Source organism: Cryobacterium sp. MDB1-18-1, from assembly GCF_004402735.1.
GTDB classification, from domain to species: domain Bacteria; phylum Actinomycetota; class Actinomycetes; order Actinomycetales; family Microbacteriaceae; genus Cryobacterium; species Cryobacterium glucosi.
Window position 1 is genome coordinate 56031 of sequence record NZ_SOFR01000016.1, and the last position, 46570, is coordinate 102600.

Annotated in this window: 48 protein-coding genes, 1 tRNA gene and 1 pseudogene (1 of these 50 running past the window's edge); 33 read left to right on the forward strand and 17 right to left on the reverse strand. The window is 66.9% G+C overall.

The window, feature by feature from the left end:
- A protein-coding gene (locus E3O50_RS03935) for a cytochrome c oxidase assembly protein (RefSeq protein WP_174774570.1) crosses the window boundary here: on the forward strand, nucleotides 1-635 show its 3' portion. 1375 nt of this gene lie to the left of the window's left edge; the window shows 635 of its 2010 coding nt (coding positions 1376-2010); its start codon lies beyond the left edge, outside the window; it ends in the stop codon at nucleotides 633-635.
- 16 nt (nucleotides 636-651) lie between these two features.
- Here the strand turns inward: E3O50_RS03935 and E3O50_RS03940 are convergent, their stop codons facing one another.
- A complete protein-coding gene (locus E3O50_RS03940) occupies nucleotides 652-1728 on the reverse strand; it encodes a hypothetical protein (protein WP_134558135.1) in 1077 nt (358 codons plus the stop codon).
- Between the two features lie 150 nt (nucleotides 1729-1878).
- Here E3O50_RS03940 and E3O50_RS03945 point away from each other — a divergent pair, with 150 nt between their 5' ends.
- The gene (locus tag E3O50_RS03945) at nucleotides 1879-3171 is read left to right on the forward strand and encodes an AAA family ATPase (protein WP_134448484.1); all 1293 of its coding nucleotides are present in this window, start codon (nucleotides 1879-1881) and stop codon (nucleotides 3169-3171) included.
- Between the two features lie 7 nt (nucleotides 3172-3178).
- Here the strand turns inward: E3O50_RS03945 and E3O50_RS03950 are convergent, their stop codons facing one another.
- Both E3O50_RS03950 and E3O50_RS03955 read right to left on the reverse strand, forming a co-directional pair.
- Nucleotides 3179-3844 carry a hypothetical protein gene (locus E3O50_RS03950; RefSeq protein ID WP_134558136.1) on the reverse strand — a complete coding sequence of 222 codons (666 nt, stop codon included), beginning with the start codon at nucleotides 3842-3844 and terminating at the stop codon, nucleotides 3179-3181.
- A 71-nt stretch (nucleotides 3845-3915) separates the two neighbouring features.
- On the reverse strand, nucleotides 3916-4326 hold the full coding sequence (locus E3O50_RS03955) for a DUF4383 domain-containing protein (protein WP_134448480.1): 411 nt from the start codon (nucleotides 4324-4326) through the stop codon (nucleotides 3916-3918).
- Between the two features lie 84 nt (nucleotides 4327-4410).
- Between E3O50_RS03955 and E3O50_RS03960 the strand changes: the two genes are divergently transcribed.
- Nucleotides 4411-4944: a DinB family protein gene (locus tag E3O50_RS03960; protein ID WP_134558137.1), complete on the forward strand. Its 534-nt coding sequence runs from the start codon at nucleotides 4411-4413 to the stop codon at nucleotides 4942-4944.
- A 72-nt stretch (nucleotides 4945-5016) separates the two neighbouring features.
- On the opposite strand, the gene E3O50_RS03965 is transcribed toward E3O50_RS03960, so the two are convergent.
- The gene (locus tag E3O50_RS03965; protein ID WP_134448476.1) at nucleotides 5017-5283 is read right to left on the reverse strand and encodes a GlsB/YeaQ/YmgE family stress response membrane protein; all 267 of its coding nucleotides are present in this window, start codon (nucleotides 5281-5283) and stop codon (nucleotides 5017-5019) included.
- A gap of 291 nt (nucleotides 5284-5574) precedes the next feature.
- Here E3O50_RS03965 and E3O50_RS03970 point away from each other — a divergent pair, with 291 nt between their 5' ends.
- Nucleotides 5575-7035 carry a nitronate monooxygenase gene (locus E3O50_RS03970; RefSeq protein WP_322136854.1) on the forward strand — a complete coding sequence of 487 codons (1461 nt, stop codon included), beginning with the start codon at nucleotides 5575-5577 and terminating at the stop codon, nucleotides 7033-7035.
- A 62-nt stretch (nucleotides 7036-7097) separates the two neighbouring features.
- On the opposite strand, the gene E3O50_RS03975 is transcribed toward E3O50_RS03970, so the two are convergent.
- Nucleotides 7098-7997, reverse strand: a complete 900-nt coding sequence (locus tag E3O50_RS03975) for a D-hexose-6-phosphate mutarotase (RefSeq protein ID WP_134558138.1) — start codon at nucleotides 7995-7997, stop codon at nucleotides 7098-7100.
- Nucleotides 7998-8111: 114 nt separating this feature from the next.
- Nucleotides 8112-9050, reverse strand: a complete 939-nt coding sequence (locus tag E3O50_RS03980) for an NAD(P)-dependent oxidoreductase (protein WP_134558139.1) — start codon at nucleotides 9048-9050, stop codon at nucleotides 8112-8114.
- A gap of 218 nt (nucleotides 9051-9268) precedes the next feature.
- Here E3O50_RS03980 and E3O50_RS03985 point away from each other — a divergent pair, with 218 nt between their 5' ends.
- The 4 genes from E3O50_RS03985 (at nucleotide 9269) to E3O50_RS04000 (ending at nucleotide 12669) form a co-directional block, all read left to right on the forward strand.
- Nucleotides 9269-10210 (forward strand): D-2-hydroxyacid dehydrogenase, encoded by a 942-nt coding sequence (locus E3O50_RS03985; protein WP_241975191.1) that lies wholly within the window; start codon nucleotides 9269-9271, stop codon nucleotides 10208-10210.
- 19 nt (nucleotides 10211-10229) lie between these two features.
- Nucleotides 10230-10997, forward strand: a complete 768-nt coding sequence (locus E3O50_RS03990) for an SDR family NAD(P)-dependent oxidoreductase (protein ID WP_134558141.1) — start codon at nucleotides 10230-10232, stop codon at nucleotides 10995-10997.
- Between the two features lie 79 nt (nucleotides 10998-11076).
- On the forward strand, nucleotides 11077-12132 hold the full coding sequence (locus E3O50_RS03995; protein WP_134558142.1) for an L-idonate 5-dehydrogenase: 1056 nt from the start codon (nucleotides 11077-11079) through the stop codon (nucleotides 12130-12132).
- A 6-nt stretch (nucleotides 12133-12138) separates the two neighbouring features.
- Nucleotides 12139-12669 (forward strand): gluconokinase, encoded by a 531-nt coding sequence (locus E3O50_RS04000; protein ID WP_134448464.1) that lies wholly within the window; start codon nucleotides 12139-12141, stop codon nucleotides 12667-12669.
- Between the two features lie 24 nt (nucleotides 12670-12693).
- Here the strand turns inward: E3O50_RS04000 and E3O50_RS04005 are convergent, their stop codons facing one another.
- Nucleotides 12694-13611 carry an NAD(P)-dependent oxidoreductase gene (locus tag E3O50_RS04005; protein WP_134558143.1) on the reverse strand — a complete coding sequence of 306 codons (918 nt, stop codon included), beginning with the start codon at nucleotides 13609-13611 and terminating at the stop codon, nucleotides 12694-12696.
- A 130-nt stretch (nucleotides 13612-13741) separates the two neighbouring features.
- Between E3O50_RS04005 and E3O50_RS04010 the strand changes: the two genes are divergently transcribed.
- The 8 genes from E3O50_RS04010 to E3O50_RS04045 all read left to right on the forward strand — a co-directional run bounded on the left by E3O50_RS04010 (nucleotide 13742) and on the right by E3O50_RS04045 (nucleotide 21525).
- On the forward strand, nucleotides 13742-14533 hold the full coding sequence (locus E3O50_RS04010; protein ID WP_134448460.1) for an IclR family transcriptional regulator: 792 nt from the start codon (nucleotides 13742-13744) through the stop codon (nucleotides 14531-14533).
- Nucleotides 14534-14762: 229 nt separating this feature from the next.
- On the forward strand, nucleotides 14763-16091 hold the full coding sequence (locus E3O50_RS04015) for an MFS transporter (protein ID WP_241975193.1): 1329 nt from the start codon (nucleotides 14763-14765) through the stop codon (nucleotides 16089-16091).
- 41 nt (nucleotides 16092-16132) lie between these two features.
- A complete protein-coding gene (locus E3O50_RS04020; protein WP_134448456.1) occupies nucleotides 16133-16870 on the forward strand; it encodes a fumarylacetoacetate hydrolase family protein in 738 nt (245 codons plus the stop codon).
- A gap of 126 nt (nucleotides 16871-16996) precedes the next feature.
- Nucleotides 16997-17719, forward strand: coding sequence for a TetR family transcriptional regulator (locus E3O50_RS04025; protein ID WP_134558144.1), 723 nt, complete (start codon nucleotides 16997-16999; stop codon nucleotides 17717-17719).
- The gene (locus tag E3O50_RS04030) at nucleotides 17716-18774 is read left to right on the forward strand and encodes an ABC transporter ATP-binding protein (protein ID WP_134558145.1); all 1059 of its coding nucleotides are present in this window, start codon (nucleotides 17716-17718) and stop codon (nucleotides 18772-18774) included. The genes E3O50_RS04025 and E3O50_RS04030 overlap by 4 nt, the downstream gene beginning before the upstream one ends.
- Nucleotides 18771-19598, forward strand: a complete 828-nt coding sequence (locus tag E3O50_RS04035) for an ABC transporter permease subunit (protein WP_134448450.1) — start codon at nucleotides 18771-18773, stop codon at nucleotides 19596-19598. Before E3O50_RS04030 ends, E3O50_RS04035 begins: the two co-directional genes overlap by 4 nt.
- 64 nt (nucleotides 19599-19662) lie before the next feature.
- Nucleotides 19663-20550 carry an NAD(P)-dependent oxidoreductase gene (locus E3O50_RS04040; RefSeq protein WP_134448448.1) on the forward strand — a complete coding sequence of 296 codons (888 nt, stop codon included), beginning with the start codon at nucleotides 19663-19665 and terminating at the stop codon, nucleotides 20548-20550.
- A gap of 132 nt (nucleotides 20551-20682) precedes the next feature.
- Complete coding sequence (locus E3O50_RS04045) at nucleotides 20683-21525, forward strand: fructose-bisphosphatase class II (RefSeq protein WP_241975195.1); 843 nt, start codon at nucleotides 20683-20685, stop codon at nucleotides 21523-21525.
- 112 nt (nucleotides 21526-21637) lie between these two features.
- Here E3O50_RS04045 and E3O50_RS04050 read toward each other — a convergent pair whose 3' ends face one another.
- Together E3O50_RS04050 and E3O50_RS04055 are read right to left on the reverse strand one after the other, a co-directional pair.
- Nucleotides 21638-22429 carry a ferredoxin reductase gene (locus E3O50_RS04050; protein ID WP_241975196.1) on the reverse strand — a complete coding sequence of 264 codons (792 nt, stop codon included), beginning with the start codon at nucleotides 22427-22429 and terminating at the stop codon, nucleotides 21638-21640.
- Nucleotides 22426-23019, reverse strand: a complete 594-nt coding sequence (locus tag E3O50_RS04055; RefSeq protein ID WP_134558146.1) for a sulfite oxidase-like oxidoreductase — start codon at nucleotides 23017-23019, stop codon at nucleotides 22426-22428. Before E3O50_RS04055 ends, E3O50_RS04050 begins: the two co-directional genes overlap by 4 nt.
- A gap of 87 nt (nucleotides 23020-23106) precedes the next feature.
- Here E3O50_RS04055 and E3O50_RS04060 point away from each other — a divergent pair, with 87 nt between their 5' ends.
- Both E3O50_RS04060 and E3O50_RS04065 read left to right on the forward strand, forming a co-directional pair.
- Nucleotides 23107-23808, forward strand: coding sequence for an SOS response-associated peptidase (locus E3O50_RS04060; RefSeq protein WP_134558147.1), 702 nt, complete (start codon nucleotides 23107-23109; stop codon nucleotides 23806-23808).
- Between the two features lie 52 nt (nucleotides 23809-23860).
- Complete coding sequence (locus E3O50_RS04065) at nucleotides 23861-24724, forward strand: Sir2 family NAD-dependent protein deacetylase (RefSeq protein ID WP_134558148.1); 864 nt, start codon at nucleotides 23861-23863, stop codon at nucleotides 24722-24724.
- 62 nt (nucleotides 24725-24786) lie between these two features.
- On the opposite strand, the gene E3O50_RS04070 is transcribed toward E3O50_RS04065, so the two are convergent.
- Nucleotides 24787-25656 carry a DeoR/GlpR family DNA-binding transcription regulator gene (locus tag E3O50_RS04070; RefSeq protein WP_134558149.1) on the reverse strand — a complete coding sequence of 290 codons (870 nt, stop codon included), beginning with the start codon at nucleotides 25654-25656 and terminating at the stop codon, nucleotides 24787-24789.
- A 270-nt stretch (nucleotides 25657-25926) separates the two neighbouring features.
- On the opposite strand from E3O50_RS04070, the gene E3O50_RS04075 reads away from it, so the two are divergent.
- The 5 genes from E3O50_RS04075 to E3O50_RS04095 all read left to right on the forward strand — a co-directional run bounded on the left by E3O50_RS04075 (nucleotide 25927) and on the right by E3O50_RS04095 (nucleotide 31190).
- Nucleotides 25927-27219, forward strand: a complete 1293-nt coding sequence (locus E3O50_RS04075; protein ID WP_198413433.1) for a sugar ABC transporter substrate-binding protein — start codon at nucleotides 25927-25929, stop codon at nucleotides 27217-27219.
- A gap of 84 nt (nucleotides 27220-27303) precedes the next feature.
- Nucleotides 27304-28224 (forward strand): sugar ABC transporter permease, encoded by a 921-nt coding sequence (locus E3O50_RS04080; RefSeq protein WP_241975197.1) that lies wholly within the window; start codon nucleotides 27304-27306, stop codon nucleotides 28222-28224.
- Between the two features lies 1 nt (nucleotide 28225).
- Nucleotides 28226-29071: a carbohydrate ABC transporter permease gene (locus E3O50_RS04085; RefSeq protein ID WP_134448438.1), complete on the forward strand. Its 846-nt coding sequence runs from the start codon at nucleotides 28226-28228 to the stop codon at nucleotides 29069-29071.
- Nucleotides 29072-29122: 51 nt separating this feature from the next.
- Nucleotides 29123-29983 carry a ketose-bisphosphate aldolase gene (locus E3O50_RS04090; RefSeq protein ID WP_134448436.1) on the forward strand — a complete coding sequence of 287 codons (861 nt, stop codon included), beginning with the start codon at nucleotides 29123-29125 and terminating at the stop codon, nucleotides 29981-29983.
- Nucleotides 29984-30002: 19 nt separating this feature from the next.
- Nucleotides 30003-31190, forward strand: coding sequence for an ADP-dependent glucokinase/phosphofructokinase (locus E3O50_RS04095; RefSeq protein ID WP_134558150.1), 1188 nt, complete (start codon nucleotides 30003-30005; stop codon nucleotides 31188-31190).
- 84 nt (nucleotides 31191-31274) lie between these two features.
- On the opposite strand, the gene E3O50_RS04100 is transcribed toward E3O50_RS04095, so the two are convergent.
- Together E3O50_RS04100 and E3O50_RS04105 are read right to left on the reverse strand one after the other, a co-directional pair.
- A complete protein-coding gene (locus E3O50_RS04100) occupies nucleotides 31275-32024 on the reverse strand; it encodes an NAD-dependent epimerase/dehydratase family protein (RefSeq protein ID WP_134558151.1) in 750 nt (249 codons plus the stop codon).
- A 13-nt stretch (nucleotides 32025-32037) separates the two neighbouring features.
- Entirely contained in the window at nucleotides 32038-32556 is a 519-nt protein-coding gene (locus E3O50_RS04105; protein WP_134558152.1) for a GNAT family N-acetyltransferase, read from the reverse strand.
- 364 nt (nucleotides 32557-32920) lie between these two features.
- On the opposite strand from E3O50_RS04105, the pseudogene E3O50_RS19490 reads away from it, so the two are divergent.
- The 3 genes and pseudogenes from E3O50_RS19490 to eda all read left to right on the forward strand — a co-directional run.
- Nucleotides 32921-33355: pseudogene (locus tag E3O50_RS19490) on the forward strand (gluconokinase); the annotation flags it as partial.
- 117 nt (nucleotides 33356-33472) lie between these two features.
- Complete coding sequence (gene edd / locus E3O50_RS04110) at nucleotides 33473-35305, forward strand: phosphogluconate dehydratase (protein WP_174774571.1); 1833 nt, start codon at nucleotides 33473-33475, stop codon at nucleotides 35303-35305.
- On the forward strand, nucleotides 35305-35937 hold the full coding sequence (gene eda / locus E3O50_RS04115; RefSeq protein WP_134558154.1) for a bifunctional 4-hydroxy-2-oxoglutarate aldolase/2-dehydro-3-deoxy-phosphogluconate aldolase: 633 nt from the start codon (nucleotides 35305-35307) through the stop codon (nucleotides 35935-35937). The genes edd and eda overlap by 1 nt, the downstream gene beginning before the upstream one ends.
- Nucleotides 35938-35975: 38 nt before the next feature.
- Here eda and E3O50_RS04120 read toward each other — a convergent pair whose 3' ends face one another.
- Both E3O50_RS04120 and E3O50_RS04125 read right to left on the reverse strand, forming a co-directional pair.
- A complete protein-coding gene (locus E3O50_RS04120) occupies nucleotides 35976-36758 on the reverse strand; it encodes a hypothetical protein (protein WP_134448414.1) in 783 nt (260 codons plus the stop codon).
- A 71-nt stretch (nucleotides 36759-36829) separates the two neighbouring features.
- Nucleotides 36830-36900 (reverse strand) — tRNA-Gly (locus E3O50_RS04125).
- A gap of 72 nt (nucleotides 36901-36972) precedes the next feature.
- Here E3O50_RS04125 and dcd point away from each other — a divergent pair.
- Nucleotides 36973-37575, forward strand: coding sequence for a dCTP deaminase (dcd, locus tag E3O50_RS04130; RefSeq protein ID WP_134448386.1), 603 nt, complete (start codon nucleotides 36973-36975; stop codon nucleotides 37573-37575).
- A 96-nt stretch (nucleotides 37576-37671) separates the two neighbouring features.
- The gene (locus E3O50_RS04135; protein WP_134558155.1) at nucleotides 37672-38205 is read left to right on the forward strand and encodes a hypothetical protein; all 534 of its coding nucleotides are present in this window, start codon (nucleotides 37672-37674) and stop codon (nucleotides 38203-38205) included.
- A gap of 7 nt (nucleotides 38206-38212) precedes the next feature.
- Here E3O50_RS04135 and E3O50_RS04140 read toward each other — a convergent pair whose 3' ends face one another.
- The 3 genes from E3O50_RS04140 to E3O50_RS04150 form a co-directional block, all read right to left on the reverse strand.
- Nucleotides 38213-38659, reverse strand: coding sequence for a hypothetical protein (locus E3O50_RS04140; protein WP_134558156.1), 447 nt, complete (start codon nucleotides 38657-38659; stop codon nucleotides 38213-38215).
- A gap of 68 nt (nucleotides 38660-38727) precedes the next feature.
- Complete coding sequence (locus E3O50_RS04145; RefSeq protein ID WP_134558157.1) at nucleotides 38728-39528, reverse strand: isocitrate lyase/phosphoenolpyruvate mutase family protein; 801 nt, start codon at nucleotides 39526-39528, stop codon at nucleotides 38728-38730.
- A gap of 76 nt (nucleotides 39529-39604) precedes the next feature.
- The gene (locus E3O50_RS04150) at nucleotides 39605-40924 is read right to left on the reverse strand and encodes an MFS transporter (RefSeq protein ID WP_134558158.1); all 1320 of its coding nucleotides are present in this window, start codon (nucleotides 40922-40924) and stop codon (nucleotides 39605-39607) included.
- Between the two features lie 196 nt (nucleotides 40925-41120).
- Here E3O50_RS04150 and dnaK point away from each other — a divergent pair, with 196 nt between their 5' ends.
- Genes dnaK through E3O50_RS04175 form a run of 5 tightly spaced genes read left to right on the forward strand, consistent with a single transcriptional unit; the run spans nucleotide 41121 to nucleotide 46157 of the window.
- Nucleotides 41121-42989 (forward strand): molecular chaperone DnaK, encoded by a 1869-nt coding sequence (dnaK, locus tag E3O50_RS04155; protein ID WP_134448377.1) that lies wholly within the window; start codon nucleotides 41121-41123, stop codon nucleotides 42987-42989.
- Nucleotides 42989-43594: a nucleotide exchange factor GrpE gene (locus E3O50_RS04160; RefSeq protein WP_134448375.1), complete on the forward strand. Its 606-nt coding sequence runs from the start codon at nucleotides 42989-42991 to the stop codon at nucleotides 43592-43594. The genes dnaK and E3O50_RS04160 overlap by 1 nt, the downstream gene beginning before the upstream one ends.
- Entirely contained in the window at nucleotides 43587-44597 is a 1011-nt protein-coding gene (locus tag E3O50_RS04165) for a DnaJ C-terminal domain-containing protein (protein ID WP_134448374.1), read from the forward strand. Before E3O50_RS04160 ends, E3O50_RS04165 begins: the two co-directional genes overlap by 8 nt.
- Nucleotides 44598-44599: 2 nt before the next feature.
- On the forward strand, nucleotides 44600-45016 hold the full coding sequence (locus E3O50_RS04170) for a MerR family transcriptional regulator (RefSeq protein ID WP_134448372.1): 417 nt from the start codon (nucleotides 44600-44602) through the stop codon (nucleotides 45014-45016).
- A complete protein-coding gene (locus tag E3O50_RS04175; protein ID WP_241975200.1) occupies nucleotides 45003-46157 on the forward strand; it encodes a methyltransferase in 1155 nt (384 codons plus the stop codon). The genes E3O50_RS04170 and E3O50_RS04175 overlap by 14 nt, the downstream gene beginning before the upstream one ends.
- Nucleotides 46158-46570 lie beyond the last annotated feature (413 nt).

A 46570-nucleotide genomic window follows, 5' to 3' on the forward strand; every position in this document is an offset into this window, starting at 1 on the left:
CCCTTGCCGCCCGGGCCATCCACAAGCGCACCGACGAGAGCCGCGGAGCCCGCGAGTGGATCCTCCTCGCGGTGCACTCCCGGTACGCGGGCGTCCTGACGAACCCGATCGTCGCCGCAGTGCTCTGGGCCGGCTCCCTCTGGGTGTTCTACTACTCGAACCTGTTCAGCTGGGCGACGACCGACCATATCGGGCACGAGTGGATGGTCGTGCACTTCCTGATCACCGGGTACCTGTTCGTGCAGTCCCTGATCGGCATCGACCCGGTGCCGTACCGGCTGCCCTACGCCTTCCGGCTGCTGCTGCTGCTCGGCACGATGGCGTTCCACGCCTTCTTCGGGGTCGCCCTGATGACCGGGACGGGCCTGCTCCTCGCCGACTGGTACGGCGCGATGGGCCGTACCTGGGGGGTCAGTGCGATCGCCGACCAACAGCTGGGCGGCGGCATCGCCTGGAGCGTCGGCGAGATCCCGACGATCGCGCTGGCGATCGCCGTCGCGATCCAGTGGTCCCGCAGTGACGAGAAGGAAACCCGGCGCAAGGACCGCAACGCCGACCGGACCGGCGAGGCCGAGCTCATCCGCTACAACGCCCAGCTCGAGCGGCTCGCCTCGCGCGACACCCGGCAGCCCTAGTCCCTGCCGGAATCGGTCAGCGGAGCTGGATCGCGAGCGACCCGTCGGCCCCGACCACGACCTGGATCGCGACCGCGAACGGAACATCCTCATCCCGGGTGCTGAGGTCCCCGTCGAAGAGCGACTGCACGGCGACCTTGATGTGCGCCCTGCCTGCCGTCGCCGGCATGTCGAAGGCGGTGTCCCCGGCGGCGAGCGTCACGGCCGGGTATTCGGGAATCGACCAGGTCGGCACCGACTTGACCCTGTCGTTGATCTCGATCCCGAAGGGGCAATCCGAGGGCTGCAGGACCGTCTGCGTCGCGCAGGAATCGAGGAAGGCGTTGAGCTCCGACTGGACCTGCCCGACGAAGGACGCGTTCGGTTCGGCGTCGACCGAGACATCCGTCGCCCCGGACTGCGTGACGGGAACCGACTGCGGCGCCGCGGTCAGCAGGGCCGACTCGTGCGCGATCGTGTACCGGGCCGGGGCGAACGCGAGGTACGCGGCCTGGTTCGAGAACGTCACCGGGGCGTCGGCCGCCGCGTGCGCGCGCGTGTCGAGGGTGAGGCCGTTGACCGAGAAACTCGCCTCGTGCAAGACCGTGACGCCGAGCACCGCGAGGGGGCTGGTGTCGAAGCGCCACGAGTCGAAGACCGCCGCGTACGTTCCCGCCCTGGCCACCCGGAACTCCATCGTCTCCGGAGCACCGTCGAGGTCGAAGGCGTAGATCACGCTGTGCACCTCGGCGGTGCCGGTGCCTGTGCCTGTGTCGGCGGCGTCCGGCTGCACGGTGTCGCTGACGAGCCTGATCGCGGTGATCGAACTGAGCACGGATGCCCGCAGCAGCGTGTCGGGAAGTTCCGTCGGCAGGCCCGCCGCCGTCAGCTCTGCCGTGGTCGGGGTCACCCCCGGCAGGGTGAGTGCGCTCGCGGTGTCGTGTCTGGCCAGGGCGTCGAGGTACTGGCGCACAAAACCACCCGCGCTGTACACCTCGCGGTTGAGCGAACCGATCGCCGCGAACAGCGCGGCGACGAGGAGGACGACAACCACGACGACGGCGACGAGGGTTCGGCCCCGGTCGCGCGGGGCCGTGCGGTCGCGGTTGCTCACGTCCACATTCTACGGGCGCGATTCTGAGGTGCCGGCGTGCGTGGGTGCGGGACGGGAGCTGCGATGTCCACGGATGCCCGGCATCCGCCCCCGGCACCGGCCCGGGCGGATACAGTGGAATGTTCCCTCCATTCCTACTGAAAGCGACCCGTGTCCCCGATTTCGTTGTCGCGTGAGCAGGCCGAGGTCTACCAGGCCATCGAGAACACGCGCCAGAATGTCTTCGTGACGGGGCGCGCCGGCACCGGCAAGTCGACGCTGCTGAACCACCTGTCGTGGAACACCAGCAAGCAGATCGTGATCGCCGCCCCGACCGGTGTCGCGGCGCTCAACGTGGGCGGGCAGACGATCCATTCGCTCTTCCGGCTGCCGATCGGGGTCATCGCCGACCACGCGATCGACCAGAACGACCAGGTCAAGAAGCTGCTCAACACGATCGACACCGTCGTGATCGACGAGGTCTCGATGGTCAACGCCGACCTGATGGACGCGATCGACCGCAGCCTCCGGCAGGCCAGGCAGCGCCCGAACGACAGCTTCGGCGGCGTGCAGATCGTCTTGTTCGGCGACCCGTACCAGCTCGCGCCCGTCCCCGGCGATTCCGACGAGCGGGCGTACTTCACCGACACCTACCGGTCGATGTGGTTCTTCGACGCGAAGGTCTGGAAGGGCGCTGAACTGCGCATCTTCGAACTGACCGAGGTGCACCGGCAGCGGGATGCCGACTTCCGGCACATGCTGAACGCCGTGCGCTACGGGCAGGTCACCGCGGAGATCGGCGGCGCGCTCAACGCAGCGGGCGCCCGCACCCCGCCTGCAGAGGGCGTGATTACCCTCGCCACCCGCAACGACGCGGTCAACCGGATCAACGCGGCCGCGCTCAAGCGACTGCCGGGCAAGGCGCTCACCGCGAAGGCAGAGGTCACCGGTGACTTCGGCGGCCGCACCTATCCAGCGGACGCGGTGCTCGAGCTCAAGGTGGGCGCCCAGGTGATGTTCCTGCGCAACGACTCTCCGCTCGACGGCGGCGCGCGCTGGGTCAACGGCAGCATCGGCACGGTCACGAAGGTGGATTCGACGGTCTACGTCGAGATCGACGGCACGACGCACGAGGTGGAGCCGGCCGTGTGGGAGAAGTACAAGTACAGCTACAACCAGGCGACGAAGAAGCTCAGCAGGGACGTCGTCGCCGAGTTCACCCAGTTCCCGCTGCGGCTGGCCTGGGCGGTCACCATCCACAAGTCCCAGGGCGCGACGTACGAACGGGCGATCGTCGACCTCGGCACCAGGGTCTTCAGCCCCGGCCAGACCTACGTTGCCCTCAGCCGGCTGACCGGCCTCGACGGGCTCTACCTCACCCGGCCGCTGCGGCCGAGCGACATCATCGTCGACGAGGACGTGCAGCGGTTCATGGGCAGCCAGGGCGCCCTGCCCGCGTCCTGACCCGCGGCTAGTGGTGGTGGCCGGCCGGGGTCTCGGGGGTCGGGGCCGAGGGAAGACCGTGCGAGCCGTGCGGGACGGCGTGCGCGCCGGCATCCGTCGCGGCCAGCGCCGGTGTGGTGAGCCCGGAGACGACGAGGGCGGCGAGCGTGAGAGCCGCGAGGAAGCGCCACCCGCCGGCCGTCTCACCCGCTGGGGTGTGTGCCGAATCCAGGACGTGGTGCCTGATTCGGGTTGGCTCGGGGCGATTCGCGCCGGATTCGGCCTGAACTCCTGAATTCGGAACGCGCTCGGTGGTGGTGGTGCCGGTGCTGGCGGCGCGGCGGGTGCGGCGCAGGGCGAGTGCAAGGGAGCCGGCCAGGAAGAGGTCGAAGAGGGTTGCGGTGGCCATCGGCTGGAGCGGGAGGCCGGTCGCGGTCGCCGGCACGCCGAGGCCGCTGCCGAGGGTTGCGACGGCGCCCCAGACAAAGACAGGGATCAGGGCTCCGAAGAGCGCTGCCCCGGGGGCGAGTGCCCGCCCCCGGACCAGCGTTACGGCGCCCCAGCCGAGCTCGGCAGCGCCGAGCCCGACCAGGGTGATCATGAGGAGCACCGGGGCGCTCGCACCCACGGCGAGGTGGATCGTTCCCGCGCCGATGGCGGCAGAGGAGAGCCAGAGGCGGCTGATCGGGGTCATCGAAGCTCCTGTTCGTGGATGCGTGGTGCGGCGTGCTGCGTGGCGAATGCGGGTGTGGAGCGGCCGGCGGTTCAGGCGACCGCGGAGTGGCGGACGACCTTGTCGGCGGCGAGGCCCGCACCGAGCAGCACGATCGCACTGGCGAGGTGCAGGAAGTGGTCTGGCGTGTTGAGGGCGAGGATGTTGAGCTCCGAGCCAGCGATGAAGAACCCGACGATGCCGAGGAGCAGGTAGACCGCGCCGATCGTGGTGTTGACGGACTTGGCCGCGGTGACGCCCGAGAGGCCGGCGATGAGCAGTGCGGCGCCGATCAGCAGGTGGGCGACGTTGTGCAGCGGGTTGACGGCGAAGAGGCCGAGCAGGAGCCCGCCCTGGGTGGCGATGAAGCTGACCCCACCCGTGACGGCGAAGCCGAGCAGGCCGACGAGCAGGTAGACGGCTCCGAAGACGGTGGCGACGAGGCGGTTCGGTGAAGTGCGCATGAGATTTCCTCCTGGTAGAGACCGCGGGGGTGCGGTTGCCAGTAGTTCGGAATGAACCTCACAGCGGATTGGTAGGCTCGCGGCATGAATATTCCCCCGGACACCAAGGACTGGACCTGGGTGCTCGAGCGCCCCTGCCCCGAGTGCGGTTTCGTCGCCGCGGATGTCGTCTTCGAGGACATCCCACGGTTGATCCGCGAGAACGCCGCGGCCTGGCTGCCCGTGCTCGAGCGAGCGGATGTCGCGGTGCGGCCGAGCGAGCACACCTGGTCCGCCCTGGAGTACGCCGCCCATGTTCGCGATGTGTTCCGTATTTTCACCGTCCGGCTCGCGCTGATGCGCTCGGAGGACGACCCCCTGTTCCCGAACTGGGACCAGGACGCGACGGCCGTGGCGGAACGGTACGGCGAGCAGGCCCCGGAACGGGTCGCCGTCGAACTGGCCGAGGCCGCGGCATCCGCGGCCGTTGCGTTTACCGCGGTCCCCGCCGCCGAACTCGGTCGGGTCGGCAGGCGCAGCGACGGCGCCCGGTTCACTGTGACGACGATGGGACAGTACTTCGTGCATGACCCGGTGCATCACCTGCACGACGTTACCGCGGTGTCAGAGCACCGCTAGAGTCGCGGCTGCCGTTTCTGAGGCGGGCAGCGCAGGTGACGGTGGTGATGCACCGGGCGTGTGCGGCCGCCGCTACGCGGTGTGCCTCCGGTTGACGACGGCGCCATAGATCAGCAGCACGATGATCGACCCTGCAATGGCGAGCAACCAGCTGGACAGCTGGAAGAAATCGCCGATGCCGACGCCGAAGAGGAGGGACCCGAGCCAGCCGCCGAGGATCGCTCCCACCACTCCGAGGAGCAGGGTCACGAACCAGCCGCCGCCCTGGGTGCCGGGCAGGATGGCCTTGGCGATCGCGCCGGCGATCAGGCCGAGAAGTAGAAATCCGATGAAACTCATGTCAAGCGTCCTTTCGCTTACAAGCGTTGTCTCACATGGTGTGTCATCACATGCCTGCCCGCAGACTCTGGCGCGGGTGCAGGCCAGCCTCCATCTCCGTCTTACTCATCGAGTCTGCCACGATCCGGTATCCCGGTCACGGGGTCGCGGCCCGAATGCAACCCGATTCGGGAATATGCCGTGAGTTACGATTGCCCTGCGCCCTGCAACTGATCACCCCCGGTCTCAGCGACTGCAGTGGCACCCCCGTTCTCGCGGCGGACGCCCCGGCGCAGATCGACGGAGGCCCTCTTGTCCGACAGAACACTGCCCGTGGTCATCCAGGGCGGCATGGGCATGGCCGTCTCGTCCTGGCGGCTCGCCAATGCGGTGGCCCGCACCGGCCAGCTCGGCGTCGTCTCCGGCGTCGCCCTCGACTCCGTCCTCACACGCAGGCTTCAGGACGGCGACGCCGGCGGACACATCCGCCGGGCGCTCGCCGCGTTCCCGGTTCCCGCACTGGTCGGGCCCGTTCTCGAGCGCTACTTCCAGGCCGAGGGCCGCGCGGAGGGCGAGCCGTACCTTCCCGTACCCAAACTGTCCCTGAAGCCCACCCGCGAGCAGCAGGAGCTCAGCGTGCTCGGCAACTTCACCGAGGTCTGGCTGGCCAAGGAGGGCCACACCGGGATCGTCGGGATCAACTACATGGAGAAGGTGCAGATGGCGACCCCGCCGGCCGCACTCGGCGCAATGCTCGCCGGGGTCGACTACGTCCTGATGGGCGCCGGCATCCCGCGCCAGATCCCGCACCTCCTCGATGAGCTCGCCGCCGGCCGGGTCGGCACGATCGACATCGACGTGCACGGGGCCGAAGCGGATGCCGTCCACACCGTGAGCGTGGATCCCGTCGACGTCCTCGGGCTGACGCCGGAGACCTTCCCGCCGCTACTCCGCCCGTTCTTCCTCGCCATCGTCTCGGCGCACGTGCTCGCGTTCTACCTCGCGCGCGATGCGGACATCCGCCCGGACGGGTTCATCATCGAGGGCCCGACGGCAGGCGGGCACAACGCGCCCCCGCGCGGCCGGCTCACCCTTGACGACGACGACCAGCCGATTTACGGCCCGCGCGACGACGCGAACATCGTCAAGATCGCCGAACTCGGCCTGCCGTTCTGGCTCGCCGGCGGCTACGGGCAGCCGGAACGCCTCGCCGTCGCGCTCGCCGCGGGAGCACAGGGCGTGCAGGTCGGCACCCTGTTCGCGCTCAGCCAGGAGTCCGGCCTCGCCCCCGAACTGCGCGACCAGGTGCTCGGCCGCCTCGACGCGACGGAGCTCTCGATCCGCACCGACGCCGCCGCCTCGCCGACGGGATTCCCGTTCAAGGTGGCCCAGCTGCCGGGCACGTTGTCCGAACCGGCGGTCTACGCCGACCGGGTGCGTCTCTGCGACCTCAGCTACCTGCGCGAGCCCTATGCGAAGAAGGACGGCACGGTCGGGTTCCGCTGCCCGAGCGAACCCGTGCACATGTACGTGCGCAAGGGAGGCACCGCCGAGGATGCTGCCGGCCGCGCCTGCCTCTGCAACGCGCTCACCGCGACCGTCGGCCTCGGCCAGACCCGCAAGACCGGCTACGTCGAGGCGCCGCTGCTGACGCTCGGCAACGACATCGACGGGGCCGCCGTGCTCCTCGCTGCACATCCGGAAGGGTGGAGCGCCGCGGACGCCATCGGCTGGCTGCTCCGCGACGCCCCGGTCTCCCCGACCGCCTCCTGACCACTACCTTTCCGGTCGAGAGTGCCCGTTACAGCGGTCACTCTCGACCGGAAAGGTGACTCTCAAGCTGCTTCAGTGACGGTGAACTCCGCTGTCATCGTGTGGCTCGTGCCGGGGGCGAGGGTGATCGCGTCTGCGCCCACGTTGCACGTCTCGACGCAGACCATGCCGGTCCATTCCTGGGAGCCGAAGTCCGCCATTGCCGCGGCCTTGTCGATCCATGGGTTCCAGACGACGGTGCTCTCGGAGCCGGTCTTCGCGACGGCGATGCTGCGCGTCCCGTCCTTGATGACCGTGGTGGCCGTGGTGCCGGGGTAGACCCGGTCGGTCTCCGCCACGAAGCCGACGGGGCCGTCGGCCCCTGGCTCGAGCGTGCCGCCCGCGACCTTGTCGAGGAACGGGGCGCCCTCGAGCCCGGCGACCGTCGTCCGGTGGATGTCGTCGATCGCGAAGTAGCTGTGCAGCGCCTCCTCGACGTTCACGGCCACCGTGTCCCGGTTGGTCACGGTCAGCTCGAGGCGGAGCGTCGCACCGACGGTCACGGTGTAGCGGGCCTCGAACGGATGCGGCCACGCCGACGCGCGCGTCGCGGGCGAGTCCGTCAGGTGGAAGGTCAGCACCACATCGTCAGCGACCTCGGCGGCGCCGGACAGCTGCCACTCGGTCACGCGGGCGAACCCGTGGGCCGGCGCCGTCGTATCCGCTGCGTTTGGACCGAACCAGGGGAAGCAGATCGGGATGCCGCCACGGATGGCGGTGCCCGGGGTGAACCGGCTCGCCGCGCTCATCCAGAGCACGGGGGCTCCGCCGGCCGGAACCCAGGAGGCGACGTGCGCACCGTGCAGGTACACCTCGGCCGACCCGGCGCGGCCGGTGACACGGACGATGGGGAGCCCGCCGACGCCGGGGGCGAGGTGGACGGACGCCGGCAGGACGGGAAGTGCTGTGGGAATGGTTGACATGGGAAACCTCCAGGGTTCACCTGATTTTCCCACAGTGGGACTGTTGATGAGCGGGCGTGACTCTCAGCCGGTGCCTGCCCGGTGTGCGGCAGACATCGGACCATCAGGGTGCGGTCAGGCGACTGCGACCGGTGGCGGGTTCTTCGACTCGACATAGGCCCGCGTGACCGCAATGTCCTGGTCGCCGAAACCGTGTGCGGTGAGATCGGTGAAGGTGTCGAGCAGCAGACGTAGCTGAGCGGCATCGGTGCCGGTTCGATCGGCTTCTTCGAGTGCGTAGCGGAGGTCCTTGATCATGTACCTGGCGACTCCGGACGGGCGATAGTCCGCGTCGACGATACGCCGCTTCCGGCTGTCCAGGACCCGACTGCCCGCGTACCCGTTTTCGAGAAGGTCGAAGAGGGCGCCGAGGTCGAGGCCGCTCCGTTCCGCCAGGACCGCAGCTTCGCCGAGCGCCAGAATATTCGCCGCCACGATGAGTTGATTGCAGAACTTGGCGATTGCGCCGGCACCGAGCGGACCGAGGTGCGCCGGGGTCCCGATGGCCCGTAACACGGGCAGTGCGAGGTCGACATCGTCAGCGCTGCCGCCGACCATAATCGAGAGTGTCCCCGCGACCGCACCGTCTTCGCCGCCGCTCACAGGGGCATCGACGACGTGGAGGAGACCGTTGGTCTCAGTTGCGAGCCTGTCCGCGAGCTCACGGATGCCGGACGCGGAGGACGTGGAGGAAATCACCAACAAAGTGGGGGTCGTGATACCCGAAACGATACCGTCGGGGCCGTTCAGAACCTGTTCAAGTTGCGGAAGGTCCGGGAGCATGTCGACGATGATGTCGGCCTGTTCAGCGAGCCGCCGCGGGGATTCCGCCCAGGAGGCTCCCGAATCCAAGAGTTCGGAATAGCGTTCGCGTCCTCGGTCGCTGATGACAACGTTCCAGGAGGCTGCAGGGCTGCGCAGGAGGCTTGCAGCCATCGGGCGGCCCATCACTCCCAATCCAATGACTCCGACAGTAAGCGAATTTGCAGCAGGAAAACTACGTTGGTTTGACATGTCGTTCACTCTAGCGAACTCTGTTCAGTAGGATGGATGCAGCTTGACATTCAGGAGCGCCGCACACCGACCCCTATTCGGCGCAGAAAAGGGTAAATACAGTGATCGAATCAGATACTCGCCTTCGAGTCGTTGTCGCGGCTCCACTGTCCGAGGAACTATGCCACCGCATCGAAACGGGTGAACCCCGCCTGCAGCTCATCCGCGATCAGGAGCTGTTGCCCCCGCAGCGCCATCCCGGCGATTTCAACGGCGACCCTTCCTTCCACCGCACTGCTGCGCAGCAGGAGCGCTTCACGGCCCTCGTCGATAGCGCGGACGTGCTCTACGGCATCCCGGACGTCGATTCCGCGGCACTGAAGAAGACCGTCGGAGTCAACCCGCGCTTGCGCTGGGTGCAAACCATGGCGGCGGGCGGCGGCGGACAGGTTGCCGCCGCAGAGCTCAGCGCGGCGCAGCTGGAACGGGTTGCCTTCACGACTTCCGCCGGTGTGCATGGCGGTCCCCTCGCCGAATTCGCACTCTTCGGGGTGCTCGCCGGCGCCAAGTCATTGCCGCGCCTCCTTGCCCAGCAGCACGACCACACCTGGAGTGGCCGCTGGACCATGGGGCTTGTGAGTGAGCAGACGGTCCTTGTCGCCGGTCTCGGTGGCATCGGTGCCGGAGTCGCTTCCCGTCTTGCCGCACTCGGCGCACGCGTGATCGGCACGACCCGTGGCTCGCAGGACATCCCGGGAGTCTCCCGCTTCATCCAGCCCGAAGAAATCCCCTCCGTGGCGCACGAGCTGGATGCTGTCGTCGCGACCCTGCCCGGGACCGCTGCGACCAACGGACTCTTCGGCAGCGACTTCTTTTCCCGGATCAAGCCGGGCGCGACCGTCGTGAACGTGGGACGTGGGACCGTCATCGACCAGGACGAACTGTTGCGTGCGCTGCGGAACGGCCGGGTCGGGTTCGCGGCCCTCGACGTGTTCGCCGAAGAACCCCTCGCCACCGACAGCCCATTCTGGGATCTGCCGAACGTCCTGGTCAGCCCGCACACCGCCGCTCTCAACGCTGCAGAGGACCGGCTGATCGCCGAGCTCTTCACCCGCAATGCCACTCGCTTCCTCGACGGACAACCCCTGATAAACCGGGTCGATACCGTCGAGTTCTACTGAAAGACACAGGAGAGAACTGATGAACACGCTATTTGACGTCTCGGGGAAGACGGCACTCGTCACGGGATCGAGCCGAGGAATCGGACTTGCGCTCGCGGGCGGCCTCGCGGACGCGGGAGTGCGGGTTGTCGTCCACGGACGCAACCGCGATCAGGTTGACGCGGCCCGCTCCGGGCTGGAGAAATCCGGCCGGGTGGAAACGATCGCAGCCACCTTCGACATCACCGACCCGGCCGCCGTCGCCGATGGAATCGCGGCGATCGAGAATGAGTGGGGTGTGCTGGACATCCTGGTCAACAACGCCGGAATTCAGCGCAGGGCCCCGTTCACCGAGTTCACCTTCACTGACTGGAACGACATCGTCGCGACCAACCTCACCGGTGCATTCCTGGTCGGCCAGCAGGCCGCTCGAGGGATGGTGACCCGCGGCAGCGGCAAGATCGTGAATATCGGATCGGTGCAAAGCCAGCTCGGGCGAGCAGGCATTGCGCCATACGCTGCGACCAAGGGCGGAATCTCGATGCTGACGAAGGGCATGTGTGCTGACCTTGCGGTCAGCGGCATCCAAGTGAACGCCCTCGCGCCCGGGTATTTCGCGACAGAGCTCACGAAGGCTCTGGTCGCGGACGAGGCCTTCAGCTCCTGGGTGCGCACGCGAACACCTGCCGGACGCTGGGGCGATGTCGCAGACCTGGTCGGCACCCTGATCTACCTCGTGTCGCCCGCGTCGGACTTCGTCAACGGGCAGACGATCTTCGTCGACGGCGGAATGACCGCCGTGGTGTGACGAGACCCGGTCAGCAACCTGGGCTGCACACAGCGGATTCAGCGAACGGAACCACATTCACAGGACAGAGGAGTCCAACATGTCGAATATTCACACCGGCGTTCTCGGCGTTGTCGCCCACGCCAAGGGAGACCTTCGGGTCGAGGCCATCGGAGAGCCGCGGCCTGAGGCTGATGAGGCGGTCGTTGAGGTCGCCTTCGGTGGCATTTGCGGATCAGACCTGCACTATTGGCTCGATGGGGCGGCCGGAGAATCCATTCTCCGAGAGCCGCTTCTGCTCGGGCATGAAATCGTCGGAACGGTCGTCACGTCGGCCGCGGACGGATCCGGACCCGTTGCCGGGACCCGTGTCGCGGTACACCCCCTGACGCCGGGGCCGGGTGATGGCAGTCGCTATCCGATCGAGCGGCCGAATCTTGCACCGGGCGGGACCTATCTCGGCAGTGCTGCCCGGTTCCCGCACCGGTCGGGTGCATTTGCCAGGCGGGTCGCGCTGCCCAGCCGGATGCTGCGGAAACTCCCGAAGGGGCTGTCGCTTCGCGACGCCGCTCTCGTGGAACCGGCCGCCGTTGCGTGGCACGCCGTTGGGCGAGCAGGCGAGGTGCGCGGCAGACGAGCTCTCGTTGTCGGGTGCGGTCCGATCGGGTCGCTCGTGATCGCCGTGCTGCGGCACCATGGCGCAGCGGAGATCATCGCGGTCGACACGGTCGAGCCGCCCCTGTCGAGGGCGCGCCTGCTCGGTGCGACCCAAACGCTCCTCGCCACCGATGCGGACGCGATTGCGCGCGTCGACGCCGATATCGTGATCGAGTCGTCCGGCAACTACCGGGGACTCGAATCGGCGGTGCGCGGTGCCACCCGTGGAGGACGCATCGTGATGGTCGGACTGCTGCCGTCCGGCGAGCAGCCGGCCCTGATCTCGCTGGCGATCGTCCGCGAGCTGGAACTCGTCGGATCGTTCCGGTTCAATGACGAGATCGACGAGGTCGTGGCCGCTCTCGCCGACGGCTCCCTCGACGTCGGCGGAATCGTGACCCAGGTCTTCCCCGTTGGTGAGGCCGCTGCGGCCTTCGAAATCGCCCGCGACCCCGCTGCATCCGGCAAGGTCTTACTCAGCTTCGAAGAACGGGACTAGAACGCCATGATCAACTCCGTCCAACATCCGCTTGTCGTCGTGATGGGAGTGTGCGGTGCGGGCAAGTCGACAGTCGGTGAGCAGCTTTCGCGGGCCATCGGCGAGTCGTTCATCGACAGCGACGTGCTCCACCCCGCGGCCAATATTGCCAAAATGGCCGCAGGCCGTCCCCTCGACGACGCGGACCGGATGCCGTGGCTCTCGCTCGTCGGCGGCGCCCTTTCCGCCGCGCGAGCCGATGGCCAGGGGCTCGTCATTGCATGCTCCGCGCTCAAACGGAGCTATCGGGACGCGATTCGTGCCGAGGCGCCTGGAACGTACTTCGTGCACCTTTCTGGTACTCCTGAATTACTGGCGGCGCGCCTCCGCGACCGCGGAGGACATTTCATGCCGCCTGAGCTTTTGGAGTCCCAACTCCGTACTCTTGAGCCGCTCTGCGACACCGAGGAGGGAACCGTCGTCGACATCGCCGCAGGGGTCAGCGAAATTGTTGCCGCTGCGGTCACGTCCCTGCGGGTTCCGGCGGTGTCTCAGTAGCTGCCGAAGCCTCGACCAATGAAATCAAAGACTGCCGACGTATCGGTGGATGACGGCGAGATCCTGGTCTCCGAGGCCCGCTTCGGTCAACCGTAGGAAGGATTCCCGCACGGCGGCCAGGGTCGGGGCCACCGTGCGGGTATCTGCAGCAGCGTCTGCCGCGAAACTCAGGTCCTTGACCATGAATTTGGCCGCCCCTGTTGGCGTGTAGTCGCGCTCGACGAGCCGTCGACCCTTCGTCTCCAGAACGCGGCTGCCCGCATAGCCGCCCTGGAGAAGGTCCAACAGGGCGCCAAGGTCAAGGCCTGAGCGTTCGGCGATCACGCTCGCTTCGGCGATCGCGCTCATTGTCGCAGCGACGATGAGCTGGTTGCAGGCTTTGGCGACGGCGCCGGCTCCAAGTGGCCCCAGTCTCAATGGGGACCCACAGGCGCTGAGGACCGGCAGGACGCGTGCGACGGGTTCGACGTCGCCGCCGACCATGATCGAGAGTGTTCCTGCTTCCGCGCCTTCGGTGCCGCCGCTGACGGGGGCGTCGACAAGAACCATTCGCCCGTGCGTGCCGTGACGGAGTCGAGCGTCGACCGTGCGCAGTCCGGCAGCTGAGACCGTGGCCGAGACGACCACGACAAGCTCCGTGGACGCTTCGGCGACGCCGTCTGGCCCGAAAACAACTTCCTCCACCTGAGGCAAATCGGGAACCATGAGGATGAGGACGTCCGACTGCTCCGCGAGTTCGCGCGGCGTGCCTGCCCATGCCGCTCCGGCTGCCAGTAGCGCCGCAGAACGTTCTCGTGATCGCCCCGTGACCGTGACTTTGCGGATGTGCCTGTCCGGTCCGCTGGCGCGGAGCAGGTTCAGGGCCATGGGCAACCCCATGTTTCCCAGCCCGATCATTCCCACGGATACAGGACCTGATTCGGCGGGGGGCAACGTTGACATTTGAACAGCATACAGAACCGCATTCACCACTGTGGATGGTGGTCGCCCCGTGAAAGTGGGCGACTGGTACCATCGGGGTGTGTTTCGGCTGCCGCCATGCGGCGCAGCGCGGCGCCAAGGAGGAAGCGGAATGAGCGTCATCGAGGTTGAAAAGGGTGCTCAGGCGCCGGCAGTCTTGAAGGCGGTCAGGATCCTCGATCTGCTCGCGCTCTCGCCCGGCCGCGCCCGTTCCTTGAGCGATATCGCGCGAGAGTTGGGTATAGCCAAGTCGTCGACGTCCAATCTGTGTGCGTCGCTCGAAGAGGGCGGGCTCATCCGGCGAAGCGGTGGAGGATATCTACTGGGCAGACGCGCGGTCGAGCTCGGAAGCGCTTACCTCGCGGGGTTCGACCAGATTCGGGAGTTCTACCGGATCTGCGAGGAGTCGGAGGTGCTCACCACACAACTTGTGCAGATTGCAATGTTGGACGGAGCCAGGGTCCTCTATCTGGCGGCGTACGAAGGGAGGGAGCGGTTCCCGTTGTCTGCGGGCGTCGGAGATCGCTACCCGTCGTCAGCGACCGCGGTGGGTACGGTACTCCTCGCGGAACTACCACCGGACGAGGTTGAAGCGCTGTACGCGGACCCCAATCGACTCGTGACTTTCACTGATCGTTCAACGAAGGACCTGGAGACGTTGCAGCGGAAGTTGAAGATGACGCGTGAGCGCGGATATGCCATCGATGAGGGTGAGATCCACTTGAGCGTGGTCGGTTTGGCAGTCCTCGTCCCTTCGACGCGAAGCGGAGAACCATCGTTCGGAATCGGTGCGTCGCTGGTGCACCCGAATGATTCACCGGAGGAGCGGGCGCGCGTCCTGGCGGCTCTTCGGATGGCGGCAGCGGAGCTGACGCGACCGACGATTGTTCCTGTCGAAAAATAATCGTTCAGAATGCCGAACTCTGTTCAGCCGGGTGTAGCATCATTCCTACGGGCACAGACGCCCGCATCGACGCCTCGACTTGGGTGAATTCCGAGTAATTCATTCGACTCAGGGGTCATCCAATGGAGGGTGAGACATCGTGAGCAGTGAGAATCAACCGGGCGGTTCCAGTGGGGCTTCGGATCCGGATTACGCGGCGAATCTTCGTCGGGCCACTTTGGCATCAAGCGTGGGCAGTGCGCTGGAATATTACGACTTCGCCCTGTACGGGCTCGCGTCGGCCCTGATCTTCAGCAAGGTATTCTTCTCCAACCTCACACCTGCCGTTGCCCTGGTCGCGAGCTTCGCCACCTTTGGGGTGGCCTTCGCCGCACGTCCACTCGGGGGGCTTTTCTTCGGCACGATCGGCGACAAGCTCGGTCGTAAATGGGTTCTACTCACGACGATCGCCATCATGGGTGGCGCATCCACTCTCGTCGGCGTCTTGCCGACCTATGAGCAGGCCGGCCTGTGGGCCCCGGCTCTCCTGGTTTTGCTCCGGCTCTTGCAAGGCTTCGGTGCTGGCGCCGAACAGGCGGGCGCGACGGTCCTTATGGCCGAATACGCACCCGTTCGCCGACGCGGCTTCTTCGCGGCCCTCCCCTTCATTGGGATTCAGGCAGGAACCTTGCTTGCCGCGGGAGTGTTCGTCTACCTCGGCACCCTCCCCACGGAGGTCCTGCTCGCGGGAGTGTGGCGCATTCCCTTCCTCGCCTCCATCCTGCTCATCGGTGTCGCCGTCTTCATCCGGATGCGCCTGCGGGAAAGCCCGACATTCATCACTCTCGAAAAGCAGGATCAGGTTGCCGAGAGTCCCCTCCGCGAGGTTTTCCGCGGCTCATTCCCCTCGGTTCTGCGTGGAATCGGCCTGCGGATGGCGGAGAACGGGGGCTCCTATATCTTCAGCACTCTCGCCGTGAGTTTCGTGGTCACAACCGTTGGAGTCGGCACGTGGATCGGCCCGCTCGCCGTCGCGGTTGGATCGTTGGTCGGGATGGTGACGGTTCCGTTCGCCGGTCACCTCTCTGATCGCTTCGGACGGGTCCCCGTCTACCGGTTCGGCGCGGCGGTCCTTCTGGTGCTTGCCTTCCCCGGCTGGTGGCTGCTGTCGCTCGGAAACCCTGTAATCGTCATCATCGTGATCGCCGTTGCAATCGGCCTCGGAGTCAACACCATGCTCGGCGCGCAGTGCGCGCTCCTTCCTGAAATGTTCGGCAACCAACACCGGTATCTCGGTGTTGCGACGTCACGGGAATTCAGTGCCATCCTTGCCGGCGGGATCGCGCCGGTCCTCGGTGCTTTCCTCATCGGCGCCAGCGGTGGGGCCTGGTGGCCGCTGGCCATCTATGTCTTCATCCTCGCCGCGATCACGTTCGCAACGACTTTCGTGACACCCGAGACCCGCGGCCGTGACCTGACGCTTCTCAACGACGCACTGTTCGACAGCGCGGTTCAGGTTGAGACACGTCCCGAACACATGGTGTCGCACAAGGAATTCCTCGCACGTGTCGGCAGCTGACGCAGCTTCTCTCCTCATTCGACCAAATCAGAAAGCACAGCATGCGGATAGCACGACTCGAAACTCCAGAAGGGCCCCGCTCTGCGGTGGCCGTGGACGATCGTTGGGACTTCATCATCGATCCTTTCGCCCGGGAAATCATCTTCACCGGGGACTCGACACCCATGGACGGTGCCGTGCTCCTTGCCCCGGTGCAACCCGGCCTCGTCGTCGGAATTGCTCATAACCTCACCAACAACAACCACGTCCTGCCCATTCAGGCCTGGCAGAAATCGGCACACACCGTCGCGGGGCCTGGCGACGAGATCCTGGCTCAGCGTGGCGTGGGAACGGTCAACGTCGAAGGAGAACTTGCCGTCGTCATCGGGCGATCGGCTACCGCGCTCACTGTAGAAAACGCCTTCGACTACGTTCTCGGATTCACGGTCGCGAACGACGTGACGAACGTCGATCAGGTGCCCGTCGACGAAAAGAACTTCCAGAGCAAAAGTGGAGTCAACTACACACCGCTCGGCCCCTGGATCGAGACCGAGGTGGCCGACCCCGAGAACGTGAGCACAGAGGTCGCGATCAACGGTGAGGTGCGCGCCCGGTCCGGGTCGTTCAACCTCCCGTCGAGTGTTGCCGCGACACTCGCATACGTGACGCGCTGGCTCACCCTGGAACCCGGGGATGTGATCATGACCGGTGCTCCGAACACCTTTGTCGCCGTTCATCCCGGTGATCGCGTCGACATCACTCTCGAGGGGATCGGAACGCTCAGCAGCACCGTCGGCTGATCGTCAACCGGGAAGTCCCGGAGCCCGGATGCTCGCCCTGCAGGCTGCAGGGCGAGCACCCGGGCTCCGGCATGTCACGCACCGAGGGCCTTGACCCACACTGAACAAGTGTTTAGCATGTTGAACATGCGTACAGCTCGTCCCTCTCCACCGGAGGACCTCACGGCGCGCGCCTTGATCCGGGATGCCGCGATCGTTCATTTCGCTCAGGACGGCTTCCGCAAATCGAGCCTGCGGGCGATCGCCGCCACCGCCGGCGTGAGCGCGAGCCTCGTCGTGCATCACTTCGGCAGCAAGGAGCGCCTCCGCGGGGAGTGCGATGAATTCGTGATCGGCACCATGCTGGCCGCGGCCCGCGACAAGGCGAGCCCTGCGGGACTCCAGGCCGTGATCCAGGGATACCTCGCGAACCCCGCGGAATACGAGGTCGACGTCGCCTACCTGTCGCGGGCGATCGCGGAGGAGACGGCGGCAGGCCGGACCTTCGTGGACACCATCGTCGACGAGACCGAGGCGATCATCCGGGCCGGAATCGCGGACGGAACCATGAACCCCTCCTCCGACCCGCGCGCGGTGGCGGTCCTGATCGCGACGACGAGCCTGGCGATGATGACGATGAGCGCACACCTCGCCCGGTCGCTCGGCTTCGAGGGCCTGGGTCTCGGCCAGGAGACGATGCGGCGGCTCGCGCTGCCGTCGGTCGAGCTGTACACCCACGGGCTCTACACCGACGAGACCGTGCTGAACGTCACCCGGAAGGCGCTCGCGGCAACGCCGGAGCCCGCTGCGGCACCCCCGGCAGAGCCCATGCCGGCCAAGGAATACCCCAGTCGAGAGGACACCCGATGAGTCACGTCGAAACAGCGAGCTGGCCACATCCCGGGGCGTCGTCCCCGCCCACGGATGCCGCGATCCAGGCCGTCGAGATCACCAAGCGCTTCGGCAGCACCCAGGCCCTCCATGGTGTGACCTTCACGGTTCCCCGCGGCAGCGTCTTCGGCGTGATCGGCCCCAACGGAGCGGGCAAGACCACGACCATGCGCGCCCTGCTCGACATCATCCGGCCGAGCTCCGGGCACGCGACCGTTCTCGGCACCGACTCGCGCAACGCCGGCCCCGAGTTGCGCCGGCGGATCGGCTTCCTGCCCGGAGAACTCATCCTCGAGGGCCGCATCACCGGACGAAAGCTCCTGCAGCACTACGCCGACATCTCCGGTCCCGTCCGCACCGGGCACATCGAAGAACTCGCCGAACGGTTCCATCTCGACCTCGCACAGCCGGTGCGCAAGCTCTCCCGCGGCAACAAGCAGAAGCTCGGCATCGTGCAGGCGTTCATGCACGAGCCGGAACTCCTCGTGCTCGACGAACCGACGAGCGGGCTCGACCCCCTGATGCAGCAGGAGTTCCTGCTGCTCGTCAAGGAGGCCCGCGACGCCGGCCAGACCGTATTCCTGTCCTCGCATGTGATCAGCGAGATCCAGCAGGCCGCCGACGAGGTCGCGATCCTCCGGGACGGGCGCATCATCACCGTCGCGAGTGTCGAGGCACTGCGCCAAACGGCCGTGCGTCACTTGCGGATGACGGCCACCGGCATCCGCCCCGCCGACCTCTCCGAGCGGCTGGGCCGGCTCGACGGCATGGCCGGGCTCGTCTGCATGGCCGTCACCAGCCCCGCTGGGGCCGCAGCCACCGAGGCGACCGCAACCCTCGAGGGTGCGATCCAGCCCTTCATCCAGGCCGTCTCCACGCTCGACCTCACGGATCTCGTTCTCGAGGAACCCGACCTCGAGGAATCCGTGCTCGCGCTCTACACCGCGCCGGAGGATTCCGCAGAGTCGCACAGGGCCTCCCGGGCGACCCGAACCGCCCGCGGGTCCCGAGCGGAAAGGAAGGAACCGAAATGACCGCGTCCACGGAGACGGATGTCCGCCGTGCGCCCCTGCCGATCTTCGGCAAGGCGTTCGCAGACGGCCGGCGAGCCCTGCTCGGCTGGGGAATCGGCATCGCGGCGGCGATCTTCCTCTACCTGCCGCTCTACCCGAGCATGATCGGCACGTCCGAGATGCAGAAGCTCATCGACTCGCTGCCGCGGGCCCTGATCCGTACCCTCAATTACGACCAGATCAGCACCGGGGCCGGCTACACCCAGGCGACGGTCTTCGGCCTGATCGGGTTCCTGCTGATGAGCATCGCCTCGATCGGCTGGGGCGCGGCCATGCTCGGCGGCGACGAGGAATCCGGCCAGCTCGAGCTGACCCTCGCCCACGGCGTCACCCGGGTGCAGGTGGTCGTGGAGCGGTTCGCGGCGCTCGTGCTGAAGGTCCTGTTGATCACCGCCCTGATGTTCGTGCTCATCGCGCTCCTCAACGGCCCGAGCCAGCTCGGCATCGACGTCGGGTACCTGGCCCAGACCTGCCTGCTTTTCGCGGGCCTCGTGCTGCTCTGCGGCAGTGTGGCGATGCTCGGCGGCGCGCTCACGGGCCGCAAGGTGTGGGGCATCGGCGCCGGAGCGTTCGTCGCGGTCGTCGGCTACGTCTTCAACGCCCTCGGCAACCAGAGCGCCGACCTCGAGTGGTTGCACGGACTCTCGCCCTATTACTGGGCGTTCGGAAACTACCCGATGACGAACGGGGCCCCGCCGCTTGCGCTCCTCGCGTTCTACGGCGGTTCCCTGCTCGTCGCGGCGGTGACGGCACTCGTGCTGCGCCAGCGCGACATTGGCGTCTGAGCGGAGCCGGCAGGCCCCGGCGCGGTAGCGTGAGGCTTTCACCACGTTCAGCAAGGGAGCGCTCATGAAGGTCGTCGTCACCGGTGCCAACGGAAAAGTCGGTCGGGCCGCCGTCCAGGCGCTGCTCGCAGCCGGCCACGACGTGACGGGGGTCGACCTCGCCCGCCCGGTCTTCGAGCGGGCGGTGGAGGGCGCGGCGCGCTACCAGATGGCCGACCTGACGGATGCCGGTGAGGCCTTCGCCGTGATCCGCGGAGCCGACGCTGTCGTGCACACCGCCGCGATCCCGGACCCGACCGCGAATCCCGCCCACGTCGTGTTCCGCACCAACCTGATGGCGACCTTCAACGTTCTCGAGGCCGCCGTCCGCTTCGGCGTGCCGCGCTTCGTGAACATCTCGAGCGAGACGGTGCCGGGATTCCTGTTCGCCGAGCGCGGCTTCCTGCCTGAGTATGCGCCCGTAGACGAGGACCACCCGGCGCACCCGCAGGACCCGTACGCGCTCACCAAACTCTTCGGGGAGCAGCTGATGGATGCCGCCGTCGCACGTTCGGACATCCGGTGCATCTCCCTGCGGCCGAGCTGGGTGCAGAACGAGGACAACTACGAGCAGAACCTCGGGCCGCTCGTGCGCGACGCCGCGTTGGCCAGCGGCAACCTGTGGAGCTACACCGATGCATACGACCTCGCGGACGCCATCGTGCTCGCCGCCGAATCGGAGCTGCCCGGCCATGAGGTGTTCTACATCGCCGCGCCGGACACTGCAGGCGGGCGCGACTTCGCCGCGATCCTGCACGAGCACTATGGCGACACGATCCCGCTGCGGCCCCTCTCCCGCCCGGATGCCTCGGGCATCTCGAGCGCGAAGGCGCAGCGCCTGCTCGGCTGGGCGCCGAAGCGGTCCTGGCGAGACTACCTCGACGCCGACGGCAGGGCGCTGGCGAGCTCGTGACCCGCGTTCGTAACACGGAAGAGTTAGGCTGACGCCATTCCAGTCTCCGGTACACCCGTCCCCGTCCGTCCCTCCGCCGAGCCGGAAATCGAGCCGACGGGCATCCCCCGTGGCTCCGGTTCCGGCGCCGTCGTGCTCGGCGCGCACTCCTATCCCGCCGCCCTCGTCGCCCGCGTGCGTGAGGCGACGGATGCCGCCGCGGCGGCCTGCCTGCCCTGGCTCGGCCGAGGCGACAAGATCGCCATCGACGACGCCGCCGTCACGGCCATGCGGGACGTGCTCGCCGATGCTCCGTTCGAGGGCACCGTCGTCATCGGCGAGGGCGAAAAGGATGCGGCCCCGATGCTGGCCAACGGCGAGGCGCTCGGCCAGGGCGGCGCCCCGCTCTGCGACGTCGCCGTCGACCCGCTCGACGGCACCCGCCTCGCGGCCTCCGGTCTCCCCGGCTCGATCTGCGTGATCGCGCTCGCCCCCCGCGGCACGATGTTCGATCCCGTCGACGTCTTCTACATGGACAAGCTCATCTGCGGCGCGGCCGGCCACGGGGTCGTCGACATCCGCCGCCCGATCGCCGAGAACCTCGCCAGGCTCGCCGCCGTCACCGGGGTCGCCGTGAGCGACCTCGTCGTCGTCGTGCTCGACAAGCCCCGTCACGCGGTGCTCATCGCCGAGATCCTCGCGACCGGCGCCGAGCTCCGGCTCGTCGGAGAGGGCGATATCGTCGCCGCCGTCGCGGCCGCGACCTCAGGGACCGACGTCGACGTCGTCGTCGGCATCGGTGGGACACCCGAGGGCATCATCGCGGCCTGCGCCGTGCGGGCACTCGGCGGATTCATGCAGGGGCGCCTCGCGCCCCAGACGCCCGAGCAGCACGCCGCGGCGCTCGCGGCCGGGCACGACCTCGACCGGGTGCTCGAGCTCGACGACCTCGTCGCGAGCGAGGCTGTGCTGTTCGTCTCGAGCGCCGTCGGCTGAGCCGGCTCAGTCGGAGATTCTCGCGAAACGCCGCTGGGCCGGTCGGCGGATGCGGCGTGTCGCGAAAATCTCCGACTGAGCGCGTGCGCAGGGGCGCGGGGGCGCGGAAACGTCAGGCGCCGTCCGCGCCGCCGTACCGCTCGGTCCGGATCCGGGCGGGATCCCGGCCAGCCCGCACGAGGGCGTCCGCCACGAACTCGACAAAGGGGGTCGCGCCGCACACGAACGTGAGCGCGCTGGTGCCGAGGGTCTGAACGCTCGCCGCGAGGCCGGTGACGTCAAGGCGGCCGGGTGCGTGGGGCCATCCGCTCGGGGCACGCCGGGTGTACACCCAGTCGAGGTCGAAGCGCGGGGAGACCCGGGCGAGCTCCTCGAGTTCGGCGCGGTAGTACGCCATCTCCGGTGAGCGCACCGAGTAGAGCAGGCGGAACGGAGCCGGGTGCGCGGCCGCCTCATGGGCGCGGATCATGGCCATCAGCGGAACGACGCCGGAGCCGCCGGCGATGAGCTGCACCGGCGCGGGTTCCTCCTCCCGCCAGACGAACCAGCCGCCGATCGGTCCGCGGATCTCGAGCCGGTCGCCGACATCGAGGCCGCGCACGAGATACGGCGAGACCTCGCCATCGTCGAGTTCCTCAACGGTGATCTCGAGAACCCCACCCGGTGCGGCCGAGGCGAGCGAGTACGAGCGCACGGCGGTGTAGCCGTCCGGTGCGGTCAGGCGAACGTCGATGTGCTGGCCCGCGACGAGCTCGGGCAGCTGGGGCAGGGCTGCTGAGGCGGGCAGCCGCATCCGGATCGTGCGGGCCGTCGGGGTTTCGGCGTAGGCCTCGACGACCAGGGCGTCGTGCCAGTCCGATGCGTTCCACGTGGAACGGGCGGCGCTCGCCGGGACGTCGCTCACCAGTACCGTTCTTCACGCCAGGGGTCGCCGTGCATGTGGTACCCGTTCTGCTCCCAGAAACCGGGATCGTTGCGGGTCGACAGCTCAATGCTCCGCACCCACTTCGCGCTCTTCCAGAAGTACAGCGCGGGCACGAGCAGCCGGGCAGGGCCGCCGTGCTCCGGAGCCAGCGGGGCGCCGTCGAACTGGTGCGCCACCCAGGCCTTGCCGCCGCGCAGCTCGTCGAGCGGCACATTGGTCGTGTACCCGCCGTAACTGCGGGCCATCGCGAACCCGGCCCCGGTGTCGACGCCCTCGAGCAGCGTGTCGAGGGAGACGCCGCGCCAGCCGGTGCCGAACTTCGACCAGCTCGTCACACAGTGGATGTCGACGGTCACGTCTTCCTGCGGCAGCGCCTGGAACTCGTCCCAGGTCCAGGTGGTCATCAGCCCGGACTCGCTCGTGATGCTGAAGCGCCACTCCTCGGTGGACACCCGCGGGGTGGGTCCGATCGAGAGTACCGGGAAGTCCGTGACGAGGTGCTGTCCCGGCGGCAGCCCGGGGACGGGTTCGCGGCGACGGCCCATGAAACCGGGCGAAAAGAGACCCATGGCGACTCCTCCAGAGATGCGATTGCCGGGTTCGCACAGCCTAGCGGCGCGATTGTCAGGACGCACCTGCCGGAATACCCTGAGCACATGTGCGGACGCTTCGCGATGGACAAGGACACCGACGATCTGATCCAGGAGTTCGTCGCGACCGGCGGCGACTTTCGGGACTGGCGGCCGTCGTACAACATCGCGCCGACCGATCGGGTTCCCGTGGTGCGCGAGTGGGAACACGACGGAACGATCACCCGCGAGGTGGACACGGCGACCTGGGGGCTCACGCCGGCCTGGTCGACCGGCGGCAAACGACCCGCGCCGATCAACGCACGCCTCGAGACCGTTGCCACCAACGGGATGTTCCGCACGGCCTTCGATTCGCGCCGGTGCATCGTCCCGATGACGGGCTACTACGAGTGGGAGGACCTCCCAGACGGCAAGCAGCCGCACTTCATCCACGGCGACGGGCTCCTCGCCGCGGCCGGACTCTACGCGGCGCGCAAGGAGAGTGACGACTCCTGGTCCCACAGCATGACGATCATCACGAGGGAGGCCCGCGACGCTTCGGGCGAGATCCACGACCGGATGCCCGCATTCCTCGAACGGAATGTGTGGGACGAGTGGCTCAGACCGGGGAAGCTCACCGACCCGAATCACCTGCTCGACCTGCTCGACCGAACGTCGATCGCAGTTGCAGCCCACATCGAGAGCTACCCGGTGTCCCGGCGGGTGAACAGCGTACGGGTGCCCGACGCCGAACGGCAGGACCCGGCACTCATCCGGCCGCTGTCCTGAGGCGCACAATGGAAGGGCGGCCGTCGAATCGGGCCGCAGCTGGAGATACTCCGTGCCCGTCCCGTCCGCCCAACCTGCAGCATCCGTTCTGCACACCCCGCTCGCCCCGAGTCGCGCACTGCTCGCGCGGGCGCAGCGGGTCATCGTGATCGCCGGCGCCGGGATGAGCGCCGACATCGGGACGCCCGTCTACTGGACCGGGGACAACGCGGCATACGGTGACACCGTCTCGCACTACGGTCACACCAACCTCGAGCATTCCTGCGCGCCGCTCTGGCTCGAGGAACCCGACCAGCAGGCCGCGTTCTTCCGCGAGACCTGGCGGGAGATGCGCGAATCGGAGAAACCCTCCCGGCCCGCCGACCCGTACTTCGTGCTCCAGGACTGGCTGGATGCCGCCGCGAAGGACTCCTTCGTGCTCACCTCCAACGTCGATACCGCATTCACCGACCACGGCTTCCCTGCCGAGAAGCTCCTCGAGATCCACGGCGCCTACGATCGCTCCCAGTGCCTGGCCGAACCGGAGGCGCACGGCGTCTTCCCGACCGTCGACCCGACGCTTGCCACCACCTTCTGTCCCACCTGCGGGAGCCTCGCCCGGCCGAACGTGCTCTTCTTCGACGACTACTGGTTCAACAACGCCGCGAACGAACTCCAGGAGGACGACTTCCTCGACTACCAGCGCCCCCTCGCAGCGGAGGATCCCGGCAGCACGGTCATCCTCGAAATCGGGGTCGGCCTCACCGTGATGAACCTGCGCAATCTGACCTGGGACCTGCACTCGCGGTACGACATCCCGATCGTGCGCATCAACCCGTTCCACGTCGGCCGCGGCGATGACGTGTCCGCGGGGAGCGCGCCGATCTATGAGCACCAGCTCACCGCGCTCGTCGGGCTCCGCGCCCTGCTCGGCTAGCAGGCGGGCACGCTACGGCCTGTCGGGCCTGTCGGGCCGGTCCGCCGAACGAGAGACGAGCCTCAGGGGGCCTGTCGCAGGTCGGGCTTGTCCGGTGAGCCGGGCGGCGGAGTCAGCACTTCCACATTGCTCTTCCGGAAGGCCTTGGCCAGGTCGGGCGGCGGGGCCTGGTCGGTGATGAAGTAGTCAGCCCGGCCCAGCTCGGCGACCTGGGCGAAAAGCTGACGCCCGAATTTCGTTGAGTCCGCGAGGATCGCGACGCGCGAAGCCCGGGCGACCATCTCGCTCATCATGACCGCCTCGGCGAGGTTGCTCGTCGAGTATCCGCCATCGGCGGAGACGGCCCCCACTGAAATCAGGGCCAGGTCGCAGCGCACATCGAGGTCATTCCCGCTGCCCGCGAACTGAAACCCGACGGGTCCGATGGTCGACTGGCCGCTGAGGCGCACGGCGCCGCCGAAGACATAGAGGTCACGACAGACATCCGGTGGCATCTCGATCGGAATACGGAGGTTGTTGGTGGCCACCGTCAGGTTGCGGTGCTTGTCCAGGTGGCGCACCGCTGCCAGCGTCGTCGTGCCGGCGTTGATCATGATGACGGAGCCGTCCTGCACGAGTCCGGCCGCCAGGGCGCCGATCTTGTCCTTCGCGGATGTCTGCAACCGCAACCGGAGGTCAAGTTTCTTCTCCGTCGTTTCCATGACCGATTGGCTGACCGCTCCGCCGTGGGTCCTGACCAGTACCCCGTCGGCATCGAGCTGGTCGAGGTCCCTTCGGATGGTGTCGGCCGAGACTCCGAAGTGCTCCGCGAGAGCCCCGACCGTGACCTGACCTGCTTCTGACACGTACAGGGCGAGATCGGCCTTGCGTCCCGCGGGCAGGCGGGCGGCCTGATCGGGCCGGTTCGAACGCGGGGCCGGGGAAGGGGACATGCCTGATATTAGCATTTTCTTGCATTTTCGTTCCGTGCTTTGTTGATTTCATCGGGCCAATTCCGGAGTTTCACGCATGACCCTGCATGCATGAGTGACTCCGACTTGGTCGGCTCGACCGGTGAATCCGGCGAAATCAGGGTGTTGGCGCGTACAAATTGGTGCATTTGTATGCTTGACGATCGGCAATTCACTCCGCTACTATCATGCAACAAGGCGCAGAAAAGCGCATACAACAGCAGAACACAGCAAAACTTGGAATGGAGAACCATGAATAGCAAAGGCGCTATGGTCCGGAGGGCTGTCGTCCCTCTTGTCGTCGCAGGAATGGCCGTCACCCTCATCACCGGGTGCAGCACCAGTAGTTCGGTCACCGCGACTGCGGATCCGAACGAGAAGGTCACGCTGGAGTTTTCCCAGTGGTGGGAGCCGGAACTGCCCGCTGGTGCACTGCGCACCCTGATGGACGAATTTCAGACGGAGAACCCGAACATTACGGTCAAGCTGCTCAGCGCGCCGTACGCGGCAACCAAGGACCAGACGGTTGCCGGCGCGGCCTCGGGAGTTATGTCCGACGTTGTGGGACTTGACGGGGCCTGGGTGAGCGACTTCGCCAAGCAGGGCGCGCTCGCCGACCTCTCCCAGCTGATGAAGGACGCCGGGTACGACGAGAGCCAGCTGGCCAGCCAGGTCAAGATCAAGGACTCGACCTTCATGATCCCGGTGCTCAACTTCGTCTATCCCATGTTCACCAACGACGATCTGTTGGCCAAGGCCGGCGTCACGGCACCGCCCACCAACCGCACCGAGTTCACCGCGGCGGCCGAAGCTGTTACCAAGACCGGGGACGCCAAGGGTTGGGTCCTCCCGCTTTCCCTCCAGGCGCCGAACGGAATCCAGAATGACGTCATGTCCTGGGCGTGGGCATCCGGTGGCAGCATGCTCAAGAACGGAGCCCCGGACCTCACGAACGCCGCGGTGAAGAGCGCGACCAATTACGTGAAGGACCTCTGGGACAAGGGCGTCATCGCCCCCGGTTCCCTCACCATGACGGAACAGGACAAGGTGGAGGAATTCACCAACGGCCGGGTCGGCATGATGATCGACTCCCTGTCGCACGTCACGAGCATCCGGGAGAAGAACCCGAACCTCAAGTTCAGCATTTCCGCCATTCCCGCGGCGGACGGTTTCACCGGCAAGCGCGGCATCCCATACGCGTCGTGGGGCATTGGTGTCTCCGACACCGGAAAGCACAAGGCGGAGGCCTGGAAGCTCGTGCAGTTCCTGATGAGTGAGAAGACCAACTCCACCCTGTCCACTCTCGCCCACGCCTTCCCCGGGAACACCAGCTCCACTCCGGACTTCACCGGAACCGACCCGCTCTTCAAGACGGCATTCGACATCTACAAGAGCGGCACACCCGTCAACGAGTTCGTCGGTCTCCCGGTCGCGGAACAGCTGATGCGTGACTTTGACGAGCAGTTCCAGGGCGCGCTGACCGGGACCCAGTCTGTCGACGACATGCTGACCAAAGCCCAGGGGGCCTGGACCGCGAAGTTCTAGCCAGTCGGAGACAACTCAGCCTCGCGTGGCCGCGACAGGACTCGTGCCTGACGCGGCCACCCAAACTCAAGGAGGGATCACGTCTTGAGAACAACACGCACCACAGGTGCTGAGCGGACTACCGCGGCAAAGTCGCTGACCGGCAGGCTCACGCCGTACGGATTCATCTCCCCGACGGCGGCCCTGCTCTTCATCCTCATGTTCGTCCCGATCGCCATGGTCATGGGCTACTCCGTCATGGACAACGTCATCACCAACAAGCATCCGGAGTTCGTCGGGCTGGACAACTACGTCAAGGTCCTCACCAACGGCGTCTTGCCGACTGCCGTACTCAATACGGCGATCTTCACCATCGTCAGCGTGATCGCACACCTCGTGCTCGGCCTGTTGTTCGCGATGATGCTCAATACGAAACTGCTCAGCAATCTCACCACCGGGCTCTTCCGGGTGATCTACGTGCTGCCCTGGCTGTTCACGGTCGCCATCATCGCCATCCTCTGGCGGCTCCTGCTCAACCCGAACGGCGTTATCAACTATGTTCTGGTCGGCCTCGGGATCACTCCCACCGGCATCGAGTGGCTGTCGACACCGGGAACGGCGCTTCTGGCCGTCACGTTCATCAACATCTGGGCCGGGTACCCGTTCTACATGGTCAGCCTCCTGGCCGGCCTGCAGGGAATTCCGACGGACCTCTATGAAGCAGCCAAGGTGGACGGGGCTTCAGCGCTCCAGCAGTTCTGGCACATGACCCTGCCCCAGCTCAAGCCCATCATCATCAGCATGTCCCTGCTCGACGTCATCTGGACGTCGCAGCAGTTCGCGCTGATCTGGATGACCACCGGCGGTGGGCCCATCAACGCAACGGAGATGCTGAGCACATTCACGTACAAGCTGGCCTTCAGCAACTATGAGTTCTCCCAGGCCTCCGCGAGTGCCGTCCTGCTCCTGGTCGTGTCGACAGTCCTTGCATACGTCTATGCCCGATACCAGAAAGCGCGGGAGTGATATGGCTGCGACCCAAAGACGCGTTCGCCTGGTGAAGAAGGCCGGGCTGTTCATCGGCCTGCTGATCGGCGCCGTGTTCGCCGGATTCCCGGTGGTGTGGATGGCGTCGAGCTCGTTCAAGTCGAATACCGAGATCTTCGCCTCGCCGCCGAAACTGATCACGGACAACTTCTCCTGGGATGCGTACACGTCGATCCTGACCGACCCCACCAAGGTGCGGTTCTTCATCAACAGTTACGTGGTGTCCCTGTCTGTGACGGTGCTCACGCTCCTCATCGCCATCCTGGCGGCGTATGCCTTCAGCCGGTTCGAGTTCCGCTTCAAGAAACCCCTGAACATGATCATCGTGAGCGTGCAGGGCGTCCCGCCCATCACGCTCCTCATTCCGTACTTCGGATTGATGGTGACTCTGGGCCTGTACAACACCTACCTTGGCCTGATCCTCACCTACATGGTGTTCACGCTGCCCTACGCGATCATCATGATGACCGGCTACTTCAACACCCTGCCCAAGGAACTGGACGAGGCAGCCCGGGTCGATGGGGCGAGTGCGATGGGAGCGCTCTGGCGCATCCTCGTGCCGATATCCATCCCGGGCATCGTCTCGGTGGGTATCTACACCTTCATGATCTCGTGGAACGAGTTCCTCTTCGCGCTGACCCTGACTCGCACCCAGGACATGCGTACCGTGCCCATCGGCATCCAGTTGCTCATGGGCCAGAACTCCTACGAGTGGAACCAGATGATGGCGATGAGCATCCTCGGGTGCATCCCGGTCCTGCTCCTCTTCCTCTTCTTCCAACGCTTCTTCATCGGCGGCATGACTGCAGGAGCGGTCAAGAACTAGCCGCGTCTGCCTTTTCCCTCTCGTCTCACCCCAACCAAGGAGAACCACCGCATGTTAATGAATGGAATCGACCTTCTGGCCGTCGCGAATGCGAACGACTTCGCTGTCCCGGCGTTCAACGTCAGCGACTACGCGATGATGAACGGCCTCTTCGAGATCAGCGAGGAGAAGAATTCCCCGCTGATCATTGCGATCCACCCGGACGAACTGAGCCACATCGGCGTCGACATGCTTCCCGCGATCATTGCGCGCGCTCACCGCTCGACCGTACCCGTCACCATCCACCTGGACCACGGGGCGACCTACGAGCAGGTGCTCGTGGCCATCCAGAGCGGCTTCACATCCGTCATGATCGACGGATCGCTGCTCCCGTTCGCCGACAACGTGGCGATCACGAAGCGGGTCGTCGATGCCGCGCACGCCGTGGGCATCTCGGTCGAGGGTGAGCTCGGCACGATCGGCAAGACGGACAGCGAGGCCGAAGACGGCACGGCGACCATCATCTTCACCGATCCCGACGACGCGGTGAAGTTCATCGCATCCACCGGCGTGGACAGCCTGGCCATTGCCATCGGCACGAGCCACGGCATCTATCCCGCAGGCATGAAGCCAGAGCTCAGGCTGGACCTGCTCCGCGAGATCACCGGCAAGGTCGGCATCCCCCTGGTCCTTCATGGCGGATCCAACAACCCGGACCAGGAAATCGGGGAGGCCGTGCGGCTGGGAATCAATAAGATCAATATCTCGAGCGACATCAAATCGTCGTACCACTCCAAGATGCGGGAGGTTCTTGCCGACCCGGGTGTGCGGGAGCCGAACACGATCCAGCCGCCGTGCGTCGCCGCCATGAAGATCACCGCGGCGCAGAAGATCGACCTGTTCAATGCGGCCGGAAAAGCAGCACTCTACTAATCGAATGGCACATATCTCCATGCGCGAAAAACTGGTGTTGGGGCTCGGCGGAACCGTCGACTACGAGATCGCCTGGGACTCCCGGGTGATCGAGCACCTCATCCGCGAGTACTCCATTCGCGCGTCGGAGCTGGATGCCTCGATCCCGGTCATGAGCGAGCGGGACCTCGTCGTCACGTTGCTCGCCTTCCTCGAGGGCGGTGCCGGAGGAGAGCGATTCGTCGCCTCCTCCGACATCGTGGAGACGTTCGCCGCCCGGTTCGATAGAAGGATCACCCTGGGCGGCACGTGCGTGCGCGCCGCGATGGCGATGCAGGCGCTCGGCATCGAGAGCACTGTTCACTTGGTCAGCATCGACGATCACGTTCGCAGGCTGCTCCCCGCGGGATGTGCCTACCTCTGCAGCGCAGACCACGACACGACCGATCCGCATCTCATCGTGCAGTTCAACGCGGGCGCGCGCGTCCAGGCCGGCGACATCGACCTGCGTGCGCCGCACCCGAATCGGGTCATCTACGCCAATGATCCACCGAACGAACAGCTGCTGTTGAGCAACGCTCTCGGAGAGGTGCTCCGAGATGCCGAGGTGTTCCTGATCTCGGGGTTCAACGTCATCCAGGACACGGACCTGCTCCAAGAACGGTTGGTGGACATCCTTCGGCACATGCAGCAGTTGCCGGTAACAGCCGTCGTCTATTACGAGGACGCCGGATTCCATGTCCCGGCGATGAGCCGGTACGTGCGCGACGCGCTCATCGGGGTGATCGACGTGTACAGCATGAACGAGGACGAAATGCAGGCATACCTGGGACGCCCCGTCGACCTCCTGGCCGTCGACGAGGTGGCCGAGGCGCTCCGGGAATTGCAGCGGCTGATCCCCGCCGCGACCCTGGTCGTGCACACGAAGTACTGGTCACTCGCCCTGGGCGAGTTCGCCGCCTCCTATGGCGCGAGCCTCCAGGGCGGCATCACGATGGCGAGCACGCGATATTGCTACGGGGACGATTTCACCGAGCGGGACTACCGGGAAGTCGACAACCGGATGCCCAGCGTGCCCGGTACTCGGTTCGCCTCCGATCTCGAGGACCGGATGGGGCACACCGTCCGGTGCCTGCCCGCGTTCGCGCTCACCGTCGCCGCGCCGACGACCATCGGACTGGGCGACTCGTTCGTCGGCGGGTTCATCGCTGCCCTGGCTCGGCGCTAGCCGGGCGGACAGTGGTCGAAGCCGGGCCGGCTGCCGTTCCAGTGAAGACCGGGTCGCTCCGGTTCCAGAGAGTGCGGCCCAGGACTAGGACGACCGTTCGCCGGTCAGCCACTCGTCGAATGTCGTGGGAGCCTCGCCCTCGTCCCCGGTGCCGCGCAGCACCCCGGAACGCATTCCGCGCCAGTACGCGCCGGGAAGGGACACCCCGAGTGCCGGCATCCGTCGCCCGTCGGCCCGGATGACCTTGCGCACCATGCCGAGGAGGATCTCATCCCGCGGCCCGCGCAGGTCGCGGTGACGTCCCCGCTCGGTGCCGTCGGCGATCGCAACGAGGGCGTCGGCCACGTCGGCGGCCGCGATCGGACGCAGCAGTCCGGCGGGGACCAGGGCGATCGGGCCGAACGACGCGCGTCCGAGCACCTGCCGCGCGAACTCGTGGAACTGGGTGGTTCGCAGGATGCTGAACGGCACCGGCCCGGCGGTGACGAGGCGCTCCTGCTCGACCTTCCCGGCGTAATACCCGAGCGGCAGGTAGTCGATTCCGACGATCGACAGCGCCACGTGGTGTCCCACCGACTGGCGCACTTCCGCGGCGAGCAGGTGCCTGGTCGCCGCGCCGAAGAACTCGACGGATGCTGCGGCTGAGGTGCTCGCCACGCTCGTGACGTCGATCACGGCATCCGCTGCCGTGAGCGCCGCGTCGAGTCCGACGCCGGTGCTGACGTCCTGCCCGGTTGACCGTGACAGCGGGACGACCTCGTGACCACGGCGTTGGGCGACCGCAACGACGTGCCTGCCGACGGTGCCGGTCGCCCCGGCTACGACGATCCTCATGATGCGACCCCTCCTAGGACGTTGTGAGTTGCTTGACCATCTCGAGTTCCCGGGTCGTCGGGTCGAGGTCGTAGGGCGCGGTCACGCCGGTTGCCGCGAAGCCGCGGTGCTCGTAGGCGGCGCGGGCGCGGTCGTTGTGGTCGTGCACGTGCAACGTGAGCCGACCCGATTCCGTGAGCGCCCAGTCCTCGATGCGCGACAGGAGAGCATCCGTAACGCCGGCCGCCCCGCCGCGGTAGTCCGGCGCGACGTAGACACCGACGAGCAGCGCACCCGTCGCCTCGTCGGGAACGTAGCCGCCCATCGTCCCGACCCAGCGCCCAGAGGGCGCGATCGCCACGACGACGATCGAATGCTCATGGGTGCCGCGCGCTCCGCGCATGGTCCATTCGGCCTCGTCGTGGGCGAGCGCGGCGTCGAAGGTCTCCCCGAAGGCGAGGGGCGTGTCGTGGAGCATCTCCAGTCGAAGTTCCCGGATCTCGCGCCAGTCTGCCGCCGTCGTGCGGCGAATCGTGAACCCCTCGGTCATCATCCACGCACGATAGCAGGGAAGCGCGCCGGGTCGAGGTGAAGCGCCGCGCTCACCGGGTCCGCGCCGCGTGCGGGCCACGCACGCCTCGACTTGACGGCTCTCTCCCGGAGTGCCACACTCGCAATATCTGATTAATCAGATTAATCTGATTAATGAAATTCAGCGTCAACCTCGCTGTGCCCGCGCCAGCGGAGCGCGGTGACCTGGGCCTGACAATGAGGTCGCGCCGAAGCGTCCTCGCGAGAGGACGACGATGTACTCATCCACACCACCCGGACTGACGAACGCAACCCCACCAGCCCGCGTCAGCAGCGACCCGCACACCCCTGTCGGCGTGCCCGGCCCGCAACCCGTCCTGGTCATGATGGGGGTTTCCGGCTCGGGCAAGTCGACCGTAGCCGCTCTCCTCGCCAGCCAGCTCGGGTGGGACTTCGTCGAGGGCGACGATCTGCACCCCGCGGCGAACGTGGCCAAGATGGCGTCGGGCACTCCGCTCACCGACGAGGACCGCTGGCCCTGGCTCGACACCGTGTCGTCCTGGATCGTCGAGCACACCACGGCCGACCTCCCCGGCATCGTCACCTGCTCGGCGCTGAAGAAGCAGTATCGGGACGTGCTGCGCGAGCAGAACGTGATCTTCGTGCACCTCGTCGGCTCAAAGGACCTGCTCGGCGCACGGATGTCTGCCCGACTCGACCACTACATGCCGGCCAGTCTTCTCGATTCGCAGCTGGACACCCTGGAGCCGTTGGATTCCGACGAGCGCGGCATCCTGATCGACGCGGCGAGACCGCCCGCCGAGGAGGCCGCCAGGATCGTCACGATGCTCGGCCTGCGGCCGGCCGCAGGCTCGTCCGCACCCGGTGCGGCCACATCAGGACAGTCGACCGCCCGGACGCCGAACACCACTGTGGCCATGCACCCGGTCGTCGAAGCGGTCACGCGCCGCATCATCGAACGCAGCGCACAGAGCCGGGCCAGGTACCTCGCCCGGATCGATGCCGCCGCGGAGCAGGGACCGACCCGCGGTCGCCTGGGCTGCGCGAACCTCGCCCACGGGTTCGCTGCCACCGGCCAGCAGGACAAGGCGGCGCTGCGCGCCTTCGTGAAGCCGAACATCGGGATCGTGTCCTCGTACAACGACGTGCTCTCCGCGCACCAGCCGTTCGCGGCCTACCCGGCGATCCTCAAAGACGCCGTCCGGAAGGCCGGCGGCATCGCGCAGGTCGCGGGCGGCGTGCCCGCGATGTGCGACGGCATCACCCAGGGCAGAGACGGCATGCAGCTGTCGCTGTTCAGCCGCGATCTGATCGCCATGGCGACCGGCGTCGCGCTGGCCCACGACCTGTTCGACGGAGCGCTGCTGCTCGGCGTCTGCGACAAGATCGTGCCAGGCCTGGTCATCGGCGCGCTGGCCTTCGGTCACCTCCCGGCCATCCTGGTGCCGACCGGACCGATGAGTTCCGGGATTCCGAACAAGGAAAAGAGCCGGATCCGCGAGCTCTACGCCGAAGGCCTGGCCGACCGCGAGCAACTTCTCGAGGCCGAGACGGCGTCGTACCATTCCGCAGGCACCTGTACCTTCTACGGGACGGCGAACTCCAACCAGATGCTGATGGAGGTCATGGGACTCCACCTTCCCGGCGCGAGCTTCGTCAGCCCGGACTCCCCGTTGCGCGAGGCCCTCACCGCCGCCGCGGCCCGCCAGGTGGTCGCGCTGACCGAGCTGAAAGACCGGTACACCCCGATCGGACGCGTGGTGGACGAGCGGTCGATCATCAACGGCGTCGTTGCCCTGCTTGCCACCGGAGGGTCGACCAACCACACGCTGCACCTCCCGGCAATCGCGGCCGCCGCGGGGATCCAGCTCACCTGGCAGGACTTCGCGGACCTGTCCGAGGTCGTTCCCCTGCTTGTCCGCATCTACCCCAACGGCCCTGCCGACATCAACCACTTCCACGCCGCCGGGGGCACGGCGTTCCTGATCGGCCAGCTCCTCGACGCGGGCTTGCTGCACCCCGACGTCCGCACCGTTGCCGGCGCGGGACTCGACGCCTATCGCCGGGAGCCGGTGCTCGACGGAAACGCCCTGAGCTACCGCCCGGGACCGACCGAGAGCCTCGACACGGACGTGCTGCGGCCCGCCTCAGCGCCTTTCGCGCCGAACGGCGGACTCCGGATCCTGGACGGCAATCTCGGCAGTGCGGTCATCAAGGTCGCCGCGGTGGCGACCGAACACCACGTCATCCAGGCGCCCGCGGTGGTGTTCGACGACCAGCACGTCTTCCTCGCAGCGTTCGAAGCCGGTGAGCTCGACCGGGATCTCGTGGCCGTGATTCGGTATCAGGGCCCGTCCGCAAATGGAATGCCCGAGCTGCACAAGCTCACCCCGGCGCTCGGCATCCTCCAGGATCGCGGCTATCAGGTCGCTCTGGTCACCGATGGGCGGATGTCCGGCGCGTCGGGAAAGATCCCGGCCGCCATCCACCTCACCCCCGAAGCCGCAGCGGGCGGTCCGATCGGCCGCATCCGCGATGGCGACCTCGTACGCCTCGACGCGACGGCGGGCGCCCTCGACGTCCTCCTCGACGACGACGTCTTCGCGGCCCGCGAAATCACCGGTGCTGCGCTCGACGACGTCAGCTGGTCCGGCACCGGTCGGGAGCTCTTCTCGGTCTTCCGCCGGCAGGTCGGCCCGGCCGACCGTGGCGCCAGCGTCATCACCAACACACTTGAAGGAGTCCTCTGATGTCCACCCTGAACGCAGCCCAGCTGCTCGAGCTCGCACCCGTGATCCCCGTCGTCGTCATCGAGGATGCCGACCGCGCGGTGGCACTGGCCCGGGCACTCGTGGCGGGTGGCCTGCCGGTTATCGAGGTGACGCTGCGCACCCCGGCTGCACTGCGTGCGATCAGTGCCATCGCCGACCAGGTGCCCGACGCCGTCATCGGCGCCGGAACGGTCAACAACCCGGAACTCGTGCGTCGGGCCGCCGAGGCCGGGGCCCGGTTCCTGATTTCTCCCGGGTCGACCGATGCCCTGCTCGACGCGATGGACGCATCCGGTCTGCCCTACCTGCCGGGAGCCGCGACCGCGTCGGAGGTCCTGCGGCTGATCGAACGCGGACACCCGGAGATGAAGTTCTTCCCTGCCGAGGCGTCCGGCGGCCACGCGGTGCTGCGCTCACTCGCGGCGCCCCTGCCGGAAGCGCGGTTCTGTCCGACGGGCGGGATCACGCTCGCGAGCGCGCCCGTCTACCTCGCGCTTCCCAACGTTGGGTGCATCGGCGGCACGTGGATCACTCCGCTGGATGCCATTGAAGTCGGCGACTGGACGCGTATCGAAGGACTGGCCCGCCAGGCCGCCGGCCTGCGGCCCTGAACTGCGGCACTCGGCTTGGGCTCTGGCTTCGGCCAGGCCTAGCCGAGGCCCGCGATCCGGTTCAGTGCGGCACGCATGATGAGCTCGGCGGGGTCGTCGAGGACCTCGTGGTTGAGGTAGAACGCTTCGAACCACGCGCGCACTTCCTCCTCGGGGAGCCCGACCGCAACCCAGTCGACCCCGGCGACCGCTTCGGAGACCGGTTCCCCCGTGCCGGCATCGAGCCACGCCCGCACAATCGGCGTCTCGGGGTCCGCGTCTTCCGGGTTCCAGGTGAGGATCAGGCTGCGTGCCTCGTCGTCCGTGTGCAGATGGTCGGTGCGCCCGGACCCCAGCCAGGGCAGCATCATCTGCTCGCCGGGAATGGCAACGTCCACGATCTCCAGGGGCACCGCCCCGAAGTCGCGGGCGTAGACCCGAAGTCCTTCGTGGTGCCAGTCGGCGGCCTCTTCGGCGTCCTCCGCGAGATCTTCGAGCAGAGGGAGAGTGTGCTTGACGAGCGCCAGGGCCCACGCCACGAGTTCCTTCGTCTCCCGCTTCGGCCACGGGCTGCGATCAGTCTCTTCTCCGTCGGCGCCATGGAAGTGGTGCTCGACACCGTCAGGCGTCGTTTCCAGGTGCAGCTCACCGCCCTCGAACCCGAGGGAGAACACGGCCACCTCTTCTTCGTCGGCCTCGCCCTCACCGTCGACGAACCAGTCGGCGTTCAGCACCGGGTTCCGGAACTGGGTCGGCAGCGGCGGAGCCTCCAACGGCAGGTCGCCCAGGTCCAACACCGCCCGGAAAACAGTGTCCGGCATTCGCAAGGTGGGGTCAGTCACAGGTACTCCTCAGTCCGCGTCGAGAATACCGGAAACGAGGCGTCGGGAAGTGACGTCGGGAAGTGACACGGAGCGGATGACGGGAATCGAACCCGCGCTATCAGCTTGGGAAGCTGAAGTTCTACCATTGAACTACATCCGCGCGTCCGGCCGCGGGCAGTGCCTGCACCGGAACCGTGCCAGCATATCAAGTCCTCGCCGTTAGGCTGGACCCGTGCTGCTCTCCGATCGTGATATCAAGGCCGAAATCGACGCGGGACGTATCGGGCTCGAGCCCTACGCTCCGGAGATGATCCAGCCGTCGAGCGTCGACGTGCGCATCGACCGGTACTTCCGGTTGTTCGACAACCACAAGTACCCCTATATCGATCCGGCCGAGGACCAGCCCGAACTCACCCGGCTGATCGAGATCCCCCACGACGAACCGTTCATCCTGCACCCCGGTGAATTCGTGCTCGGCTCCACCTATGAAAAGGTCAGCCTCGCCGACACGATCGCGGCCCGCCTCGAGGGCAAGAGCTCGCTCGGCCGCCTCGGCCTCCTCACCCACTCGACGGCCGGATTCATCGACCCGGGCTTCACCGGCCACGTGACCCTCGAGCTCAGCAACGTGGCCACCCTGCCGATCAAGCTCTGGCCCGGCATGAAGATCGGCCAGCTCTGCTTCTTTCAGCTGAGCTCGGCCGCCGAACGCCCGTACGGCTCGAGCCAGTACAGCTCGCGCTACCAGGGCCAGCGCGGGCCGACGGCGTCGCGCTCCTTCCAGAACTTCCACCGCACGGATGTCTCGATCGCCCCGACGACGGACGTGCAGTAGCCGCAACCCCCGTTCCGCCCCCGCCGGAAAAGTCCTGATCCAGAGCGAGAGGACGGGTTCACACGGGCGCAACATGCGGCCGGTAAAATCGGGAGCATGACGACGACATCCGTACCCGGTTTTGCCGAGGCGCTCATCGCGCCCGGCCCGACGCCCGAATACCCGGGCCGGATGCGTCGCTTCGGCCAGCTCGTCGGCAGCTGGGCCGCGAAGGGCTCACGCCTCGACGAAGCGACCGGCGACTGGCACGAGCGTCAGTTCACCTGGATCGTCGAGTTCGTGCTCGACGGGCGTGCGGTGCAGGACGTCGAGATCGTCGATGTCCCCGTGAGCGACACGCATCCCGACGGACGGGAAACCGTGGCCATGGCCGTGCGCGTCTACGACCCGCACGCGGGCGCCTGGCGGGTCAGCTATTTCGCCCCCGCCATCGGCGAGTACTGCCACCTCGTGGCAACCCCGCACCGCAACGGGCTGCGCCAGGACGGTACCGGCACCGACGGCCGGCCGATCCGCTGGAACTTCGTGTCCATCACCGCGGACGCCTACTCCTGGGAGGGCTGGGTCTCCAACGACGAGGGCGCGACCTGGGTGCTCGTCGAGCACAACGAGGCCACCCGCATCCGCTGACCGGCAGCTACCGGGCCACTCGCTCCCGGATCGGCTCCAGACCCCGCACCACGCCGGGTGCGAGGCCCAGCAGGGCGTAGACGGCGATCAGTTCGAGTGCGCCGAGGCTGAAGTAGATCGTCTGCAGGTCCGCGTACTGCCTGATCAGGGCGATCTCCACGAAGATCCAGATCATCATGCCGAAACCTGCAACGACGGTCGCGATCAGTGCCCAGTCCTTGCGGCGCAGCAGGCCGATCGCCGCCAGGAGCTGGGTACCGCCTGCGACAACGCCGAGCACGAGCCCCGGAACGAAGTAGGACGTGAACGGTGTGCCCTCGAGGTAGGCCAGCGGCAATCCGCCGCCGTTGAACCCGGAGCAGAGAACCATCCCTGCGAAGGCCGATACCGCTCCGAACAGGAGCAGACCGATCAGGATGCCGCGGACCAGCGCGGCGGAGACGCTGAGTTTCATGTCGGGAACCTCTCACTTTCTCCCGAGCATATTCCCGAACTCACCGCGCCGCCGGCCACGGCATTCCGCTAGAGCGAGAAGGGAAAGCCCAGATCTGCAGGATATTCTCCGAGAGAGGTGAGCTGGGTCGCCGAGCGCTTCAGCGCGGCGAGGGTGAGGCCGAGCGTGCCCGGTCCGAAGCTCACCCGGGAGACGCCGAGCTCGGCCAGACGGGCCAGGGGAACGGCGCCCGGGTGCCCGATCACGGAGATGCGGCCGTTGACCTCGTCGAGGGCCCGCTTGACCTTGTCCTCGTCGCCGAGGCCGAGGAAGAAGATCACGTCGGCGCCCGCGTCGAGATACGCGTTGGCGCGGGCCACGGCCTCGTCCCATTCGCCGCCGCCGGCCAGGGTGTCCACCCGGGCGTTGATCACGAGCGGCACGCCCGCGGCGTCGGCCCCGGTGCGCGCGGCGGCCACCCGGGCTGCCGCGGTCGCGATGTCGTACTGCGGTGCCTTCGCGGCGCCGATCGAGTCCTCGAGGTTGATGCCTGAGGCGCCGGCCTCCTCGACGAGGCGACGGACGTTGCGGGCGACGCCGGCGGCATCCGCTGCGTACCCCTTCTCGAAGTCGACCGACACCGGCAGGTCGACCGCGCCGATGATGATGCGTGCCGCCGCGATCGCCTCGTCGACCGTGAGCCCGCCGCCGTCTTCGAGGCCGCGCACATTGGACACGGAGTGCGAGGCCGTTGCCAGGGCCCGCACGCCGGGCGCCTCCGACACGATCTTCGCGGTGATGGCGTCCCAGACGTTCGTCACGATGAGCGGTGTGCCCGGGACGTGGAGCGCGTTGAGAAGTTCGGCCTTCTGGATCTGCTGAGTTGTCATCTCTCCAGCCTGACAAAAATGCCGCTCGTGGGCGAGATCACAGCGGATGTCCAGTCGATGAACAGAGATCGTCCAGCTACCCGAGCGGGTGCTGCTTCGCCTTCACCGGGATCAGCATCAGCAGCCCGACCAGGAGCACGAGCGCGATGCCGAGGATGCCCCAGACCTGGCTGCCCGAGACGCTGACGAACAGGGCGAAGAGCGTCGGTGCGAGGAAGGTCGCCGCCTTGCCGGTCGTCGCGTAGAGGCCGAAGATCTCGCCCTCGCGCCCGGCCGGGATGCCGCGGGCGAGGAAGCTGCGGCTCGCGGACTGGGCCGGGCCGACGAACACGCACATCAGCAGGCCGAAGATCCAGAACATGGTCGCGCCGCCGGTGGCGAAGAAGAAGACGGCGAGGCCGGCGACGATGGTGCCGGACAGGGCGACCACCATCACGTTCTTGGCCCCGAGGCGGTCGTCGAGGCGGCCGACGAGCACGGTGGAGATGCCGGCGATGACGTTGGCGACGATCGCGAAGATGATCACGTCGCCGCTCGAGAAACCGAAGGTGCCGGCCGCGAGGATGCCGCCGAACTGGAACACCCCGGTGAGGCCGTCGCGGAAGACCGCGCTCGCGATCAGGAAGAGCGCCAGCTGGCGGTCGCCGCGCCAGAGTGCGGCCACGTCGCGCCCGAGCAGTACATAGGAGCGGAAGAAGCCGACCCGCTCGCGCCGGGCGGCGGTGGGAGCCGCGTACTCGGGCACCCGGAAGAGCAGCGGCAGGGAGAACAGGCCGAACCAGGCTGCCGCGATGAGCATTGACACCCGCACCGACAGCCCGTTTGCGTCGGTGACGCCGAAAAGACCGACGTCGGGGTGGATGAAGCCGAAGTAAAGGATGAGCAGCAGCACAATGCCGCCGAAGTAGCCCATCGACCAGCCGAATCCGCTGACCCTGCCGATCGTCTTCGGCGTGGAGACCTGGCCGAGCATCGCGTTGTAGTTGACGGTCGCGAATTCGTAGAACACGGTCCCGGCGGCAAGGAGGATCAGTCCGAGCAGCAGGAAGTCGGGCGAGGCCTGCACGAAGAACATCGCGGCGGTGAGGCCGACGACGATGAAGGTATTGACGCCGAGCCAGAGTTTCCGGCGACCGGAGGCATCGGAGCGCTGCCCCGTGATCGGCGCGAGCAGGGCCACGAGCAGGCCTGCGATCGCGAGCGCCCAGCCGAGCTGGGCCGAGATGACGTCCTTGTCGCCGAACGACGAGCCGGTGAGGTACACCGTGAAGACGAAGGTCGTGACGACGGCGTTGAATGCGGCCGAACCGCCGTCCCAGAGGCTCCAGGCGATCACGCCGCGCCCGGCCGGGGTGGGGTGATCTGCCGTGCCGCGCTGTTCCGCTGTCCCAGTCATGCGCTCAGAGTAGTGGTCGCCGGGGAACAGTGGGGAAATTGATCGGGAATCCAAAGTTGAGTCACTCACACTCAACTTTCAGCTGGCTGGCTTGACTCCGATTTCGGGCGGTGCCACACTTGAGTCAATACCGCTCAACTCTGGTCGATCATACCGATTGTCCCGTTGAGCTCACACTTTGAAGGAGAACGCACACATGGCCCGTGCAGTAGGCATCGACCTCGGAACCACCAACTCGGTGGTGGCCGTCCTCGAGGGTGGAGAACCCACCGTCATCGCGAACGCTGAAGGCTTCCGCACCACCCCGTCCGTCGTCGCATTCACCAAGGACGGCGAGGTTCTCGTCGGTGAGACCGCCAAGCGCCAGGCTGTCACCAACGTCGACCGCACCATTTCTTCCGTCAAGCGCCACATGGGCACCGACTGGACCGTCGGCATCGACGACAAGAAGTACACCCCGCAGGAGATCTCCGCCCGCATCCTCGCCAAGCTGAAGCGCGACGCCGAGCAGTACCTCGGCGACAAGGTGACGGATGCCGTCATCACCGTCCCCGCGTACTTCAACGACGCCGAGCGCCAGGCCACGAAGGAGGCCGGAGAGATCTCGGGCCTCAACGTGCTCCGCATCATCAACGAGCCGACCGCAGCAGCACTCGCTTACGGCCTGGACAAGGGCAAGGAAGACGAGCTCATCCTGGTCTTCGACCTCGGCGGCGGAACCTTCGACGTCTCCCTCCTCGAGGTGGGCAAGGACGACGACTTCTCGACCATCCAGGTGCGTTCGACCGCCGGTGACAACCGCCTCGGCGGCGACGACTGGGACCAGCGCATCGTCGACTACCTGATCAAGAAGTTCAAGGAAACCACCGGCGTCGACGTCTCCAAGGACAAGATCGCCAAGCAGCGCCTCAAGGAAGCCGCGGAGCAGGCCAAGAAGGAACTCTCCAGCAGCATGTCCACGAGCATCCAGCTGCCGTACCTCTCCCTGACCGAGAATGGCCCGGCCAACCTCGACGAGACGCTGACCCGCGCCCAGTTCGAGAAGATGACCGAAGACCTCCTCGACCGCACCAAGAAGCCGTTCCAGGACGTCATCCGTGAAGCCGGCGTCAAGGTGGGCGACATCGCCCACGTCGTGCTCGTCGGTGGTTCGACGCGTATGCCCGCCGTCTACGAGCTCGTCAAGAGCGAGACCGGCGGCAAGGACCCGAACAAGGGCGTCAACCCGGACGAGGTCGTCGCCGTCGGCGCCGCACTCCAGGCCGGTGTGCTGAAGGGCGAGCGCAAGGACGTCCTCCTGATCGACGTCACCCCGCTGAGCCTCGGCATCGAGACCAAGGGCGGCATCATGACGCGCCTCATCGAGCGCAACACGGCCATCCCGACCAAGCGCAGCGAGACCTTCACCACGGCAGACGACAACCAGCCGTCCGTCGCGATCCAGGTCTTCCAGGGCGAGCGCGAGTTCACCCGCGACAACAAGAACCTCGGCACCTTCGAGCTGACCGGTATCGCACCGGCCCCGCGCGGCATCCCGCAGGTCGAGGTCACCTTCGACCTCGACGCCAACGGCATCGTGCACGTGTCCGCCAAGGACAAGGGCACCGGCAAGGAGCAGTCCATGACCATCACGGGCGGTTCCTCGCTCGCGAAGGAAGACATCGAGCGCATGGTGCGCGAGGGCGAAGAGCACGCCGCAGAAGACAAGCGTCGTCGCGAAACCGCCGAGACCCGCAACACCGCCGAGCAGCTCGCGTACTCGATCGAGAAGCTCCTCAAGGAAAACGACGAGAAGCTCCCGGCCGAGGTCAAGACCGAGGTCCAGGCCGACGTCGACGCGCTCAAGTCTGCGCTCGCCGGAGACGACGAGGCCGCGGTCAAGACCGCGTTCGACAAGCTCAACGAGAGCCAGGGCAAGATCGGCGAGGCCATCTACAAGTCGAGCCAGGCGGATGCCGCGACGCCCCCCACCGAATCCGGCGAACCGACCGCTGACGCGGGCAAGTCCGACGAAGACGTGGTTGACGCCGAGGTTGTCGACGACGAGGAAGAAACCAAGAAGTAATGGCCAAGGACAAGGGTCCGGTCAACGGGCCGTCCGACGAAGAGGTGGAGCCGGTCGCCGCGGAGGAATCTGCGGCAGCCGAGGCGTCCGCCGAATCCGAGGCCGCTGCATCCGCTGAGGGCATCGAGGAAGACGAGCTGACGGTCCAGGACATCCTGGATGCCGCCACGCGCGAGGTCGCAGAGCCGACGAGCGAACATCTCGCCGATCTCAAGCGGGTCACCGCCGAGTACGCGAATTATCGCAAGCGCACCGAGGCGAACCGCGAGATCGAGCGTGAGCGCGTGACCGTGGACGTCGTCAAGGGCCTGATCCCGGTGCTCGACGACCTGGACCGTGCCGAGAAGCACGGCGACCTCGTCGCAGACACCGCATTCAGCACCATCGCAGCCAAACTGCGCACGAGCGTGGAGCGCCTCGGCGTGAAGCCGTTCGGCACGGTCGGCGAACCGTTCGACCCCACCGTGCATGAGGCCATCTTCCAGATGCCTACGCCCGATGTGACGGTCGACACGGTCGGCGAGGTGGTCGAGACCGGCTATTTCCTGGGCTCGACGCTGCTGCGTGTTGCCAAGGTCGTAGTCCAGGTACCGAGCGATGGCTAGCCAGGACTGGTTCGACAAAGACTTTTACAAGGTCCTCGGCGTCTCGAAAGACGTGACGCCGGCCGACCTCAAGAAGGCCTATCGCAAGCTCGCCCGCAAGTATCACCCGGACTCCAATCCGGGCAATCCTGCGGCCGAAGCGAAGTTCAAGGAAATCAGCGAGGCGCACTCGGTGATCGGCGACCCCGCACAGCGGAAGGAATACGACGCTGTGCGGGCCATGGGCGGTGGAGCACGCTTCACCGCCCCCGGTGGCGGAGGCGCCCAGCAGGGTGGCGGCTTCGACGACGTCTTCGGCGGCATGTTCGGTGGGGGTGCCCGGCAACAGGGCTACTCCTACCAGCAGCAGGGCGGGTTTGACGACCTGCTCGGCGGCATGTTCGGCCGGGGCGGCGCCGGCGGCGGCGGTTTCGGAACGTCCACGGGAGGGTTCCGCGGTTACGGCGGACCGACCCGCGGGCGGGACGTGATCGCATCCACGACCGTCGACTTCATCACCGCGACCCACGGCGACCAGATCACCCTGCAGACGCAGGATGGCCGGGCCATCAAGGTCAGGATTCCCGCCGGCGTCGCCGACGGGCAGAAGATCAAGCTCCGCGGCCAGGGCCAGCACAGCCCGGACGGCGGCGAGGCCGGTGACATCGTCCTCACCGTGACGGTGCGCAAGCACCCCGTCTTCGAGCGTGACGGCCTGAACCTGAGGCTGCACGTGCCCGTGACGTTCGTCGAGGCAGCTCTCGGCGCCACGATCGAAGTGCCGACCCTGGGTGGAGCGCCGGTCAAACTGCGCATCGCCCCCGGCACACCGAGCGGGCGGGTCCTGCGGGTCAAGGGACGCGGCGTTGTGACTCCGAAGGGCACCGGCGACTTGCTCGCCGAGGTCCAGGTCGCGGTGCCGTCGCACCTGTCGAAGGACGCCGAGGAGAAGCTCGCTGCTTTCGCGGCGGCCCTTCCCGACGAGAACCCGCGCGACGAACTGCTGGCGAGAGCGAGAGACTGACGGTGGACGAGAACTCCCGGGTGTTCGTCATTTCGACGGCCGCAGAGCTTGCGGGCATGCACCCGCAGACGCTGCGACAGTACGATCGCCTGGGACTGGTGAGTCCGGACCGCACCCCGGGCCGGTCTCGCCGGTATTCGATGCGTGATGTGGTGAAACTGCGCGAAATCGCGGAGCTGGGTGCCGAAGGCGTGAGCCTCGAGGGCATCCGGAGGATCATCGCGCTCGAGGACCACGTACGCCGCCTCGAATCGCGTTTGCGCGAACTCGAAGCGGCCCTCGCCGATGAACTGCTGAACCGGTCGGGTCGCCGCGTCTTCGCGGCCGGCTCGGCCGGTGAGGTCATCTCGATGCGCGCGGGCACCCGAACCCGCCGCGCGAACCAGGTGGTCATCTGGCGCCCGCTTGACGGCCGCTGATCCCGTGGCGCCCGACCCCACTGCGTTCGACTTCGCCGCGCTCCGGCGTTTTCCCGACGTCGAGGCCTCCAACCTTTTTGCCGTCGACGCGAGCGACCGGCTGATCCTCGACGAGGCGGCAGAGAGCCTTCCCGCCGAACGGCTCGTTGTCGTCGAGGACCGGTATGGCGCCCTCACCCTCGGCGCCGCTGCGCTCTTCGGGGCCACCGGCATCCGCGTGCACCAGGACGCGCTCTCGGGCGAGGCGGCCCTGGCCCGGAATGCCGACGAGTTCGGCCTCACCGACCGCTACCGCTCGTTCCCACTGGGCCACGAGCTCCTGTCGGGCGCAACCCTTGTCCTCCTCCAGCTGCCCCGCAGCCTCGCCGCGCTCGACGAGATCGCCGAGGCGATCGCCCGGTACGCCGATCCCACGGTCGTCGTTGTCGCCGGCGGGCGGCTCAAGCACATGACCCCGGCCATGAACGAGGTCCTCGCACGGCACTTCGAGCGGCTCCAGGTCTCCCCGGCCCGGCAGAAGTCCCGGGTCTTGCGTGCCTCCGGTCCCCTCCGGGCGACGGAACAGGCGAGCCAGGCCTGGCCGCACGTCAGCAGGCATGACGACCTGGGTCTGACCGTGTGCGCGCACGGCGCCGCGTTCGCCGGCACCACGATCGACATCGGAACCCGGTACCTGCTCGAGTTCCTTGACCGTATGAAACCGGATGCCGTCCGCGCGATCGACCTCGGCTGCGGCACGGGCGTGCTCGCGGCCGCGCTCGCGCTACGCCGAACCGGACTCACGATGATCGCGAGCGACCAGTCGGCCGCCGCCGTCGCATCCGCCGGGGCCACCATGATCGCCAACGGGGTCGCCGATCGGGTCACGGTCGTGCGTGATGATGCGCTCGGATCCCAGGCGGATGCGTCCAGTGAGTTGATCCTGTTGAATCCGCCGTTCCACATCGGATCCTCCGTGCATGCCGGCATCGCGCTCAAGCTCTTCGCTGACGCCGCGCGGGTGCTCCGGCCCGGCGGTGAGCTCTGGACGGTGTGGAACACACACCTCGGCTACCGGCCGGCGCTCACCCGCCTGGTCGGGCCGACGCATCAGGTCGGCCGGAACGCCAAGTTCACGGTCACGGTCTCGGTGCGACGGTAGGCAGCCGCAGGGCTTCGGGAGGCCTTCAGGGGTGCGAAACCTTCCCGAAACAGAGGTGCAATCCATCCGACACGCCCGGGATGTGACCGGGAGTTGCGGCCCCCCACGGTTCACCGTAAAGTCATCTAAGTCACCCCACAGGTTCGGAAAGCCGAAGCGCTTACCGGCCTCAAGCGGGACCACTTCCAATCCCGATCAACGCGTAAATTCGCTGATCGAGATTGATGGCGTTTCACCAGATTCCCTTAGCGGGGGACCGAGCGAAACGACACGAAAGAAGAATAAGGAATTGCCTCGGAGCGACAGCCTGCAAGGGCCTGAAGCCGGGTGCGTCCGATCCTTGAGAACTCAACAGCGTGCACAATGTCAAATGCCAAAAACCTCGTGGTTTGGATCCGTTTCTAGCGGTGAAG

Excerpts from the sequence above, each read along its gene's own strand:
- E3O50_RS03950 (WP_134558136.1), bottom strand. The coding sequence starts at position 3,844 with ATGACCCCGATCAGCCGCCTCTGGCTCTCCTCTGCCGCCATCGGCGCG.
- E3O50_RS03955 (WP_134448480.1), bottom strand. The coding sequence starts at position 4,326 with ATGCGCACTTCACCGAACCGCCTCGTCGCCACCGTCTTCGGAGCCGTC.
- E3O50_RS03960 (WP_134558137.1), top strand. The coding sequence starts at position 4,411 with ATGAATATTCCCCCGGACACCAAGGACTGGACCTGGGTGCTCGAGCGC.
- E3O50_RS03965 (WP_134448476.1), bottom strand. The coding sequence starts at position 5,283 with ATGAGTTTCATCGGATTTCTACTTCTCGGCCTGATCGCCGGCGCGATC.
- E3O50_RS03975 (WP_134558138.1), bottom strand. The coding sequence starts at position 7,997 with ATGTCAACCATTCCCACAGCACTTCCCGTCCTGCCGGCGTCCGTCCAC.
- E3O50_RS03980 (WP_134558139.1), bottom strand. The coding sequence starts at position 9,050 with ATGTCAAACCAACGTAGTTTTCCTGCTGCAAATTCGCTTACTGTCGGA.
- E3O50_RS03990 (WP_134558141.1), top strand. The coding sequence starts at position 10,230 with ATGAACACGCTATTTGACGTCTCGGGGAAGACGGCACTCGTCACGGGA.
- E3O50_RS03995 (WP_134558142.1), top strand. The coding sequence starts at position 11,077 with ATGTCGAATATTCACACCGGCGTTCTCGGCGTTGTCGCCCACGCCAAG.
- E3O50_RS04000 (WP_134448464.1), top strand. The coding sequence starts at position 12,139 with ATGATCAACTCCGTCCAACATCCGCTTGTCGTCGTGATGGGAGTGTGC.
- E3O50_RS04005 (WP_134558143.1), bottom strand. The coding sequence starts at position 13,611 with ATGTCAACGTTGCCCCCCGCCGAATCAGGTCCTGTATCCGTGGGAATG.
- E3O50_RS04010 (WP_134448460.1), top strand. The coding sequence starts at position 13,742 with ATGAGCGTCATCGAGGTTGAAAAGGGTGCTCAGGCGCCGGCAGTCTTG.
- E3O50_RS04020 (WP_134448456.1), top strand. The coding sequence starts at position 16,133 with ATGCGGATAGCACGACTCGAAACTCCAGAAGGGCCCCGCTCTGCGGTG.
- E3O50_RS04025 (WP_134558144.1), top strand. The coding sequence starts at position 16,997 with ATGCGTACAGCTCGTCCCTCTCCACCGGAGGACCTCACGGCGCGCGCC.
- E3O50_RS04030 (WP_134558145.1), top strand. The coding sequence starts at position 17,716 with ATGAGTCACGTCGAAACAGCGAGCTGGCCACATCCCGGGGCGTCGTCC.
- E3O50_RS04035 (WP_134448450.1), top strand. The coding sequence starts at position 18,771 with ATGACCGCGTCCACGGAGACGGATGTCCGCCGTGCGCCCCTGCCGATC.
- E3O50_RS04040 (WP_134448448.1), top strand. The coding sequence starts at position 19,663 with ATGAAGGTCGTCGTCACCGGTGCCAACGGAAAAGTCGGTCGGGCCGCC.
- E3O50_RS04055 (WP_134558146.1), bottom strand. The coding sequence starts at position 23,019 with ATGGGTCTCTTTTCGCCCGGTTTCATGGGCCGTCGCCGCGAACCCGTC.
- E3O50_RS04060 (WP_134558147.1), top strand. The coding sequence starts at position 23,107 with ATGTGCGGACGCTTCGCGATGGACAAGGACACCGACGATCTGATCCAG.
- E3O50_RS04070 (WP_134558149.1), bottom strand. The coding sequence starts at position 25,656 with ATGTCCCCTTCCCCGGCCCCGCGTTCGAACCGGCCCGATCAGGCCGCC.
- E3O50_RS04075 (WP_198413433.1), top strand. The coding sequence starts at position 25,927 with ATGAATAGCAAAGGCGCTATGGTCCGGAGGGCTGTCGTCCCTCTTGTC.
- E3O50_RS04085 (WP_134448438.1), top strand. The coding sequence starts at position 28,226 with ATGGCTGCGACCCAAAGACGCGTTCGCCTGGTGAAGAAGGCCGGGCTG.
- E3O50_RS04090 (WP_134448436.1), top strand. The coding sequence starts at position 29,123 with ATGTTAATGAATGGAATCGACCTTCTGGCCGTCGCGAATGCGAACGAC.
- E3O50_RS04095 (WP_134558150.1), top strand. The coding sequence starts at position 30,003 with ATGCGCGAAAAACTGGTGTTGGGGCTCGGCGGAACCGTCGACTACGAG.
- E3O50_RS04100 (WP_134558151.1), bottom strand. The coding sequence starts at position 32,024 with ATGAGGATCGTCGTAGCCGGGGCGACCGGCACCGTCGGCAGGCACGTC.
- E3O50_RS04105 (WP_134558152.1), bottom strand. The coding sequence starts at position 32,556 with ATGATGACCGAGGGGTTCACGATTCGCCGCACGACGGCGGCAGACTGG.
- edd (WP_174774571.1), top strand. The coding sequence starts at position 33,473 with ATGCACCCGGTCGTCGAAGCGGTCACGCGCCGCATCATCGAACGCAGC.
- eda (WP_134558154.1), top strand. The coding sequence starts at position 35,305 with ATGTCCACCCTGAACGCAGCCCAGCTGCTCGAGCTCGCACCCGTGATC.
- E3O50_RS04135 (WP_134558155.1), top strand. The coding sequence starts at position 37,672 with ATGACGACGACATCCGTACCCGGTTTTGCCGAGGCGCTCATCGCGCCC.
- E3O50_RS04140 (WP_134558156.1), bottom strand. The coding sequence starts at position 38,659 with ATGAAACTCAGCGTCTCCGCCGCGCTGGTCCGCGGCATCCTGATCGGT.
- E3O50_RS04145 (WP_134558157.1), bottom strand. The coding sequence starts at position 39,528 with ATGACAACTCAGCAGATCCAGAAGGCCGAACTTCTCAACGCGCTCCAC.
- E3O50_RS04150 (WP_134558158.1), bottom strand. The coding sequence starts at position 40,924 with ATGACTGGGACAGCGGAACAGCGCGGCACGGCAGATCACCCCACCCCG.
- dnaK (WP_134448377.1), top strand. The coding sequence starts at position 41,121 with ATGGCCCGTGCAGTAGGCATCGACCTCGGAACCACCAACTCGGTGGTG.
- E3O50_RS04160 (WP_134448375.1), top strand. The coding sequence starts at position 42,989 with ATGGCCAAGGACAAGGGTCCGGTCAACGGGCCGTCCGACGAAGAGGTG.
- E3O50_RS04165 (WP_134448374.1), top strand. The coding sequence starts at position 43,587 with ATGGCTAGCCAGGACTGGTTCGACAAAGACTTTTACAAGGTCCTCGGC.